The sequence below is a fragment of the Sphingosinicella soli genome (assembly GCF_014199685.1).
GTDB lineage: Bacteria > Pseudomonadota > Alphaproteobacteria > Sphingomonadales > Sphingomonadaceae > Sphingosinicella > Sphingosinicella soli.
The window spans coordinates 1-57,671 of record NZ_JACHNZ010000025.1 but is presented as its reverse complement, the minus strand read 5'-3'; the positions used below and the strand labels follow the sequence as shown (position 1 = coordinate 57,671).

The 57,671-nt window shown below is 63.0% G+C and carries 47 protein-coding genes; 30 read left to right on the top strand and 17 right to left on the bottom strand.

Annotated features, from left to right (window positions below; all coding sequences use genetic code 11):
- Positions 1–37: 37 nt before the first annotated feature.
- Positions 38–487 (bottom strand): nuclear transport factor 2 family protein, encoded by a 450-nt coding sequence (locus GGQ98_RS11530; protein ID WP_184069618.1) that lies wholly within the window; start codon positions 485–487, stop codon positions 38–40.
- A gap of 43 nt (positions 488–530) precedes the next feature.
- On the bottom strand, positions 531–1,367 hold the full coding sequence (locus tag GGQ98_RS11525; protein WP_184069616.1) for an IclR family transcriptional regulator: 837 nt from the start codon (positions 1,365–1,367) through the stop codon (positions 531–533).
- Between the two features lie 280 nt (positions 1,368–1,647).
- Between GGQ98_RS11525 and GGQ98_RS11520 the strand changes: the two genes are divergently transcribed.
- Genes GGQ98_RS11520 through GGQ98_RS11480 form a run of 9 tightly spaced genes read left to right on the top strand, consistent with a single transcriptional unit; the run spans position 1,648 to position 11,366 of the window.
- On the top strand, positions 1,648–2,835 hold the full coding sequence (locus GGQ98_RS11520; RefSeq protein WP_184069614.1) for an acyl-CoA dehydrogenase family protein: 1,188 nt from the start codon (positions 1,648–1,650) through the stop codon (positions 2,833–2,835).
- A 2-nt stretch (positions 2,836–2,837) separates the two neighbouring features.
- Complete coding sequence (locus tag GGQ98_RS11515; protein WP_184069612.1) at positions 2,838–3,827, top strand: acyl-CoA dehydrogenase family protein; 990 nt, start codon at positions 2,838–2,840, stop codon at positions 3,825–3,827.
- Positions 3,827–5,047 (top strand): CaiB/BaiF CoA transferase family protein, encoded by a 1,221-nt coding sequence (locus GGQ98_RS11510; RefSeq protein ID WP_184069610.1) that lies wholly within the window; start codon positions 3,827–3,829, stop codon positions 5,045–5,047. The genes GGQ98_RS11515 and GGQ98_RS11510 overlap by 1 nt, the downstream gene beginning before the upstream one ends.
- The gene (locus GGQ98_RS11505) at positions 5,044–6,783 is read left to right on the top strand and encodes an FAD-binding protein (RefSeq protein WP_341534199.1); all 1,740 of its coding nucleotides are present in this window, start codon (positions 5,044–5,046) and stop codon (positions 6,781–6,783) included. The genes GGQ98_RS11510 and GGQ98_RS11505 overlap by 4 nt, the downstream gene beginning before the upstream one ends.
- Complete coding sequence (locus GGQ98_RS11500; RefSeq protein ID WP_207791372.1) at positions 6,780–8,000, top strand: acyl-CoA dehydrogenase family protein; 1,221 nt, start codon at positions 6,780–6,782, stop codon at positions 7,998–8,000. The genes GGQ98_RS11505 and GGQ98_RS11500 overlap by 4 nt, the downstream gene beginning before the upstream one ends.
- Before the next feature lie 21 nt (positions 8,001–8,021).
- Positions 8,022–8,912 (top strand): VOC family protein, encoded by an 891-nt coding sequence (locus GGQ98_RS18825; RefSeq protein WP_207791371.1) that lies wholly within the window; start codon positions 8,022–8,024, stop codon positions 8,910–8,912.
- Positions 8,913–8,953: 41 nt separating this feature from the next.
- Positions 8,954–9,805 (top strand): alpha/beta fold hydrolase, encoded by an 852-nt coding sequence (locus GGQ98_RS11490; RefSeq protein WP_184069607.1) that lies wholly within the window; start codon positions 8,954–8,956, stop codon positions 9,803–9,805.
- A gap of 11 nt (positions 9,806–9,816) precedes the next feature.
- Positions 9,817–10,608, top strand: coding sequence for an enoyl-CoA hydratase/isomerase family protein (locus GGQ98_RS11485; protein ID WP_184069605.1), 792 nt, complete (start codon positions 9,817–9,819; stop codon positions 10,606–10,608).
- The gene (locus GGQ98_RS11480) at positions 10,605–11,366 is read left to right on the top strand and encodes an SDR family NAD(P)-dependent oxidoreductase (RefSeq protein ID WP_184069627.1); all 762 of its coding nucleotides are present in this window, start codon (positions 10,605–10,607) and stop codon (positions 11,364–11,366) included. Before GGQ98_RS11485 ends, GGQ98_RS11480 begins: the two co-directional genes overlap by 4 nt.
- On the opposite strand, the gene GGQ98_RS11475 is transcribed toward GGQ98_RS11480, so the two are convergent.
- Positions 11,360–11,815: a VOC family protein gene (locus GGQ98_RS11475; protein WP_184069603.1), complete on the bottom strand. Its 456-nt coding sequence runs from the start codon at positions 11,813–11,815 to the stop codon at positions 11,360–11,362. The genes GGQ98_RS11480 and GGQ98_RS11475 overlap by 7 nt on opposite strands.
- Positions 11,816–11,987: 172 nt before the next feature.
- Here GGQ98_RS11475 and GGQ98_RS11470 point away from each other — a divergent pair, with 172 nt between their 5' ends.
- The 4 genes from GGQ98_RS11470 to GGQ98_RS11455 all read left to right on the top strand — a co-directional run bounded on the left by GGQ98_RS11470 (position 11,988) and on the right by GGQ98_RS11455 (position 16,614).
- Complete coding sequence (locus tag GGQ98_RS11470; RefSeq protein ID WP_184069601.1) at positions 11,988–13,679, top strand: FAD-dependent oxidoreductase; 1,692 nt, start codon at positions 11,988–11,990, stop codon at positions 13,677–13,679.
- Between the two features lie 168 nt (positions 13,680–13,847).
- Positions 13,848–14,663, top strand: coding sequence for an alpha/beta fold hydrolase (locus GGQ98_RS11465; RefSeq protein WP_184069599.1), 816 nt, complete (start codon positions 13,848–13,850; stop codon positions 14,661–14,663).
- The gene (locus GGQ98_RS11460; protein ID WP_184069597.1) at positions 14,663–15,844 is read left to right on the top strand and encodes an LLM class flavin-dependent oxidoreductase; all 1,182 of its coding nucleotides are present in this window, start codon (positions 14,663–14,665) and stop codon (positions 15,842–15,844) included. The genes GGQ98_RS11465 and GGQ98_RS11460 overlap by 1 nt, the downstream gene beginning before the upstream one ends.
- Positions 15,845–15,858: 14 nt before the next feature.
- Positions 15,859–16,614 (top strand): SDR family oxidoreductase, encoded by a 756-nt coding sequence (locus GGQ98_RS11455; protein WP_207791370.1) that lies wholly within the window; start codon positions 15,859–15,861, stop codon positions 16,612–16,614.
- Between the two features lie 21 nt (positions 16,615–16,635).
- Here the strand turns inward: GGQ98_RS11455 and GGQ98_RS11450 are convergent, their stop codons facing one another.
- Genes GGQ98_RS11450 through GGQ98_RS11440 form a run of 3 tightly spaced genes read right to left on the bottom strand, consistent with a single transcriptional unit; the run spans position 16,636 to position 19,697 of the window.
- The gene (locus GGQ98_RS11450; RefSeq protein ID WP_184069593.1) at positions 16,636–17,409 is read right to left on the bottom strand and encodes an SDR family oxidoreductase; all 774 of its coding nucleotides are present in this window, start codon (positions 17,407–17,409) and stop codon (positions 16,636–16,638) included.
- A complete protein-coding gene (locus tag GGQ98_RS11445) occupies positions 17,406–18,860 on the bottom strand; it encodes an aldehyde dehydrogenase family protein (RefSeq protein ID WP_184069591.1) in 1,455 nt (484 codons plus the stop codon). The genes GGQ98_RS11450 and GGQ98_RS11445 overlap by 4 nt, the downstream gene beginning before the upstream one ends.
- A gap of 9 nt (positions 18,861–18,869) precedes the next feature.
- Positions 18,870–19,697, bottom strand: coding sequence for an NAD(P)-dependent oxidoreductase (locus GGQ98_RS11440; protein WP_184069589.1), 828 nt, complete (start codon positions 19,695–19,697; stop codon positions 18,870–18,872).
- Between the two features lie 208 nt (positions 19,698–19,905).
- On the opposite strand from GGQ98_RS11440, the gene GGQ98_RS18820 reads away from it, so the two are divergent.
- The 5 genes from GGQ98_RS18820 to GGQ98_RS11415 are packed head-to-tail and all read left to right on the top strand — an operon-like array spanning position 19,906 to position 23,673.
- The gene (locus GGQ98_RS18820) at positions 19,906–21,108 is read left to right on the top strand and encodes a cytochrome P450 (protein WP_184069587.1); all 1,203 of its coding nucleotides are present in this window, start codon (positions 19,906–19,908) and stop codon (positions 21,106–21,108) included.
- Positions 21,105–21,422 carry a 2Fe-2S iron-sulfur cluster-binding protein gene (locus GGQ98_RS11430; protein ID WP_184069585.1) on the top strand — a complete coding sequence of 106 codons (318 nt, stop codon included), beginning with the start codon at positions 21,105–21,107 and terminating at the stop codon, positions 21,420–21,422. Before GGQ98_RS18820 ends, GGQ98_RS11430 begins: the two co-directional genes overlap by 4 nt.
- 2 nt (positions 21,423–21,424) lie before the next feature.
- The gene (locus tag GGQ98_RS11425) at positions 21,425–22,435 is read left to right on the top strand and encodes an NAD-dependent epimerase/dehydratase family protein (protein ID WP_279380241.1); all 1,011 of its coding nucleotides are present in this window, start codon (positions 21,425–21,427) and stop codon (positions 22,433–22,435) included.
- Entirely contained in the window at positions 22,428–22,796 is a 369-nt protein-coding gene (locus tag GGQ98_RS11420; protein WP_184069582.1) for a carboxymuconolactone decarboxylase family protein, read from the top strand. Before GGQ98_RS11425 ends, GGQ98_RS11420 begins: the two co-directional genes overlap by 8 nt.
- A gap of 37 nt (positions 22,797–22,833) precedes the next feature.
- Positions 22,834–23,673 carry an AraC family transcriptional regulator gene (locus GGQ98_RS11415; RefSeq protein WP_184069579.1) on the top strand — a complete coding sequence of 280 codons (840 nt, stop codon included), beginning with the start codon at positions 22,834–22,836 and terminating at the stop codon, positions 23,671–23,673.
- A gap of 18 nt (positions 23,674–23,691) precedes the next feature.
- On the opposite strand, the gene GGQ98_RS11410 is transcribed toward GGQ98_RS11415, so the two are convergent.
- The 7 genes from GGQ98_RS11410 to GGQ98_RS11380 all read right to left on the bottom strand — a co-directional run bounded on the left by GGQ98_RS11410 (position 23,692) and on the right by GGQ98_RS11380 (position 35,686).
- Positions 23,692–26,934 (bottom strand): amidohydrolase family protein, encoded by a 3,243-nt coding sequence (locus GGQ98_RS11410; RefSeq protein ID WP_184069578.1) that lies wholly within the window; start codon positions 26,932–26,934, stop codon positions 23,692–23,694.
- Positions 26,931–28,193, bottom strand: coding sequence for an amidohydrolase family protein (locus GGQ98_RS11405; RefSeq protein ID WP_184069576.1), 1,263 nt, complete (start codon positions 28,191–28,193; stop codon positions 26,931–26,933). The genes GGQ98_RS11410 and GGQ98_RS11405 overlap by 4 nt, the downstream gene beginning before the upstream one ends.
- Positions 28,190–29,587, bottom strand: coding sequence for an amidohydrolase family protein (locus GGQ98_RS11400; protein WP_243451836.1), 1,398 nt, complete (start codon positions 29,585–29,587; stop codon positions 28,190–28,192). The genes GGQ98_RS11405 and GGQ98_RS11400 overlap by 4 nt, the downstream gene beginning before the upstream one ends.
- 29 nt (positions 29,588–29,616) lie before the next feature.
- Positions 29,617–31,803 carry a TonB-dependent siderophore receptor gene (locus GGQ98_RS11395; RefSeq protein WP_184069574.1) on the bottom strand — a complete coding sequence of 729 codons (2,187 nt, stop codon included), beginning with the start codon at positions 31,801–31,803 and terminating at the stop codon, positions 29,617–29,619.
- A 159-nt stretch (positions 31,804–31,962) separates the two neighbouring features.
- Positions 31,963–32,931: an alpha/beta hydrolase gene (locus tag GGQ98_RS11390; RefSeq protein ID WP_184069572.1), complete on the bottom strand. Its 969-nt coding sequence runs from the start codon at positions 32,929–32,931 to the stop codon at positions 31,963–31,965.
- A 5-nt stretch (positions 32,932–32,936) separates the two neighbouring features.
- Positions 32,937–34,460 carry an APC family permease gene (locus tag GGQ98_RS11385; RefSeq protein WP_207791369.1) on the bottom strand — a complete coding sequence of 508 codons (1,524 nt, stop codon included), beginning with the start codon at positions 34,458–34,460 and terminating at the stop codon, positions 32,937–32,939.
- A 101-nt stretch (positions 34,461–34,561) separates the two neighbouring features.
- Entirely contained in the window at positions 34,562–35,686 is a 1,125-nt protein-coding gene (locus GGQ98_RS11380) for a PepSY-associated TM helix domain-containing protein (protein WP_184069570.1), read from the bottom strand.
- A 222-nt stretch (positions 35,687–35,908) separates the two neighbouring features.
- On the opposite strand from GGQ98_RS11380, the gene GGQ98_RS11375 reads away from it, so the two are divergent.
- Complete coding sequence (locus tag GGQ98_RS11375; RefSeq protein ID WP_184069568.1) at positions 35,909–36,415, top strand: cupin domain-containing protein; 507 nt, start codon at positions 35,909–35,911, stop codon at positions 36,413–36,415.
- Between the two features lie 66 nt (positions 36,416–36,481).
- Positions 36,482–37,042, top strand: a complete 561-nt coding sequence (gloA, locus tag GGQ98_RS11370) for a lactoylglutathione lyase (RefSeq protein ID WP_184069566.1) — start codon at positions 36,482–36,484, stop codon at positions 37,040–37,042.
- Between the two features lie 58 nt (positions 37,043–37,100).
- On the opposite strand, the gene GGQ98_RS11365 is transcribed toward gloA, so the two are convergent.
- Genes GGQ98_RS11365 through GGQ98_RS11355 form a run of 3 tightly spaced genes read right to left on the bottom strand, consistent with a single transcriptional unit; the run spans position 37,101 to position 41,234 of the window.
- Positions 37,101–37,571, bottom strand: a complete 471-nt coding sequence (locus tag GGQ98_RS11365) for a cupin domain-containing protein (protein WP_184069564.1) — start codon at positions 37,569–37,571, stop codon at positions 37,101–37,103.
- A gap of 32 nt (positions 37,572–37,603) precedes the next feature.
- Complete coding sequence (locus GGQ98_RS11360; RefSeq protein ID WP_184069562.1) at positions 37,604–39,802, bottom strand: TonB-dependent receptor; 2,199 nt, start codon at positions 39,800–39,802, stop codon at positions 37,604–37,606.
- 40 nt (positions 39,803–39,842) lie between these two features.
- Positions 39,843–41,234, bottom strand: a complete 1,392-nt coding sequence (locus tag GGQ98_RS11355) for an FAD-binding oxidoreductase (protein WP_184069559.1) — start codon at positions 41,232–41,234, stop codon at positions 39,843–39,845.
- Positions 41,235–41,530: 296 nt separating this feature from the next.
- Between GGQ98_RS11355 and GGQ98_RS11350 the strand changes: the two genes are divergently transcribed.
- On the top strand, positions 41,531–42,487 hold the full coding sequence (locus tag GGQ98_RS11350; protein WP_184069557.1) for a helix-turn-helix domain-containing protein: 957 nt from the start codon (positions 41,531–41,533) through the stop codon (positions 42,485–42,487).
- 320 nt (positions 42,488–42,807) lie between these two features.
- Here the strand turns inward: GGQ98_RS11350 and GGQ98_RS11345 are convergent, their stop codons facing one another.
- The gene (locus GGQ98_RS11345) at positions 42,808–45,066 is read right to left on the bottom strand and encodes a TonB-dependent receptor family protein (RefSeq protein WP_184069555.1); all 2,259 of its coding nucleotides are present in this window, start codon (positions 45,064–45,066) and stop codon (positions 42,808–42,810) included.
- Positions 45,067–45,336: 270 nt separating this feature from the next.
- On the opposite strand from GGQ98_RS11345, the gene GGQ98_RS11340 reads away from it, so the two are divergent.
- From GGQ98_RS11340 to GGQ98_RS11300, 9 genes are all read left to right on the top strand, one after another.
- Positions 45,337–46,275, top strand: a complete 939-nt coding sequence (locus GGQ98_RS11340; RefSeq protein ID WP_207791368.1) for an extracellular solute-binding protein — start codon at positions 45,337–45,339, stop codon at positions 46,273–46,275.
- Between the two features lie 71 nt (positions 46,276–46,346).
- A complete protein-coding gene (locus tag GGQ98_RS11335) occupies positions 46,347–47,852 on the top strand; it encodes an ABC transporter permease subunit (RefSeq protein ID WP_184069551.1) in 1,506 nt (501 codons plus the stop codon).
- Positions 47,853–47,862: 10 nt separating this feature from the next.
- Entirely contained in the window at positions 47,863–48,897 is a 1,035-nt protein-coding gene (locus GGQ98_RS11330) for an ATP-binding cassette domain-containing protein (protein ID WP_184069549.1), read from the top strand.
- Between the two features lie 260 nt (positions 48,898–49,157).
- A complete protein-coding gene (locus GGQ98_RS11325) occupies positions 49,158–49,751 on the top strand; it encodes an RNA polymerase sigma factor (RefSeq protein WP_184069547.1) in 594 nt (197 codons plus the stop codon).
- The gene (locus tag GGQ98_RS11320; protein WP_184069545.1) at positions 49,729–50,718 is read left to right on the top strand and encodes a FecR family protein; all 990 of its coding nucleotides are present in this window, start codon (positions 49,729–49,731) and stop codon (positions 50,716–50,718) included. Before GGQ98_RS11325 ends, GGQ98_RS11320 begins: the two co-directional genes overlap by 23 nt.
- A 377-nt stretch (positions 50,719–51,095) precedes the next feature.
- Positions 51,096–53,903, top strand: coding sequence for a TonB-dependent receptor domain-containing protein (locus GGQ98_RS11315; protein ID WP_184069543.1), 2,808 nt, complete (start codon positions 51,096–51,098; stop codon positions 53,901–53,903).
- Positions 53,904–53,983: 80 nt separating this feature from the next.
- Entirely contained in the window at positions 53,984–55,276 is a 1,293-nt protein-coding gene (locus GGQ98_RS11310) for a metallophosphoesterase family protein (protein WP_184069541.1), read from the top strand.
- 159 nt (positions 55,277–55,435) lie between these two features.
- Positions 55,436–56,788, top strand: coding sequence for an alkaline phosphatase family protein (locus tag GGQ98_RS11305; protein ID WP_207791367.1), 1,353 nt, complete (start codon positions 55,436–55,438; stop codon positions 56,786–56,788).
- Positions 56,789–57,062: 274 nt separating this feature from the next.
- Positions 57,063–57,554: a GFA family protein gene (locus GGQ98_RS11300; RefSeq protein WP_243451835.1), complete on the top strand. Its 492-nt coding sequence runs from the start codon at positions 57,063–57,065 to the stop codon at positions 57,552–57,554.
- Positions 57,555–57,671 lie beyond the last annotated feature (117 nt).

Genomic DNA, 57,671 nt, shown 5'->3' with positions numbered 1-57,671 from the left:
TCAGAGAACCGCACCATCAAAACGAGGGACTAAACACCTAGGCCGGCTGCTGTACAAACCAGCCCGGCATGTTGTGCATATAGCAGCGTTCCTCGCGCCGTTCACGGATACGCCATCCGTTTTCGACGCGAACGAACGTATCGCAATACCAAAGCCCGACGAACAGGACGTGTTCATTTTCGCCTTGGCTGAACACGATAGGGTTGAACACGATCGTCCTTCCGGTCGCCCCGTCGTTTCGGATGGTGAGCTGGGTCGGGCCCGTCATGTGCTGGAAGGATTTGAATTCGGGCATGACGCGCGCAAGATAGGCCTTGATCGTGGAAAGATCGCCGCGCGGCCCCCCGACCTCCGTGTAGTCGATGATGGCGTCGGGCGTAAACACTGCGTCCAGCCCATCCCAATCGGAACTGTCAACCGCCGCGCTGTACGCGGCGACAAGATCCTGTATCTCCAGCCGATCGGATATCTGCTGCAAACTGAGCATCGGGTTTCACTTTCGAACAAGATGAAAAGCAGCGCGGAAGGCTTTATGAATAGTCGCGCTCCATCTCATCAGTGAGCATGGGTCTGATATCGCGTGTCTGCGCGATCTGCGCGACCATAAGGCGCTGTAATTCCGCAATCCGGCCGGGCGTAAATCGGTCCGCACCAACCGTGGACAGATTGAGGGCGTAAACCGGATCCTGATCGCCGTTCGGGATCGCGACCCCGACTGATCCTATGCCCATGGTGTAGATGTCGGAGGTAATGGCATAACCCCTTGCCCGCGTGCGTTCGATCGCGTCCATGAGATACTCGATCGACAGGCGCGGATGGACCTCGATTTCATGCGCGTTGATCGCGATGATACGCTGGATATCGGCATCGCACAGCGATGAGAGCAGTGCCAATCCGGCAGCGCCGAACCCCAGTGGTCGCCTGCCGCCGATACTGAACAGATGTGCGCGTATGGGAAAGCTGCCTTCGGCTCTGTCCAGGCAGACGACGTCTGCACCGCTGCGCGCCATCAGATAGACCGTATCTCCGGACGCCTGAGCGAGGTTGGCCAGAATTTGCTGGTAGGCCCGCTCCGAGTTGACCTCTCGCAGCGTCGCCAGGCCAAGCTCGAAATTCAACGGTCCGAGGCGATAGAGCTTGGACGCGGCGTCCTGGATCACCAGCCCCTCTATGATCAGGCATTTCAGTATGCGACGCACGGTCGGATGCGGCAGCCCGGTATAGCGGGTCAACTGGGTCAGCCGCGTCCCCTCTATGCCTCGCCGTGCGATCATCCGCAGGATGCGGGCCGCGCGGGAAACCGCCTGAGTGCCGCCCGAGCTTGCATCCTGCTTCGTCATGGCGACCGTGTCCTCCAGCTCTGCCATCCTTCATGCCTACCTTTCGTCCGGTCGTGGCCCGCATGATGGAGAGTGCGCGCTGCCGCCGCTCTAAACAACCACGATCTGCCGATCAACATGTCCATTAACTGGACAAACGGTCCGGCGGCTCGGTTTTGGGGGTTGCGAGTGCGCCGCTGAATCGAAAGGATCGAGCATCAGAGAAAATCGGGGGCCTGCACAGGCTCCGTCGCGGACCGGTGAGATTGATGCACGTCAGTAAACAGCAAACTCATGGGCGCAGTCGGCTCGTTCGGGCGATGGTGCGATGAGCGCCGCCGCCGTCGCGGTTGATTGTCCGGAGCAGGGATATCGTCAAGCCGTGCGCGACTGGATCGCTGGCAATTTTCCGCGCACCTGGATGCCGGACCGGGCGGACTATGCCGCTCCCGTGTTTGCCGAACAGATCGCCTGGGAACGATCGCTTTACGAGGCTGGGTTCGCCGGCTTCACCTGGCCGCGCGATTATGGCGGTCAGGGACAGACGCTGGTCGAACAGCTCGTCGCGAACGAAGAGCTGGGCCGTGTCGGACTGCCCGATAGCCTGAACGGCATCGGCAAGGACATGATCGGGCCGGTCATTCTGGCCGTCGGCACGGAAGCGCAAAAGGTTCGCTATCTGCGCAATATCCTCACGATGAGGGATATCTGGTGTCAGGGGTTTTCTGAATCCGAAGCCGGATCGGACCTCGCGGCGGTGCGGACACGCGCTACGGAAAGCGGCGAGGGCTGGATTATCACCGGTTCGAAAATCTGGACCAGCTTTGCCCAGCACGCGGACCTCTGCCTCGTGCTGGCGCGCACCGGAGATCCTGCGCTTCGCCACGCCAGCCTCAGTATGTTCATCGTGCCGATGGATGCTCCGGGCATCACGGTCCGCCAGATCGACCAGATCAATGGCCGCGCGAATTTCTGCGAAGTCGTTTTCGACGATGTCCGCGTCGATACCGATGCCGTGCTGGGCGGCGTCAACCAGGGATGGGCGGGCGCGGGCCGGGTGCTGGAAGTGGAGCGTGCGATCAACCGAATGTACCGCGCATCCCTGTTCGAAAACGAACTGCGCCACCTGGTGGCGGCATGTCGATCAGACCCGCGGCTTTCGGTGTTGCTGGATGAGCCCGCCTATCTCGATCGGCTCGGCGCCTGCTATTCGGATATCGAGGTGCTGCGCCGCCTGGTGCGCCGAACGGTTCTTTCGCTGACGCGCGGCGGGGCAATCAACGGCGAGGGCAGCATCATCAAACTGCATTGGAGCGAAGCTCACCAGCGCATCGCCGTGTTGGCGCGGGAGATGCTGGCGCAGGCATCCAGGCCGCTCTCCACGGTGACGAAGCGTGCGATCGAGCGGTTTGACGAGCTCTACCTGCGCAGTCGGGCTGAAACGATTCAGGCCGGGGCCAGCGCTGTTCAGCTCGGCATCATCGCCCAGCGCATACTCAAATTGCCGAAGACATGATGATGATCGAAGATATAGCGCTGACGGAAGATCAGGAGGCGTTCCGGGCGTCGTCTGCCCGAAGCTTTGCGGTATGTCATGGCCAGTCCGCGCGCGATATCGCCGCGCGCGTGGCTGCCGACGGATCGTTGGCGGTGATGGCTGATCCGGCGGTCGGCGGCCTCGGTCTCGGTGCGGGCGTCGCGTGGCTGGTGACGCGTGCCGCCGGTGCGGCGCTGCTTTCGTATCCCATGGCGGAGGCAATCGCCGCCGCATGGGCCGCAGAGGGTTTGATTGACGGCACATTGATCGGCACGGTCGGTATTGCGTTCGACGGCATCGTCCGCGGCACGGGCGTAAACACGCGGCTTTCAGGTGTGGCCGCCAACATTGTCTCGGCCCCCAGTGCCGACCGTATCCTGATCGCCGCACCCGAAGGCGTTTTCATGATCGAGGCCACGCAGACGGGTGTTGCGATAAGCCCGTCGATCGCCCTTGATCTCGAACGCCCCTACGGCGACATCGTGCTGACGGACACGCCTGCGCTGCGGGTCGGCGACCCGGACCGGTTGATCCAGCTCTACGGTACATTGCGGGCCGCAGACATGCTCGGCGCTGCGGAGGCGGCCTTCTCGGCCGCCTGTGGCCATGCGAGCGGCAGGCGTCAATTCGGCAAACCTCTGTCGGGGCAGCAAGTGGTATCGACGGATCTCGCGCGCGATCATTATCGGCTGGAATGCGTGCAGACCAGTATCGCGTATGCCGCACTTGCCTGGGATGGTCGTTACGGCGATCTTGCCGATGCGTGCGATGTCGCTGTTGCTCTGGCTGGCGAAATGCTGCCGCTCGTCGTCGAAAACGCCATTCAGATTCACGGCGCGATGGGATTCACGTGGGAAATGTCGCTGCATCGCGCGCTGCGCCGCGTGCGGTCTGCGGCTGCCGTCGCGCCTGCCGCTGCGGCGCGCCAGGCGCTCGCCGCCCGCTGCATCGCCAACTGGGCAGCGGTCTGATGGCGCGCGCGCTCGACGGCATCAAAGTCCTCGACCTCGGGCGGATACTCTCCGGCCCGTACGCGACGCAACTCCTCGCCGACCTGGGCGCGGAGGTGGTGAAGGTGGAACGACCGGGCGGCTCCGGAGATGAAATGCGCGCTTACGGCCCGCCGTTTCTGAAAAACGCGCAGGGCGAAGAGACCGCCGAGTCAGCGTTCTATATCGCTTGCAATCGCAACAAGAAGGCGATCTGCGTCGATATGGCCACGCCGCAGGGGCAGGATATCATCCGGGGTCTTGCCGCTCAGTCGGACGTCCTGCTGGAAAATTTCAAGGTCGGCGATCTGGCGCGTTACGGGCTGGATTATGCATCGATCCGGCAGGTCAATCCGGCAATCGTCTACTGTTCGCTGACCGGCTTCGGGCAGACCGGTCCCTATGCGACGAAGCCGGGGCAGGATCTTGTATTTCAGGCGCTGAGCGGCGCGATGAGCCTGACCGGGGAACTGTGCGGTCCCCCGATCAGGATCGGCATGGCATTTGGAGACATCATGGCAGGCATGACGGCTGCCTATGCCATCCTTGCCGCACTGTATCACCGCGACGCTCAGGGCGGAGCGGGTCAGCATATCGATATCGGTATACTGGATGCCACGGTGGCGGCGCTGTCGCATCGCGCCATGGCATTTCTGCTGTCGGGCGACCAGCCGATGCGGCTTGGGAATATGACGGCGGCCTCGTTTCCTGCGCAAGATTTTGCCTGCTCCGACGGCGCGATCATGCTTCAGGCTTCACAGGATGCGCACTTCGCACGCTTTTGTGCTGTGATCGGCCGGCCTGAAATCGCGGCGGACGCGCGTTACAAGCTGCGCCGCGACCGTTTCCGCAACCGCCACGAAATCCTGGGCACGCTCCAGTCGATCATTGCAGAACGGCCCGTGGCGGAGTGGGTTGAACGATTCCAGGCGGCGAACGTGATGTGCGCGCCGATCAACGACATGGCGATGGCATTCGACGATCCACAGATCCGTCACCGCGAGATGGTGGTGGAAGTGCCGCATCCGACCGCCGACACTGCAAAGCTGATCCGCAGCCCGGTGCGTATGTCGGAAACGCCGATCAATGATTATGCGGCGCCGCCGCTGATGGGCCAGCATACGGACGAAATTCTCGGTGATCGCCTCGGTATGAAGGCTGTCGATATCGAACGATTGCGCAAAGAGCGGATTGTAGCATGATGGATGACGCGCAGAATATCGGGCCGGGCAGCCCCGAATGGCTGTCCGCAGTCGAGGCGGCTGAGGTGGTCGATAACCCCGACGCTGTCGCGTGGGATGACGAGGCCGAACTCATTGTTGTCGGCTATGGCGGGGCAGGGGTGTCGGCGGCGCTGGAAGCCGCGGAGCGCGGTGTCGATGTGCTGGCGATCGACCGCTACGACGGAGGCGGTTCGACCGCGATGAACGGCGGGATCTTCTATGCCGGCGGCGGCACGTCGATCCAGAAGGAAGCCGGCTTTCACGACACGCCGGAAGACATGTTTCGGTATCTGAAGATCGAAACAGCGGGCGTCATCAAGGATACCACGCTGCGCCGCTTTTGTGACACCAGTGTCGAGACCGTGAATTGGCTGCTCGCACACGGGGTAAAATTGAACAGCCGGATGTTTCCCAAGAAATGGGGATATCCCGATCCGCGCTATTTTCTGTACTACTCGGATAACTCCCTGGCGCCGTCGCGCGCCGCTCTGGCACGGCCTGCGCCGCGCGGGCACCGCATGTATCATCCGCCCTTGAAGGACGGGCGTTATGGCCAGTTTCTCTACAAGCCGCTGCGCGACGCTGCGTCCCGCTCCGGCGTGCGGGCAATGCCGCAGACCGAGGTGCGCCAGCTTATCCTGGATCGCAGCGGGGCAGTGGTCGGGGTAAAAGTGCTGATGATCCCGCCCAACACCCAGGCCTGGAAGGATCGGCAACGCCACCAGAACCGTGCGAATGAACTTATGGTGCTCCTGCCGCCCAGCTTTCCGGGTGCCCGCCTCACCTACGCGATGGCTGCCAAGGAACTTGCCAAGGTCGCGAAAATCGAAGCCACGCATCGGGTGGAGCTGCGCTTTCGCGCGACGGCGGGTGTCTGCCTCAGCGCCGGCGGGTTCATCTATAACCGCCAGATGATCCACCGCTATGCGGCGCACCATGATGCAACCGCCCCGATGGGCAATCCGGGCGACGACGGCAGCGGCATCCGCCTTGGGCAGACGGCGAACGGCAAGGTCGACCGAATGGGCCGGATCAGCAGCTGGCGGTTTTTGAATCCGCCAAGCGACTGGGTCAAAGGCATGATCGTCAATGCCGACGCGGAACGCTTCGTCGATGAGACGCTCTACGGCGCGTCGGTCGGTCATGCGCTGAACGAGGAGCAGGGCGGCATCGGCTTCCTGATTTTCGACTCCGTGGTCAACAGGCGTGCCTGGAAAGAATTGTTCACGGTCAAGATGCTCGGATATCAGCGGTATCCCGGCATCCTTTCGATGTGGGGCAAGGCCAAGGCTGCAACGATCGAGCAACTCGCCGGCAAGATAGGGCTGGACCCCGCGAAGCTGCGACAGGCGGTCGAGAGATACAACCGCGCCGCTGCGGGCGTGGAGCGTGATCCGATGCGCAAGGATCAGAAGGAAATGCTGCCGATCTCGAACGGCCCCTTCTATGCTATTGATATTTCAGCATCGAATACGCTGCTTCCGATGATGGCGATGACGCTGGGCGGTCTGGTCGTGGATGAAGAATCGGGCATGGTGCTTGATCGCAACGATCGCCCGATCAACGGCCTTTATGCCGCGGGCCGAACAGCAATCGGGATTTGCTCGAATGTGTACATGAGCGGCTTGTCGGCGGCGGACTGCGTTTTTTCGGGACGGCGCGTCGGCGAGCATGTGGCGAACGGTCGGCGGCAGGGTGAGGAGCGGTTGAGATGACGATGACATCGACGCATCGAACAGTAGAACATAGCGACATTCCCGGTCGGGAAACGATGATTCAGCGCGCGCGCGACATGATCCCCAGGCTGATCGAACGCGCCGAACGACAGGCTGATCATCGCCGGATCCTGCCCGAAACAATGACGGAAATGGTTGAAGCCGGTCTTTTCCGGGTGCTTCAGCCCAAGCGCTGGGGCGGGTACGAGCTGGACCCGGGCACGTTTGCCGAAGTTCAGTTCGCCCTGTCGGAAGGCGATGCATCGGTGGGCTGGGTGTACGGTGTCGTCGGTGTTCATTCGTGGCATCTCGCTTTGTTCGACGACCGCGCCGCGCAGGATGTCTGGGGCAGTGACAGTTCGGTTCTTATCGGATCGCCCTATGCGCCGGGCACGGCGCGACCCGTCGACGACGGATATATCTTCAACGGTCGGTGGAAATTTTCGAGCGGGTCGGAATACTGCGGCTGGACCTTCCTGGGCGGTATCGTTGACCCGGAGAAGACTGCGGGAAGGCCGTTTCTGGAAGCGGACTATCGCACCTTCCTGCTGCCGCGCCAGGATTATGAAATCGTCGATACGTGGCACGTCAACGGCCTTAAAGGCACCGGGAGCCACGATATCATCGTCAAAGACATGTTCGTGCCCGCCTATCGCACCCTCGATTTCCGGGACGTGTGGAAGCGTGAAACGCCCGGGCAGACGATCAACGCCAATCCCCTGTACAAACTTCCGTTCGTTCAGGTCTTTCACCGCGCCGTGTCGAACGCCTCGATCGGGGCGCTGCAGGGTATGCTGAACGCATTTCTGGAATACGGAGCCAAGCGGGTAGGCGCGATGGGCATGGCCACCGTCGATGATCCCGATGCGCTTCTGGCCGCAGCCGCGGCTGCCAGCGGCATCGACGAGATGAAACTGGTGCTTCATCGCAATTTCGATCTGATGGCGGCGCGGGCGGAGAACGGTGAAAGCATAAGTCAGGCCGAAGCTCTGCAGTTCCGCTACCAATGTTCATCCGTACCCGATCGCTGTCTCGACCTGGCGCGGGCGCTGTACAAGGCGTCGGGCAGCGGCGGCGTCTACACGGATCGTTCTATCGGCCGCTATTACAACGACCTGATGGTCGCTGCGCAGCACGGATCGAACAACGGCGCGGGCTACGGCCGCGTGTGGGGCAAGAAAATGTTCGGCCTTGATATCGTCGACGCCGGCGTCTGACCATAATTGGGAGAGTGAATCGTGGAAATCAAGGAACTGAGCTACGTTATCGTCGGCGCCCCCGACATCGAAAAATGGCGTACCTACGGCGTCGACGTCCTCGGCATGGCTTCGGCTGAAGCGCCTGATGGCGCGGTGTATCTGAAGATGGACGGACGGGATTTCCGGATCGCGATCGTCAAGACTGAAAAGGATGAACTGCACGCCGCCGGCTGGTTGCTCGCCGACGAAAGTGCGTTCAACGCGCGACGCACGTCGATGCAGAATGCGGGCGTTGCCCTTACCGACGGAACCGCTGAAGAACGCAAGCTGCGCAAGGTCCGCGACTTTTTCTGGTTCACGGATCCGGCCGGTCGCCGCCATGAAATCTGCTGGGGTGCGATTTCATCATTCGCCCCCTTCGTTTCTCCGGTCGGCGTCAGCGGGTTTGTCACCGACGACATGGGATTTGGTCACATCGTTCTGGCCACCAAAAAGCTGGATGAAACCCTGGCGTTCTGGCGTGATGTGATGAATTTCGGCATCTCGGACATCATCAATTTCGACATGGGGCCGGGAAATCCGCCAATCCGCATCTATTTCCTGCACTGCGGCAATGGTCGTCAGCATAGCCTCGCGATCGCTGAACTGGATGATCCGACGGGCATACAGCATTTGATGGTCGAGGTGAAATCGATCGACGACGTCGGCTATGCGCTTGATCGCGTGGCGGCGACGGAAACCCCGCTCGCACTGTCTCTGGGGCGGCATGTGAACGACAATATGCTGTCGTTCTACATGGTCACACCCAGCGGCTTCATGATGGAATACGGAACGGGCGCGGCTGTGATGAACTGGGCGGATCATAATGTTTTCGAATCCACCAAAGGAAGCCATTGGGGTCATCGACCGATGATGCCGTTCCCGACCTGATCTGCCCCGGAAGACACATTTTTATTCAGGAGACGAGACCCGTGGATAACACGCCCATTCCGGTCGGAAAATTCCATACGCTGCGCAACGGCTATCGCGTGCACTATCACGAAGCGGGTGTGCCGACGCCTGGGAAGCCAACGGTCGTGTTCCTCCACGGCGCCGGCCCGGGTGCGAGCGGCTACAGCAATTTCAAGCACAACCTGCAGGTCTTTGCCGATGCCGGATGGCATTGTCTGGCGCCCGATTTTCTGGGTTTCGGGCTGTCCGACAAGCCGGAAAAGCTGAACTACAGCTCGCCGATCCAGGTGGCCATGCTGAAGGAACTGCACGGCGCTTTGGGTATCGAAACGATCGTGCCGGTCGGCAATTCGCTCGGCGGTGCGATTTCGCTCGATTACTACATGACGCATCCCGGCGACGTGGAGAAGCTGATCCTGATGGCGCCGGGCGGCTTGCGCGATCCGCGTGAATGGGTTGGAGAGTCCGTCGGTCTCCAGACGATGTGGGCATGGACCAGCAATAGGCCCACCGACATGGAGGAAGCGAAGCGCAGCTTTCACGACCTTCTTGCACTGCTGGTGCATGACAAGGCGGATATCACAGCCGACGCGGTTGGGGAGCGCTTCCCTATTGCGATGGAGCAGCCGATGATTCTTTATCAGACGCTGACCTGCCCTTATTATCTGCCCGAGCAACTCGCGACGATCGAAGTGCCGGTGTTCGGCTTGTGGGGGAAGGCGGACAAATTTCTGCCCTACGAGCAGAACGAGATCCTGAAGGGGGCTCTGCCGAACGCGCGGATCAGCCTGTCGGACGAATGCGGCCATTGGTTCATGATCGAGCAAAAAGAGCGCTTCAATCGTGAATGCCTTGAATTCCTGGAAAGCTGACGGCGATCAACATGGCGGAACGGACACTTGAAGATTACGCGGCCGATTACCGGCATGTGAAGTTTCACCGTGAAGACGGCATTCTTCAGCTCACGCTTCACAGCGACGACGGGCCGGTCGTCTGGGGCGGTGATCCGGGGGAGGAAATGTCGCGCCTGTGGCGGCAGGTTGGTGACGACCGCGAAAATCAGGTGATTATCCTGACCGGCACCGGCGAATGGTTCACGGGGCCGAAAGCGGACTGGCGCAACCGCCATTTCAAGGGTGTTCCCAAACCCAGTGATTGGGATGTGGGTATCAGGCGTGGCCGTTTCATGGAAATGGATATGCTGAACGTCGATGTGCCGATCATCGCGGCGGTCAACGGTCCTGCATGGCGGCACTGCGAACAGGCGTTGCTGTGCGATATCGTGCTGGCCAGCGAGACTGCACTGTTTCAGGATTCCGGACATTATGTCGATGGCCACCTGGCGCCGGGCGACGGCATGCACATCGCGCTTACCATGCTGCTGGGCATAAACCGGGCCCGCTATATGGTGTTCACCGGACAGGCGATTTCGGCACAGGAAGCCAAGACGCTGGGGCTGGTCGGAGAAGTGCTGGCTCCCGATCAGCTGCTTCCCCGTGCGTGGGAACTCGCACGCCAGATTCAGCAGCAGCCTCGGCTCGTTACGCGCTACACCAAACAGGTGATGGTCCAGCACATAAAGCAGGTGATGCAGGCCAATATCGCGCAGGGGCTGGCGTATGAAGCGCTCGCCGACATCGACCGCGCGATGCGCGATGCGGAGAAGGAAAGCTGATCTCTGCAGAACGACCGCTAAGCGGCAAAGTCGCGATTGTCACCGGGGCAGGAAACGGCGTTGGGCAAGCCATTGCTCTCCGGCTGGCCCGTGAAGGCGCGACAGTCTACGTGGCAGACCTTGATGCAGCGGGCGGCGCAGATACGGTGGCCCTTATCGAGCGTGGCGGCGGCTGTGGGTTTTTCGTCGCTGTCGATGTCGGCAGGGAGGCGAGCGTTGCCCTGCTGTTCGAAGCCGTCCTGGCCGGCGCCGCCGGCCTGGATATCCTTGTCAACAATGCCGCGATCGATCTTGAAGTCGGCGAGGAGGCCGGTGCGTGGCGGTCTGAAACCATGGACCGCGTCTGGCGTGTCAACGTGATGGGCGCGTTTCACTGCATGCGCCGCGCGCTGCCTGTGATGGAGGCCCGCCGACGCGGCGCTGTCGTCAACGTCGCATCAACGGCCGGTTTGACCGGCGTACGCGGCAAGCCGGCCTATACCGCAGCCAAACATGCGCTGGTCGGGCTGACGCGGGTGGCGGCGATCCAGTATGGTCCGGCCGGTGTACGCGTGAACGCGCTTTGTCCCAGCGCGATCCGCACCGATATGCTCGCAATCCAGGGCATCGACGAAGCCGCTCTGATCGCAAATCATCCGCTTGGGCGTATTGCCGATCCCGGTGATATCGCCGATGCGGCTTTCTGGCTGTGTTCGGATCAGTCCCGCCATATCACGGGACACCCGCTGGTCATCGACGGCGGACGATCGGCTTATTGATCGAGACCGACATAACGCCTGCGCGCGGCTTCATCGACGCTGATCAGCTCGATCCAGATGCCGTCCGGATCGCGGACATAGATAATCGTGCATGATCCGAGGCCTTCAAGCTGCATCTGACTGCGCGTGAGTTCGGCGATCGTACCACCCGCCGCGACGACGGCCGCTTCCGTCTCCGCCAGGTTCGCGACATTATACGCGAGATGGCTGATCAGACCGGTACGGCTGACAGGAAAATCCGCCTTCTCGGGCGGCGGGGAGTCCCGAAATTCCACCAGTTCAAGCATCCGGCCGTCCAGGTCCAGAAAGCGGGCCGACACGCCCAGTGCGCCGCCGTCGGGCCGCGTCGTCGTGAGCGCGCGATAACCCAGGGCGTCGCAATAGAAGCGCGTCGATCGCTCCAGATCGGTTATGCACAGGGCGGTGATCGCGAAAATCGTTCCAGACATCGTCTACTCCTGCTGTTCGCTCCTGCGTAGCGGGCCTGGTGGACCGGGGATACCCAAGTCCGTGGCATTGTCTGCAAAGTGGACAGTCGCGACAGTTTGCGATTGTGGCACACCCCCGCGAACCATAGCGTTGACCGCAGCGGCAGACCCATGCCGCGAGCTTGGAGCGATGATGGCGAACGAGGCGTGGGATAGGTATACTGATGTCCTTGTCGTCGGATCGGGCGGCGGCGCCCTGACGTCCGCGATCGTTGCGGCCGATGCCGGTGCCAAGGTGATGGTCATCGAAAAAAGTGCGCTTTTCGGGGGTTCAACTGCAACATCGGGCGGTGTTGTCTGGATACCGAACAGCAATCTCGCCGATCCCGCCGTTCACCAGGATTCGGCTGCAGAGGCGCTGTCCTATATCGGTTCGCTGACGGAAGGACTCGTCCCGCAAGAGCAGATGCGGGCTTTCGTCGAAAACGCCCCGACGATGCTGGATTATGTCACGAAGGCGACGGACGTGCGCTACGTCTCGATCGCCTATACGGATTATCATGCTGAATTGCCGGGCGGAAAGCTCGGCTATCGCAGCCACATGCCGCTGCCGCTCGACGGACGTGCGCTGGGCGACGATCTGGAACATCTGCGGCGCAATCATCCATCGTCGATGCTGTTCGGCAAGATCAGTTGGACCGCAGAAGAAGCCGGTCCGCTTCTTGCCCGGTCAAAGGGCTGGTGGAGGATATTGCTGCGGCTGCTGTCGCGCTACTATCTCGATATCGGGCAACGGTTGCGTTCACCGCGTGATCGTTTTCTTGTCGGCGGCAATGCACTCATAGCGCGGCTCAAAATGTCTCTCGACAAGCGCGGCATCACGATCGAACGCAATGCGCGTCTGGTCGAGCTGATCCGCGACGGCGAAATCGTGACGGGCGCTGTCGTGGAAATCGGCGGAAAATTGTTTAAAGTGAAGGCGTCCAAAGCCGTTATCCTGGGCGCCGGCGGATTCGAGCGCAATCCCGACCTGCGGGCGCAGAACCTCACGCGCTCCACCAATCCTGACTGGAGCGGGGGCCAGTCGAACAACACCGGAGACGCCCTGACGGCGGCTCTGGCCGTAGGCGCAAAAGCGATACGGCTTGATTCGGCCTGGTGGGCGCCCACAATCCGCGTGCCTGGACATGAAAGTGCCTGGCCGCTGTTCTTCGAACGCTCGCTGCCGGGGTCCATCATCATCAATGCCGTCGGGCGTCGGTACGTCAATGAGGCCGCCTCATATCACGTCGTCGGGCGGCAGATGATGGAACGAAACCTGCCCGAAGCGCCCACCAGTCCATCCTGGATACTGTTCGACGCCCGGTTTCGCTGGCGATATCCCATGGGGCCGCTGATGCCGATGATCCCGAACTGGATGCACTCGGCAGCCGTACGCGATATCGTGGTGCGCACAAATTCGTGGGATGACATGGCCGATCGGCTCAAGATCGATCGTGGCGTGCTGCGCGAAACAGTCGATCATTTCAATCATCACGCGCAGCAAGGAAAGGATCCCGATTTCCACCGGGGCGATAATCCTTACGACCGCTATTACGGCGATCCGAAGGTGCGGCCCAACCCGAACCTGCTGCCGCTCGAACGCGCGCCGTTTTATGCTCTGCCTATCTATCCCGGCGATATCGGCACCAACGGCGGCCTGGCGACCAACGGCAACGCTCAGGTTATGGACACGGATGGCTGCGCCATTGTCGGTCTTTATGCGATCGGCAACACGTCGGCGTCGGTGATGGGACCATCCTATCCGGGTGCGGGGGCAACGATCGGCCCGGCGATGACATTCGGTTATCTGGCGGCGCGGCACGCAATGGGTATCGACCGCTGAGAGCGTCTGGATTCTTCAAAGCGATCACCAGCTCTGTCCATGATGAGAACAGGCGGTACGCGATTGCCGGTCCGGTGTGTGGCAATCCTCAGATCTCTTTGGCATCCATTGTGACGCAAGGTGCAGCCGGAGCGGTTGCGATCGACTGAACTTCACCGTAGGATTCCGATGAGCCAGACCGAGAATATCCGAGTTGCCGGGGTCTCCATCGAAGTCTGGCGAGCAGGCGAGGGGCGTCCGCTCCTTTATCTGCATTCCGGTGAGGGCGTGGAACCGGCACTGAGCTTTCTCCAGTCGCTCTCCTCGCGCTATCAGGTGATTGCGCCTTCGCACCCGGGCTTCGGCGGCTCCGATCTGCCGGATCATTTCAGCAGCGTCGATGATCTCGCCTATTTCTACCTCGATCTGGTCAAGCAGTTGGGGCTGGAAGGCGCATTGCTGATGGGCTCGTCTTTCGGCGGATGGATTGCGGCCAGTATGGCGATCAAGAACAGCGGCCTGTTTTCAGGTCTGGTCCTGGCGAGTCCGCTCGGCGCGAAATTCGGTGATGAGAGCACGAGGGAGATTGCGGACCTCTTTTCCGTTCCGCAATATAATCTCTCACAGGTCATTTATGCCGACCAGAGGAAGATCGATTATTCCGAATGGGAAGAAAAGGATCTGGTGCGGCTGGCGCGCAATCATCGCAGCTTCGCATTGTTCGGCTGGTCACCGACGCTGCATGATCCCAAGCTGAGCCGGAGGCTGTATCGCATCGATTTGCCGACGCTGGTGGTTTGGGGCGATCGCGATAACGTGGTCAAACCGGCGTATGGTCGTCACTATGCTGACGCGATCAGTGGCGCGCGGTTCGTTCTGATCGAGGGGGCCGGTCATTATCCCCATGTCGAGGCGCAGGCGCGTTTCGAGGAAGAGCTGGCCTCATTTTCCGATAAACTGCCGATGTTCGCGGGGGCATGCCCCAAACGTGAGGGAGCCGCATGATGCAGACCTGGTATTTTTCCGAGCAATCCTATCATCCCGCATGGAGCGAAGTGCACGGCGATGTCCGGATTACCGCGGCAAGTGACGCGATTGATCCTGCTACGGCGCATCGCCTGCTCAACCGCTATATCGACGAATGGGTGGCCGCCGACGAACTCGGCTTCAATATCATGGTGAACGAACATCACGCCACCTACACCTGCATGTCGGTGTCGTGCATGCTGACCTTGGGTATCCTTGCCAATCGCACTAAAAATGCGCGTCTTCTGGCGCTGGGCGTGCCTCTTCTCAACCGGCTGGATCCGTTCCGCATCGCCGAAGAAATCGCCTATGTCGACTGTATGTCGGGCGGCCGCCTGGAGGTGGGGCTTATCAAGGGCACGCCATTTGAAATGTACGTGTCAAATGCAAATCCGGCCGACGCGATGCAGCGCTATTGGGAAGCCCATGATGTCGTCGAGAAGGCGCTGAGCCATCAGGAAGGGCCGTTCAGCTGGGAAGGCCGGTATTTCGACTATCGTTATGTCAATGTCATTCCGCGCTGTTATCAACAGCCGCATCCGCCGATGTGGCTGACCACGCTCAGCTCCGCCACCGCGCGTGAAGCCGGGCGGCGCGGGCTTGTGCTGGCAATCACCGCCAGCGCTCCGGCAGCGCGCATGGCGTATCCGATTTATCGTGAACAGTATCAGGAGACATTCGGGCGTCCTGCTGCGCTCGATCGATTCGCCTTCCTGGGCTATGTCGGTATCGGCAAAGATCGTGCAACAGGCCTCGCGCGCGGCCAGAAGGTTCTGAAGTTCGTCGAGGCGACGGAGCGGACCGCCCAGAGTTTCATCAATCCTCCCGGTATCCTTTCAGACGTGGACAACGCCCGCATCCTTCGCGCCGGCAAGACGACCAGCCACCGACGCAAGGTGCTGCCCGATGGAACTCCGATGTCCGATCGCCCGGTTGCCGAGGAATATGTCAAGAACAGCGTGATGTTTGCGGGATCGCCTGACGATATCGTGGATCAGCTCAGGGCTTTTTATGACAGCTGCGGCGGCTTCGGGCATTTCCTGATGCAAATGGGCGGCGAACTGACGGCGGCGGAGACCATCGACAGTCTGGAGCTGTTCGCCCGCGAAGTGCAGCCGCGCTTGCGGGAATTCGGTATCCAACAAGCGGCCGTCGCGTGACAGGGGAGAGGATGATGGATTTCACGGGCAAGGTGGCGATCGTTACAGGCGCAGGCGCCGGCGGGATCGGCGAAGGAATCGCGCGGGGACTTGCCGCGGCGGGTGCGCAGGTTGCGGTGGCGGATATCAATGAGGACGCGGGGCGAAAAACGGTCGACTTGATTACCGGGGACCGCGGGACGGGATTTTACGTACCCGTTGATATCAGCGCGCCCCCTTCGGCCGAAGCGATGACATGCGCGGTTGCCGAGCGGTTCGGGGGGATTGATTATCTGGTCAACAATGCGGCGCTGTTCGGAGGGATGCGGCTTGATTCCCTGATGAGCATGGACTGGGATTACTATAACAAGTTCATGTCGATCAACATTCACGGCTGCTACGTGGTGACCAAGGCGGCCGTGCCATACATGCAGAAGCGCGGCGGCGGCGCCATCGTCAACACGAGTTCGACGGCCGCATGGTCCGGATACGGCGCCTATAGCGTCGCCAAACTCGCCGTAAACGGTCTGACCATGGCCTTGGCACGTGAACTCGGCCCGCTCAACATCCGGGTTAATGCAATCGCTCCGGGGCCGACAGATACGCCCGCGCTGCGCAATCCGATCGTCACTGAGGATTTCATCGCAGGAATGATCGCCGCAATGCCGATCGCACGCCTCGGTCAGCCGGCGGATCATGCCGCAGCGGTGAGCTTCCTGTTATCGGACGGCGCAAGCTGGATTACCGGCCTCACCATGAACGTCGATGGTGGCCAGGGCATGCGGGTCTGATCGGATAGGGGTTGCTGCCCCCTATTCGGGCAGCATTTCCTTTGGAAATTGGCCGAACGGCCGCAGCACAATGGTGTCGTAAGCCGCGCCCGGCGGCAGATCGAAGCATCGGGCGATGCTTTCGCCCACGACTTCAACGTCCATCGCGCGCTGAAAATACTTTCCGCTGTCGAGCCAGACGTCATAGGCTTCCTTGGCAAGACGGGGATCCCATCCGAAGCCGAAACTGGTCTGTGTATCGCCGGGGATGAAGCAAGTGACACCGATATTCTCGGGATACATTTCACGACGCAGTTCGTCGGTAAAGCGGTCCACGGCTGCCTTGGTCGCGCCGTAGATACCCAGATGACTGAACACCTCGAATTTGGATGCAGCCGAGGACACGTTGACAATGCGGCCTCCGCCCTGTTTGCACAGATGCGGGATCACCGCTTTGCACGCAAATACGGTGGCCAGAAAATTGAGGTTCACCTGTTCGATAACCTGTTTCGGATCCAGCGCTTCTGTCTTGCCCAGATGTGCGATGCCGGCGTTGTTCACCAGACCGTCGATACGTCCGAAATGCTCCACAATGTCGTCAAACGCCGCATTCAGCGCATCGTGGTCGGTTATGTCGACCGATACGGGCAGCGTTTCACCTCCAAGACCGGCGGCCGCCTCGTTCAGCGCTTCGAGCCCGCGACCCAGAATGGCCAGGCGATAGCCTCGGCTGGCGAGGGCATGCGCTGCCGCGAGGCCGATGTTGCGTGATCCGCCTGTGACGACAACGACCTTTTCATTGGCTGCGCTGTTCATGCCGGTGTTCCAATCACTTTTGTTTCCAGAAACTCCTCGAAGCCTTCGGCTCCCATTTCCCGGCCGTTACCGCTCTGCTTGTAGCCTCCAAAGGGTGAGTCCGGGCCAAACACATTGCCGAAATTCACGTTCATGGTGCCCGTGCGGATCCTGCGGGCTATGTTCATAGCGCGAGCTGGCGATCCGCTCACAGCGCCGCCCAGGCCGTAGATCGAATCGTTGGCGATGCGCACGGCATCATCGTCATCCTCATAAGGAATTGCGACCAGCACGGGACCGAAAATCTCCTCGCGCGCAATGCGCATTTCATTGGTCACGTCGGCAAACAGTGTCGGCTGAATATAATAGCCTTGCGCCGGAAGATCCGGCACGCGACCGCCGGTGACAAGGCGGGCACCCTCCGCCCGGCCGATGCCGATATACTCCATCACCCGGTCACGCTGTGCAGCCGACACGACCGGTCCCATGAACTGTTCCGCATTGTTCGGATCGCCATAGCTGACGCTTTCCAATATGCCTTTCAGTATGCCGATCGCCTCTTCATAGCGGGACCGCGGCAACAGCATTCTCGTGGCGATGCTGCATCCCTGACCGGCATGGAAACACACGCCGAGACTGCCGTACAGCGCAGTGGGAAATTCCGCGTCGTCCAGAATGATGTTGGCTGATTTTCCGCCCAGTTCGAGGAAGACTTTCTTGATGCTCTCGGCTGCCGAGGCGGCAATCCGGCGTCCGGTTTCCGTCGATCCTGTGAACGAGACCACATCGACGCGGGGATCGCGAACCAGACTTTCGCCGATGGCCGCTTTGTGGCTGCTCGTCAGCACATTGAGCACACCGGCGGGAAACCCGGCCGCAGCCGCAGCCTCGCCGATCAATGCTGCGGACCACGGCGTTTCCGGCGCGGCCTTCAGCACGACGGTGCAGCCGGCGGCAAGCGCGGAGACGATCTTTGCAAGGTTGATTTGCACAGGGGCGTTCCACGGCGTGATCGCGGCGACAACACCGGCAGCCTCTTTAACGACCATGCGCCGTGTCGGCGATCCCATGCTGACATATTCTCCCAGGTCGCGCTCGAACGCGAAACTGCGCGCGTGCTCGACCACCCAGGGGATAAATTCGACAGGAAGATCATATTGATAACTGCGGGTCAGGCCGATCGGCGCGCCTGTTTCCGCAGACACGCGCGCGCGGTTGACCTCGGCGGCACGGGTCAGTTCCTCGTGCAATCGGGTCAGCGCATCCAGGCGCAGTGCAAGGTTCGTTGACCAGTCGCTGTTATCAAATGCCCGCCGTGCCGCCGCGATCGCGTCTTCGGCATCAGCGGTGTCGGCGTCCGCCGCCCGGCCGATGACCGCTTCGGTCGCTGGCGCGATATTTTCATAGACGCGCCCGTCTCGCGCAGGGCGCAGCGCGCCGTCGATGTAGAGGTTGGTATCGGCGAAAGCCATGCGTCGTCCCTATTTCGTGATGATTTGCCGAATATTGGCGCGAACGGCCTCTGCTGCGCGCAGGGTCAAGCCTTGTCGGGCGCCGGCCTCGATCGCGTGATGAAGATCCTTTTCGGCCAGCCCGGCCAATGCCTGCTGCGCAATCCAGAAAGGTGAGTTGCCGTCTTCGTCGGCATGCGCGGCACGATACTGCTGATACAGCTTCATCATGCGATTGAGGTTTTCGTTGTCCGTCATTACGCGCGTCAGAAGCGCGGGATCAATGCCTGCGGCTTCAACCAGCGCATAGCTTTCAACGGTCGCTGCGAGTTGCAGATAGGTCGTCAGATTGTTCGCGAATTTCAGAACCATGCCCTGTCCCAAAGAGCCTGCATGGACAATCTGGCGGCTGAATGCCTCAAGGAGCGGTAGCGCCGCGGAAATCGTGGCCTCGTCGCCGCCGACCATGCACACCTGGCGCTTGTCCAGCGCATCCTGCGCGCTGCCGCTGACGGCGGCATCGAACACCATGATGCCATGCTGCGCCGCGATCGCGGCCTGCGCGGTCACGGTTTCCGGCATGACCGTGCTGTGGATCGCAACAATCGTGCCTGACGCCGCGTGGTGGATCAGGCCGTCCGGGCCTGAAATCACGTCGCACACATCCTGGTCGTTGCGCACGCACAGTCCGATCAGATCGGCATGGCGGCCGACGTCGCCTGCCGACGTCGCGAGTACGGCACGATTGCGAAACGGCTCCATCGCCGGGGCTGACACGTCGTATACACAAAGCGGATCGGGCAGCATCGCGGCCATCGCATGACCCAGGTCGCCCAGTCCTATAAAACCGAACCGCATAGCTATCCTCACATCGATCGGGATTGTGGCGTTCGTCCTATCATGACGGGCCCGCTTGAAAAGTTGATCTGCGTTGAATGTGGCACCATCCGAAAAGGTTGACGGCAACGGTAAAGCATCGTGCGTTCAGCTCTCAAGCGGCCTTGGATAGTAAGGATCATCAATTCATGGGCATCGGCTCCGGCCGACGCTTGTCAGAGAGGTGGATGTGTCAGGTATCGATACTCCCGCGCCGCATTATGATCCCTACGATTACCGGCATCACGACAATCCCTACCCGGATTACAAGCGCCTGCGCGACCAGGCGCCGGTCTTTCACAACAGCAAGTTCGATTTCTATGCGCTGTCCCGATATGAAGACTGCTTTCGGGCAGTCCGCGATTTTCGGACCTTTTCCAGCGCGCAGGGCAGCAATCTCGAAAACATCAATATCGAGGTCGCGACGATCCTGGATTCCGATCCGCCGGTACACACCCGGTTGCGACACATCATCGTTGATCTGTTTACGCCCGATTCCGTTGCGTCGCTTGAAGAATCGGTTCGCGATATGGCGATCGATCTTCTGCGGCCGCATGCAAGCACCGGTTCGATAGACGTTATCACCGATTTTGCGGCGCGGCTGCCGATGTCGATCATCTGCCGCCTGCTCGGATTTCCGCGAGACGACGAGGATATGCTGCGCGGCTGGACCGATGCCGCCGTTCACCGAAACGAGGGAGAGTTCGGCGTACCTGCCGAAGGCCACGCCGCCATGGGAAAATTAATCGAGTATTTCGAACGCGATATTGCCCGGCGTGCCACGCTCCCCCCGCGCCACGATGTTATCGCGCGCTTGTTGTCGGCTGAAGGCGAAGGTCGGCTGTCGCATGGAGAGTTGATGGGGTTCATGCTGATCCTGTCGGTTGCGGGAAACGAGACGACGACAAAATTGCTCGGCAATATGATGTTCCAATTGCATCGTCATCCGGATCAGCGCGCCGTGTTGCTCGCCGAACCATCGCTTTTGCCGTCCGCTGTCGAGGAAACCATGCGCTTTGACGGGCCGACCCAGATGATGGCCCGTACCGTGACCCGTGACGTGGAGCTGCACGGGACGACAATACCCGAAGGCAAGAAGGTTGCATTGATCTTCACGTCGGCGAACCGCGACGAGCGCAAGTATGTCGATGCAGAAAGCTATGACATCCGTCGCAACCCGCGTGATCACCTCGGCTTCGGCGGCGGGCTGCACAGCTGTGTCGGCGCAGCGCTTGCCCGGCTGGAAGCGAGAGTCGCGATGCAGGAGATGCTGGCGCTGATGCCGGATTTTGTGGTCGATGAAACGCGTCTTGATCGGATGCATTCTCCCAACGTGCGCGGTTTTACGACAGTGCCGGTCAGTTTTACCCCCAACCCCGGATATCGTGCATGAAGGTCATTTTCGTTCAACCGGACGGCAGCGAGCAGATCGTCGAGGCTGAACCCGGCTCCAGTGTCATGGAAGCTGCCGTGTTCGAGATGATCGACGGCATCATCGGCATGTGCGGCGGCATTTGTTCGTGCGCGACGTGCCATTGCTTTGTCGAAGAGCCGTGGCGCGCGCTTCTGCCACCGCCCGGACCGGGGGAAACGGAAATGATGAACGCGCTCGACGACGTGGGCCCCGGCAGTCGATTGGGTTGTCAGATCATCCTCACCGAACACCTTGACGGCATTCGCCTCAAGGTTCCCAAAGAGCAGCTTTGACGATGGGCTCAGGCCGGGCATTGGTTCTTGGGGCCAGCGGCTTTCTCGGTGGCCATATCGTGCAAAAACTGGTTGCAGCGGGGCGACCTGTCCGCGTCTTCGTGCGCTCGACCAGCAATCTCGAACGGATCGATCATCTGCCGATCGAGATCGTGCGGGGCGATGCCTTTGATGTTGATGCAGTGACGGAGGCGATGCAGGGTTGCGACGCCGTCTATCACTGCATTGTCGATACGCGCGCCTGGTTGCGCGATGCCGCCCCCCTGTATCGCACCAATATCGATGCGCTGGTCGTCGCGATGGAAGCGGCGCTTCGCTCCGACGTCGGGCGTTTTCTGTTTGCAAGCACCGTCGTCACCATCGGGCGCCGAAAGGGCCGGGCGGCGACAGAGGAGGATGCGTTCGATTGGTGGGATGATGCCATCGATTACGTAAAATCGCGCGTACTCGCGGAGCAAACCTTCATGGATTATTGCCGCGAGCGCGGTTTGCCCGGTGTCGCGCTGTGCATCACCAACACATACGGCCCCCAGGATATCGAGCCTACACCGCAGGGACGAATGATTGCGATGGCCGCTGCGGGCCAGCTGAAGGTTTATTATGACGGCGGTTTTCCGTCGGTCGGCATAGAGGATGTCGCTGACGGCATGATCCTCGCGGAAACGCGCGGGCGGATCGGCGAACGCTATATCCTGTCGGAACGCACGCTCACCTGGCGCGACCTGCTCGAGACTGCGGCGCGGCAAGCCGGCCGGACTGCGCCGCTACGGCGTGTGCCGCTGCCGCTGCTGTATGCCGGCGCGGCAATTGCGGAGACGGCTGCGAAATTGAGGGGGAGGGACAGCCAGTTATCTGTGAAATCGATCAGGATCAGTCGATCGATCGGCGATCTGAGTTCGGAGAAGGCCCGGCGCGAACTGGGGTGGACTCCCGAGCCCGTCCACAATGCGATCCGACGGGCGGCAGATTTTTACGAGGCGCGCAGGATGGCAGGGGAGCGGAAAAATGGATGAAGACCGTCAGAAAAAAGGCAAGGCAATGTTCGATGCCGTGTATGGAGGCATCACTGCCATACCGGAGGACAGCGAGGACGATCCGTTCATCACGCTGATGCTGGACAATCTGTTCGCGCAGATCTGGTCGCGCGATGCAATGTCGATCCGCGATCGTCGTCTGGTGATCATAGGAATCGCGGCGGCAATGGGCGAGGAGTTCATCTTTGAAACGCAGGCGCGCGCGGCGCTGACCAAGGGTGAACTGACGCGCGATCAGATCCAGGAGATTGTCCTGCTGCTCACCCAGTATGTGGGCTATCCCAGGGCATCGCGCCTGCGCGCCAGGGTACTGCCGTTGCTGTCCGATCGGGACGGCTGAAGGTCGAACTCGCCCGCCTGCGGCGATCTGCAACGGCATGGTGACGCTCATCATTGTGGTCAGCTTGTGCGACCGGCCGGAAATCGATACAATTCTCCCGATCATCGGGAACAGGCCAGTGAAGCACAGCAGCGATTATCCTCTGGAGATTCGCCCCGTGATGGGCTTCGAGGATGATTACCCCGCCGGCTTTGTCGATCCGCTGCATTCGCACGAGCGCGCGCAGCTTTCCTACGCGAACTCCGGCGTCATGCTTTTCGTCACCGAACGATCCAGCTTCGTGCTGCCGCCGCGCCGCGCGATCTGGGTGCCTGCGGGGATGCAGCACAAGGCGATCTGCCGGGGGCCGGTGAACATCCACACGCTGTTCATCGACCCCGAAATCGAGAGCCTGCCGCACGAGTGCCGCGTGTTCGAGGTCTCGCCGCTGGTGCGCGCGCTCATTCAGGAGGTGTTCGGATTCGAACCCGCTTACGACGAGGAGGGCCGCGAGGGGCGCATCGTGCGGCTTTTGCTGGAAGAGATCGAGCGCATGCCCAACATCCCGGTGATGGCGCGCATGCCCGAAGACAGACGCCTGTTGCGCGTGTGCCAGATGATCCTCGACAACCCCGCCGACCCGCGCGACATCGACGACTGGGCAGGTATCGCGAGCATGGGCCGCCGCACCTTCACCCGGCTGTTCAAGCAGCAGACCGGCATGGGCCTCGCCACATGGCGCCAGCAGGTGCGGCTGATGGAGGCGCTGTCGCTGCTCGCTTCGGGCACCTCGATCACCAACGTCGCCTACGATGTCGGCTACGAAAGCCCGAGCGCGTTCACGGCGATGTTCCACCGCTCGTTCGGCCGCCCGCCCAGCCACTACGTCGCGGGCTGAGCGGCCCGGCTACCGGCGTCACTTGCCGTCCGTCTGGAACCACGGCGCCGTGTGCGGCCGTTGCCGGGGCCATTGTTCGTCGAGCGTGGCGGCATCGTACAGGCGTCCGTTCTTCATCACCTGCGCGATGCGCCGCGTGTTGCGAATGTCCGCGCGCGGATCGGCATCGAGGATGACGAGATCGGCATATTTGCCCGCCGCGATGCTGCCGAATTCAGCGGCGCGCCCGATCACCCCGGCGCCGCCGATGGTTGCGGCGCGCAGCACCTCGGCGGGGGTCATGCCGCCCATCGCGTGCGCTTCCATTTCCCAGTGATAGCCGATGCCGGGAAGCTCGCCGTGCGCACCGATGCCGACGCGACCGCCCGCGCGCTGGATCGCGGCGGCACCGGCGGCGACGGCGGGGAAGCTGTAGTCCGAATCGATCCGCCATTGCCGCACGCGCATCTTCGCGTCGATTGCGAAATGCGGCGTGAAGCGGCGGTATTTCGGGTCGTCGTGCTGGTTGTCGTGCGCGACGAACCGGTCCTGCGCGGGCGGGCCGCCGTGAGAGATCTGCAGTGTCGTCGTGTAGCCGCTGCCGCTGCGCGCGACGAGTTCGGTAATGTCGCTGCCGAGGGGCATCACCGGGATGGCATGCTCGCTGCCGCCGTAGCCGTCGATGATCTGGCTGAGTTCGAGCTTCAGCGACAGCGCGCCTTCGGTGGTCCCCAGCATGCCGAGTTCCTGCGCCGCCATCGCGATCCACTGGCGTACGCGGCGGCTGCCGGTGCGATATTCCTTGATGTTGAACGTGCGGTAATGGTCGCGGTAGCGGCGCAGCACCGCGCGGACCTCGTCCAGCGACGTGAAGCGGTTGAACGAGAACAGCGCCGGGCCGGTGGAGGGCATGCGCGATCCCACGACAAGCCCCGCATCCACGAGGTCTTCGTAGGCGAGGCCGTCGATGGTGAGCGTCGACGGATCGAACGCCGTGGTGATGCCGTAGGCGAGGCGCGCCGCCGGCCCCCACGGTTCCATGTCGAGCACGTCGCGGCGCACGTCGGCGACATGATCGTGCGTGTCGATGAAGCCGGGGATGATCGTCTTGCCGCGCACGTCCCGCATGGCCGCGCCCGATGGCACCGGGAACGATCCGCGCGTGCCGACGGCGGCGATCCTGTCGCCATCGACGAGGATATCGGCGTCCTCGATCACCTGATCGCCGTTCATGGTGATCGCGCGCGCGCCGCGCAGCAGCAGGCGGCCGGACGGCGTGTCGCGCGGCAGCGCGACGATCATCTCGGTGGTCGTCGGCCGCGCGGCGCCCAGTGGCATGCGGTAGAAGGTGGAGCCCACCGCCCAGGTGATCGTCCGCCCGCCGTCGGCCCATTCGAGGAAATCGGCGCCGACGTCCGAAATCTGTCGGTGGCTCGTGCCCGAACGGGAAAGATCGACGGAGTCGCCGCCGCCGAGGTCGACGAGATGCAGTTGCTGCGCGATCAGCGCAATGGCGCGCGTGCCGTCCGGGCTGATGCGCATGTCGTCGACCGGGACGGGGCCTTCGATGAAATAATAGCCGGGGCCGACGATGGAGAGCGCCTTGCGCCGCTTGCCGGTGGCGAGGTTGACGGCGTTCAGCCCGTCCCCGAACTGCAGATAGGCCTCGCCGGGATCGTTCGCGAAATGCGGCTTGCCGCCCATCGTGGCGGTGAGGACATCGCGCGGCGCGCCGCCGAGCGGCAGCGCGACCAGCGTGGCTTCCCGCTGGTTGCCGAACCCCATGTAGGTGAGCAGCCGCGCCGCCTGCGGCGAACGCAGCGCCAGCACGGTGCCGCCGTCCGGCGTGAACACGGGGCTCGTGTAATAAGCGGCGGCCGCCGTCAGCCTGCGCGGCGCGGACGAGGCATCGGCTGGCGCGGTCCAGACGTGGCCCGCCCCCTTCGCGGTCCAGCGCACATAGGTGAGGCTGCGGCCATCGGGCGACCAGGACGGGTGGAACTCGGGCTCCGCCGCGCGCGTCAGGCGGCGCGGTTTCGCGCTGCCGTCCGCAGGCATCAGATAGACATGGCCGAGCGCCGAAAAGGCGAGCGTACGCCCATCGGGCGCCAGCTCCGGCGTCTGGATCAGCCTCGCGCGAACCGGGCCGGTTTCCTGCCGGATCGCGGGATGCTGCAACGGGCCGAGTTCGGCTTCGACGCGCGCGGTGAAGGCGATCGGCGTGCGCGCGCCCGTTGCGACGTCGATGCGCTCGATCCTGCCGCTCACCCCGGCGATCAGCGCCCGCCCGTCCGGCGTGAACGCATAGCCGGGAATGATGTCCTGCCACGATGACGCCTGCGCCTGATCGTGCTGCACGGGGTACGCCAGCATCCGGTCCGCGCCGGTCGAGAGGTCGCGCAGGTGGAGCGCGGTTTCCCCGTCGCGGCGCGTCGCATAGGCGAGCCGCTGGCCGTCGGGGGAGACGACGGGGCGGAAGAACGTGCCCGCCGGGCCGCCGCGCCGGTTCGCCGGTTCGGGGAGGATGACGCTTTCCGCGCCGCTCGCGAGATCGCGGCGGCGGATCGTCCACGCCGGAACGTCGTCGAACGCCGCGCTGCCGGTGAGCCCGGCGTAATAGAGAAAGCGCCCGTCGCGGGACAGGCTCGCGCCGATGGCGCTGGTGAAGGCGGCGCGATCCTGATCGGGGCCTGCGCGCACCGGCACGACAAGCGCCTGGCCACCCGAGAGCGCATGACGCCAGAGTTCATAGCCATTGAGATCGGGCCGGAAGCGGCTGACGTAGAGCGCGCTGCCGTCGGCGCTCCACGCAGGCGAGGTGAGGGGGGTGTCGTCGTCGCGGAAACTGATCTGCCGCGCGCCCGTTCCGTCCGGGCGCATCACCCACAGATTCTCGGCGCCGGAACGGTCGCTGACGAAGGCGAGCCACTTGCCGTCCGGCGAGAATACCGGCTGCGTCTCGAACGCCATGCCGCGCGCGATCGCCTTCGCGCGGCCGCCGGACACAGGCATCACATAGAGATCGCCCAGAATGTCGAAGGCGATCGTCCTGCCGTCCGGCGACAGCGAGACCGATGCCCAGCTTGCCTCGGTGGTTTCGAACGCGATGCGCCGCGCGGGCTTCATCGGCAGCGTCTGGCCGGGTGGCTGCGTCGGCGGCTCGGCGGCGGCAGCGCCGGGGTTCGCCGCCGGTGACAGCGTCGGCAGCCCAAGCTCGCCGGGATCGTGCGCCGCCGCCGGCCACGCCAGCAATGCGGCAAGTGCGAAGGCGGCGCGCTTCATCGGTACGCGGGGGGCAGCGGGTGTTCGCGGCCCGGGCGGTAGCGGTCGCGCAGTTCCGTCTGCCGCGTGGCGCCGACGGGCTTGCCGCCGATCAGCACCAGCGCCGGGCCTGACGAAGGCTCCAGCGGATCGCCGTCCCAGATCACCAGATCGGCCGTCCTGCCCGCCGCGATGCTGCCCTGCCGGTCGTCGGCGCCCCAGACTTCCGCCGCGCCGCGCGTGATGGCGCGCAGCGCCGCCGCGTAAGGCAGGCCGTTCGCCGCAGCGATACCGGCGCCTTCGCGCAGCGCCGATCCGGCGTTGTAGCTGAGGTGGATGCCGAAACCCGGCACGGTGAAGGCGATGGGCACGCCCGCCGCGCCGAGCAGCGCGGCATTGTCGAGCCGCGCGCCGAGCTGGTCGAAGCCGAGCGGCAGGTTGAGCATCGGATCGAGGATCACCGGCACGCGGCGCGCGGCCAGTTCCGCCTTCACCCGCCAGGCTTCGGCGCCGCCGAGGATGACGATGCGGATGGCGTAATCGCGCGCCAGATCGAGCGCCTGGCGAATGTCGGATTCGCGCTCCGCCGCGATCACCAGCGGAATGCGGCGATCGAGCACCGGCGCGAGGCCGGCGCGGTCCAGCCGCCCCAGCAGCCGCTCGCGCGGATCGATCGTCTGCGGCGCGCGCGCCTCGTCGAGCGCATTGCGCAGCAGCAGCCACTGCGCCGCGCGCGAGCCGCCGACCTTGCCCGCCGAGCCGCCGCCGACCACGGCGAACAGCGCCGCCTGCGGCCGGTCCAGAATGTCGCCGTCCTCCGCGAGGTGGATGAGCGCGCCGCGCCCCGAGAAGGGCGCGCCCGCCGAGCTGCCCGGATAGACCATGGCTTCGGTGACGCCGTCCGCGCGGGCCTGCGCGATCAGCGTGGAATTGGGATTGAGCCCGTACTGCACGTCGAATGCCGCGCCGAGCGCGCCGCTCGCCACCGACTGGTCGTTGGTCTCGCGCGCGCCGGACACCTCGACGAGGCCGAGCTGCGTTGCGGCGTTGACGAGCCCCGGCGTCACCGGGCGCCCTGCGGCATCGATCACACGCGCGCCCGCCGGCACCGCGCCGCCTGCGGTGACGGAAACAATGCGGCCGTCCCGCGCGACGATGGTGGCGTTTTCCACAGGCGCGTCCGCTGTCATCGTCCACGCCTTCGCATGGACGATCGCGAGCGTCTCGGCCTGCGCGGGCTGCGCGAGGAGGGCGAGGGCGAGGAAGAAGGCAGGTTTCATCGCGGCGCCACCTGCGGGCGGCCAAGCTCGAAATCGGCGCGCGGGCGATAGGCGGGATCGGCGCGGTCGTAGACGAGCGCGCCGTCGACATAGACGCGATCGGCATGGCTGTAGATGCTGAACGGATCGCCCGACCACAGCACGAGATCGGCGTTGTAGCCCGGCGCGATCGTGCCGATGCTGGTCTCCAGCCCCAGCGCCTTCGCGGGATTGCGCGTCACCCAGCCGATGATCGTCTCGGGCGGCAGCGAAAGGCCCGCGCGGCGTCCCGCGCCCGCTGCCTTCGCGGCCTCGATGGTGAGGCGCTGGCCGATCTGCGGCGAATCCGAATGCATCATGGCGCAGGCGCCAGCCGCATCGACGAAGGCGGCGTTTTCGCGGATGCCGTCGGCGGCCTCCATCTTGAAGCCCCACCAATCCGGCCACACCGCCGCGCACGTGCCCGCCTCGCGCAGCAGCGCGGGAATCTTGTAGGCCTCCACGGCGTGGTGGAACGCCGCGATCCTGAATCCGAATTCCCGCGCGAGGCCCAGCATCACCGCCATGTCGTCGGCGCGGTAGCAGTGCATCTGCACGCGGATATCGCCCGCGAGCACGGCGGCGAGCGTTTCGAGCTTCAGGTCGCGGCGCGGGGGTTTGCCCTTGCCGCCACGGTGCGGCGTGTAGTCCTGCGCCGCCGAGAACGCAGCGCGGAGCAGAGCAAGCTCGCCCTGACGGCTGTTCGGCGCGCGCCCGGCCTCGCCGAAGTGGCCCTTGGGATTTTCGCCGCACGCCATCTTCAGGCCCTGCGGCGCGCCGGGGAATTTCATGCCCTGCATCGTCGTCGCGGGCACGGTCTTCAGCACGACCGATCGCCCGCCGATCAGCGGCGTCGAACCCGGCAGCACCTGAAGCGTGGTGACGCCGCCGGAAAGCGCGCGGGTAAAGGCCACGTCCTGCGGATTGATGGCATGTTCGATCCATGTGTCCGCGACATTGGGATCGCTGATCTCGGTGACGTCCGAGGCATGATCGTCCACCGACGTCAGCGGCACGACGAACGTGCCGTTGTGGCTGTGCACATCGATGATGCCCGGCGTCAGCCACTTGCCGCGGCCATCGACGACTGCGGCGCCCGTTCGGTCGAGATCGCGGCCGATCGCGGCGATGCGCCCGTCGCGCACCAGCACGTCGCCTTCAAGCCGCCCGCCTGCGCCGTCGAGAACGGTGGCGCCGACGATCAGCATGTCGGTGCGCGGCAGCGGCCGGTAGGTGCTCGGCCACGGGTCCGCGAGCACGGGCGGGGCGTGCTTTTCTTTTTTCTTCGCCGCAACCGGAGACGCCACGAGGGCGGCAACGGCGAGCGCGAGAGTGACGCGGCGGATGATTCCGCTCTCCTTCATGTCACCCCGCATGCGCCGTTCCCGCCCCGTTTCCTGCGTGATCAGAACTTGCGTGTTACCGTTCCGATCACCTGACGGCCAGCACCGTAGTTGCACCCGGCGACGCCCGAGCAGCGCGCCACGTATTCCTTGTCGAAGATGTTGGAGCCGTTGATCGCGAAGCGCCATTCGGGCGTGTCGTAGTGGATGATGGCATCGAACAGCGTCGTGCTCTCACCGTAGTAGACCACCGGGCTGAACGCGCCCGGCAGGCCGCCCGCGCTCTTGCCGTTGTACCGACCGCCGAAGCCGAAGCCGAGGCCGCCGAGCGAGCCCTGCTGGATCGTGTAATCGACGAACAGCGACAGCTTGTGCTTGGGCGTCGTGGGCAGCGGCGCGCCGACTTCCCCGGCGAAGTTCGCCTTCTTCACTTCGCTGTTGTTGTAGCTGTAGGAGCCGTTGATCGAGATTTGCTCGCGGATGCGCGCGACCACCTCGATCTCACCGCCCCACACCTCGACCTCGCCGTTCTGCGTGCCGAACACCGGCGTCACCGACGGCGACGTGCTCACCACGTTCTTCTGCTTGATGTCGAACACAGCGGCGGTGACGAACAGCTTCACATCATCGGGAAGGCCGCGCGCGTCATACTTCACGCCCGCTTCGATCTGCTTGCCGGTCGAGGGCTTGAAGTCATCGCCGGTCACGCTGTCGACGCCGAGCACGGGTTCGAACGACGTGGCGTAGCTGATGTAGGGCGCGAGCCCGCTTTCGCTGACGTAGTTCGCGCCGACGCGCCAGGTGAACTTGTCCTGCTTGGTCGTCGTGCTGGTCAGCGCGCTCGCGATCTTCACCCAGTCGTAGCGTCCGCCGAGCGTCAGGTAGAAATCGCCGAACTGAATCCGGTCCTGCGCGTAGACGCCGGTCTGCTTCAGGCGCTGGTTGTTGAACGCGAAGGGATAGCCCGGCTCCAGCGTCGCCTGCGGCGCGTACACGGGATCGAACAGATCGATCGTGTTGGCGAAGATGAAGCCGAAATCCGCCTTGTTGTAGACGTTGCGGTAATCGGCGCCGAGCAGGATCTTGTGTTCCGCCGCGCCCGTCGTCAGCTTCGCGTCGATGCGGTTGTCGGTGGTGAAGCTGGTCACCTTTTCCTTGTAGCTGAAGTTGTACTGCTGGACCGTGCGGTAATAGCTCGGATCGCTCGAATCGGTGGTGTTGATGAGACCGCCGCCGCCGTAGATGCCGGTGGGCGTATCCTCCTTGTAATCGCTCCACTTGGTGTTCGACTTGAAGGTCAGGGTCTCCGAGAATTCGTGCGCGAAATCCCAGCCGAGCGCGAATTGCTTGCGTTCGTAGACGCTGTTCGGATCGCCGAGGTTCGTGCTCCGCTTCACCTTGCCGATGGGGTTGTCGAGCAGCGTGCCGTAGACGGGAAGGAAGCCGTTCGTGTCGCCCTTCACCTCGTCGTACTGGTAATAGCCAAGACCCGTCAGCGTCGTGCGCTCGCCGAGGCGCCAGGTGAAGGTCGGCGCGACGGTGAAGCGTTCGGCCGAAACCAGATCGCGTTCCGCATCGCGGTCGCGGTAGAGCACGGTCAGCCGCGCATCGAGCGATTCGGCGATCGGCCCGGTGATCGTTCCGGCGATCTGCTTGTAATCGTCGGCGCCGTACTTGGCGCTGATCTCGCCGCCGAGCTCGCTCTGCGCGCGCCGGCTCATCTGGTTGTAGATGCCGCCGGGAGGCGCGCTGCCGTAGAGCACCGACGCCGGGCCTTTCAGGAGGTCGAAAGATTCGAATGCGTAGAGATCGACGCCGACCGAATAGATCGAGGTCGAGATCGGCGCGGCGAGGCCGTCGATATACTGCTTCGGCGTAAAGCCGCGCACGGTGAAGAAATCGAAGCGCAGGTCGGGGCCGTAGTTTTCGCCGAACACGCCGGCGGTGTAGCGCACCGCCTGCTGGGCATCGATGAAGTTCAGGAGGTCGATCTGGTCGCGCGTGATCACCGAGATCGACTGCGGCGTCTCGATCAGCGGAATGTCGGTCTTGCTTGCCGTCGTGCTGCCCTGCGGCACGTAATTGCGGGCGGTGACGACGATCATGTCCGCGCCCTCGACGGTCGTGCGCGTCGTCTCCAGCGTGGCGCTGCCGGCGGCATCCTGCGCATACGCGGGCATTGCCGCGAACCCTGCCAGCGCGGCGCCGGCCAGCAACAGCCCTTTCAGTGTTTGGTCTTGAACAGTCATTGTATTCCCCCTTTTGACGACGTGAAGTGACAGCACCCTTCTTGATTATTGCAGACAGATTACTCCGCCTTGGGGTGAAGGGCGTTTCGGCTCAGGGTCTAACTCTATCGCGATCAGGCCACTATTGCGAGTCATTTTCAATAAAGCGAGTTTTCTCGCTTAAAGCGCCGCTTTCAGATGGTCGCAGAGCCATGCCGAAGACTCCGCGAGCGCGCGCTCGGCGAGCGGCGAGATCGACACCGCCTCGAGGAAGCTGTGCGCCGCGCCGGGATAGATGTGCAGCTCCGCCGGTATCCCCGCCTCGGTGAGCCGGGCCGCCATCAGCCGGTTCTCGTCGGCCAGGATGTCGCATTCGGCAACCGCGAAGAAGGCGGGCGGAAGCCCTGCCACGTCGGCGCGCATCGGGCAGGCCAGGGGATCGTCGAGATCGTGCGGCCCGCGCGTGTAATTCTCCCAGAACACCGCCATCTCGGCAGCGGTGAGGTTGTAGGCGGGGCCGTCGTAGCGACGGTAGCCCGGATGCGCGGGGCGGCTATCGAGCGCGCCGTAGTTGACCAGCATCGCCGTGAGCGGTGCGTCGCCATCGGCGAGGAGGCGAAGGTTGGTCGCGACCGCCATGTTGCCGCCCGCCGAATCGCCGCCGATGGCGATGCGCGCGGAATCGAGGCCGTGCGCCGGCCCCTCCGCCCGCAGCCAGCGGATCACGGAGACGATCTCGCCGAGCGCGGCGGGGAACTTCGCTTCCGGCGACAGGCTGTAGTCGACCCCGATGACGGCGACGCCTGCGCGCGCCGCATATTCGCGCATCAGCCGGTCGTGCGTGTCGAGGCTGAACATCGTCCAGCCGCCGCCGTGGATGTAGACGAGCACGGGGAGCACGGCGCGTCTATCGGGCCGGTGGATGCGGACCCGCACGCCGTCCGCGCCGACCGCGAGCGTCCGGGTGTCGTGCATCACCGGGCCGCCTGCTGCCCACGGCGCGCGCACGTCCTCGGCGATGCGCCGCCGCTCGGCCAGCGGCAGCCGGTCGAAATCCGGATAGCGACCGTAGGCGGCAGCCATCTCGCGCTGGAAACGACGGATATCAGGATCGAGGTCGTCGGGCGACCCCGCAGACACTGGGTTCATGGGGTTCAGGCTTCCGAAAGCGAACGGCGAAGGCGCGAATGGCGGACGCCGTAGAGCAGGTAGAAGGCGATGCCGAAGCAGAGGTAGACGCCGAGAATGCCCGCGGGCACCCATTCGCCGATCATCGCCTTGTGGATGATGTCGAGCACGACCGGGCCGATCATCAGCAAGCAGAACAGGAGCGCGAGCACCGGGACGACGCCGAACCAGATGCCGCCGATACGCAGACCGCCGAGCGGCACGCGGAACGGGCGCGGCAGTTCGGGCTGCGTCGTGCGCAGCCAGATCACGCTGATCGCCACGGTGATGAACACGAGGCCGGTGCCGAGGCTGACGAGATCGCCGAGGATCGAGATCGGCAGGAACGCGGCGGCGACACCCGCCACCCCCGCGACGAACCATGTGCCCTGATGCGGCGTGCGGAAACGCGTGTGGATGCGGCTGAACAGCGGCGGCAAAAGCCCGTCCGTCGACATCGCGTAGCACACGCGGGAGTGCGCATAGGTGTTCACCATCAGCACCGAACACAGCCCGGTGAGGGCGCCCGCCTTGATGACCACGCTGAGCACCGGCATGCCGATCGCCGCGACCGCCACCGCGACCGGATCGGGCACGTTCAATGTCTTGTAGGAGACGAGACCGGTGAGGACCGCCGCGACCGCCATGTAGACGACCGTTGCGATGGCGAGCGCCCCGAGGATGCCGATGGGGATGTCGCGCTGCGGTGTCTTCGCCTCCAGCGCGGCGGTCGCCACCGCCTCGAAGCCGAGGTACGCGAAGAACAGGATGGAGGCGCCGCGCAGCACGCCCTGCCAGCCGTAGGTGAAGCCGCCCTCGTTCTCCGGCACGAACGGCCGCCAGTTGGCGGGATCGACATGCGGCAGGCCGAAGATGATGAAGGCGATCAGCACGCCAACCTTCACCGTCACCATCACCGCGTTGATCGTCGCCGACTGCGAAACGCCGCGCACGAGGATGAACGCGAAGAACAGCAGCGCGGCGGTCGCCACCAGATTGATGCCGCCCCCGGTGACGAAACGCATGCCCGCCTCGCCCGCTTCGGGGCGGATGAAGGGCGTGGAAATGACAGCGGGAATGTGCACGCCGAAATCGCCGAGCAGGCTGGCGAGATAGCCCGAGACACCGACCGCGAGCGCCGAGCCGGCGAGCCCGAGTTCCAGCATCAGCATCCAGCCGAGCCCCCAGGCGAAGGCCTCGCCCAGCGCCGCGTAGGCATAGCTGTACGATGCGCCCGAAACCGGCAGAGTCGATGCAAGCTCGGCATAGCAGAGCCCCGTGAACGCGCAGGCCAGCCCGGCGATCACGAACGACAGCATCACGGCCGGGCCCGCGTAGTTTGCCGCCGCCGTGCCGGTCATCACGTAGACGCCCGCGCCGATGATGCAGCCGATGCCGATCAGCACGAGATGCACGGGGCCCAGCACCCGGTGCAAACCGTGGCGGTCCATATCGCCGCGCACGTCGGCGAGCGGCTTGCGGATCAGGTAACGGATCGGCGCGCGCGCCATGGCTTCAGTCCCCCCAAAAAGATACGCCAGCTTATCGCGGGGGCTTTCCGGGCGCCCACGCGATCGGGCCGGGCCTCATTCCTCGCGGGCCGCGCGCACGCTCAGGCACGCGCCTTCGGACGGCGCCGAGCCATCCACAGCAGGACGCCCACCACCGTCATCGTCATCAGCCCGACGCCGATCGCCAGAACCGCGATGCGCCCTGCAAGACCGCCCATCTCGCCGGTGTGGAACGGGAACAGCCCGTCCACGAAGGCGCGGGACGGCGCGGCATCCAGTGCATCGAAGCGTGCGAGGATGCTGCCGTCGACCGCGCTGACGAACACGCGCGTGGCACCGTAGGCGCGGCGCGATTCAGCGGGCTGCGTCACGCGGATCTGCCATGCCGGACGATCCCCCGAGGGCGGATAGACGGCGGCGAGCGTCGATCCCGGATAAGCGGCAAGCACGGTTCCCGCCGCTGCGGCGAGCCCGACACGCGCCTGCCCCGCTGGTGCATCGGCAGGCGCTTCGATCGGCGCGGGCTTCACGACACTGTCCACGCCGCCCGCGAAAGTCAGCAGCACGCCCGCGCAGACGCTGGCAAGCGCCGGGATGCCGACGAGCAGACCGAGCGCCCGGTGCCAGCCATAGCGGCGCGCCGCGGCGGGCCCCGCCCGCGGAGGGCGCAGCGCCCGCGCCCACTGGCCGCGCTTCGGCCAGGCAATGACAAGACCGGAGAGGATGTTGGTGAGAAGCAGAATGCCGCTGATCCCGACGATCCAGCTTCCCGTATCCCCCGCCAGCAGGTTGTGGTGGATGAGGACGAGCGTGCGGATCCAGCCTGTGCCAGCCGGGTCATTGCCGTCCTGCAGGATGCTGCCGGCGCCGTCGATCCGCACGCTGCGGCCGGCGCCCGGCGCATCGCTCTTGAGGTCGAGGTCGTACCGGTCGGGCGCGCCCGCACCCGTCCAGATCGAGCCCAGCTGGATGCCCGAACCCGGCGGGGCGAGGCGGTCCACGGTCCGCTCGATGGCGACGAGGTCGGTTGGATGGTGCGGGCCGGGGATCAGCGCGTCGCGGATTTCCCAGTGGAAGACGATCAGCACGCCGGTGAGCGCCTGGATGAACCAGAACAGCGCGGCGGCAAGCCCCGCCCATCGATGCCAGCGTATCAGCGTTGCCTTCATCGTCTCGTCAGCTCCCCAGCGCATCATCGAGATCACCGCGCAACCCGGATTGCGCAAGTGGTCTTTCCTCCGTCCATGGCGACGTCATACGAAAACAGGCAGGCGGGTGCTTGTGCGAACGGGCCAGAGCCTGTTCCGATCGAGCCTTCTCGACGCTGTATTTATGACGTGCATCCCGAGCGTGTGCATCTTGGGCATGTGCAGTTTGCATGCTGGGAAAAGGCGGGTTCGCCGTTTCGGCATATCGTCGGGCGTTTCATCACAGATAGGGAAAGCGTTATGGTAAGCAGCGCTGATACAAGCCGTGCGAACAGTCTGCCGGAGACGACCTATTTCACGAAGCCGCCCGTCGACGGCGAGTTCGTTCAGGTGGACAAGATTGCGTGGCAGCCCATGCCGGAACCGTTCGCGCACGGCGGCATCTGCTGGAAACTGCTGCATGTGTCTCCCGAGCTTGGATCGTGGACCGCCTATTTCAAATGCCCTGCGGGTTCGCATTTTTCGGCGCACATCCATATCGGGCCGGGCGAATATCTGCTCACCAAAGGCAAGATGGAAGTGCGCGGCGGCATCGAGAACGGGGGCGAAACGGCGTATGAACTCGGCTACGGCTATGAACCTTCAAGCGCGCGCCACGACCATACCTATTTCCCGATCGACAGCGAATTCTACATGAGCTTCGTCGGCCCGCTGCACTGGATCCACGAGGACGGCTCGACCGTTGCTGTGACGGGATGGAAGGAGCTTCAGGACGTCTGGCTCCAGCAGACCGGTATCGCTGCATAAGCCCATGAATTCGACGCTCGCGGCAGGACGCGGGCCGGGCTATGGGACCATCATGGAGAGCGCAGAATGACGCAGGCGGACGACGCCGTCCTCACTGAACTGGCGACAACACCCGACCCTTCGACGGGGGACTTCATTCTCAGCCAGACGATGCTGCGCGTGAAAGACCCGGCAAGGGCCGTCCGCTTCTACACGGATGTTCTGGGCATGACGCTGGTGAAACGCTTCGATTTTCCCGAAATGAGCTTCTCGCTCTACTTTCTGGGCTATCTGCGTGCCGCAGACGGGCCGGTGCCCGCCGACCCCAACGCGCGGGCCGCCTATGTCTTCAACCGGCCGGCCATGCTCGAATTGACCCACAACTGGGGCACGGAAAGCGATGCGGCGTTTGCGGGCTATCACAGCGGCAATGCCGATCCGCGCGGCTTCGGGCACATCGGCATCACCGTGCCCGACGTCGACGCGGCCTGCGCGCGCTTCGAGGAGATGGGCGTCGAATTCGTCAAGCGGCCGAACGACGGCAGCATGAAGGGCCTGGCCTTCATCAAGGATCCCGACGGCTACTGGATCGAAATTCTCGCCGCACAGACGTCGGCGGATCTGACGGCGCCCAGAGCAGGCAAATGAGATTTGAACGGGAGCCGCACATCAGGTGCGGCCCCCGTTCTTCGTTACCATCTCCGTTTCAGGCAAGCACTTTCGCGCCCGCGCTGATCGCAGCACCGCTGAGCGCGCCGGTCCGCATTTTTTCGAGTTCTTCCCACCCGAGATAGGATGTGAAACTGTTGTCGTCGTGGAAGATGAGCGGGCCGTTGCAGACGAACAGATACTCCGTATCTTCCAGCGCCGTGGTTGCGCCGTGCAGCATGCCGTTGGGCTCGTAGACATAGTCACCGGTATTGAGAACGCCGTCGCGCACCTGGAGCTTGCCTTTCAGGACCAGCACGTGCGCAGCGCTGAGGTGCTTGTGCGGCCCTGCCACATAGCCCTTTTTCCAGCGGAAGATTGCCGCCCATCCGCCGCTTTCAGCGCCCGTCCAGAGCACTTTGATCCACGCGGCGCCGGGAACTGTTTCCAGCCATTCCATGTTGCCGGTCGCAACCACCGTATCGGCGAGCTGATCGTTCAGCGGCGTGATTTCCTGAGGTAGAGGCATGGTCAATCTCCTTTTTCGGATCGTGGTCGATTTCAGAATTTCACCGAAACGCTGCCCGTGATGAGACGCGGCTGGCCGAGCGTTCCGATCACGATGCTGGGCTGCGGAATGAAGGGGTTGAAGTTCGGGAACAGCGTGGCGTCGGTGTAGTGCTTCTTGTTGAGGAGGTTCTCCACGTTCAGCGCGACGTCGATCTTCTCGCTGGCGACGCCCAGGCGCATGTTGACGAGCGTGTGCGACGGGTTCTGGTAGTTGTTGGGAAGATCGATCTGGAACTTTCCGTTGTAGCTGACCTGAACGCGCGCCTGGATGTTCCAGTCGTCGGAAACCGGCTGATCGTAGCTCAGGCTGCCGACGAGGCTGCTGGTCTTCATGTAGGGCGGGCGAAGGCCGCTGATGTCGGTGCCGTTGTCGAGAACGGTTCCGTTCTTCCATTCGGCCTTCACGATGCCGCCGCTGAGCGCGGCCGTGAGATGCTCGGTCGCAAACCAGTTGAGATCGAACTCCGCGCCATATTGCCGGGAATCGCCTGCGTTCAGGATGCCCTCCACGATGTTCCCGTCGGGGTCTGTGGTTTGCAGCTCGAACTGGCGATCGGTGTATTCGATCAGGAACACGGCGGTGGTGAACAAGACCTTCCTGTCGAAGAACTGGCCCTTGAAGCCAAGCTCGTAGTTGGTGGTCTTTTCGGCGCCGTATCCGAACAGCTCGTTGACCCCGCCGAAATTGGTGAGGTTGAAGCCTCCCGGCTCGAACCCGCGCGAGGCGGTTGCGTAGATGTTCGCATCCTCGTCGTTGAGATAATAAGCGAGCGACAGCCGCGGCAGGAATTCGGTTTTGGACTGCGTTCCGTCGAAACCACTGTCGCGGTTGATCGTGTAAACCTTCCAGTGATCCACCCGAACGCCGCCGCCGACCTCCAGCGCACCAAACCTGTAGCTGGCGGTTGCAAACGCGGCATATTGCTTGCGATCGCGCAGCCGGTCCTCGAACGGAATGCCGAGGAAGCTCTGCTCCTGCTCCGGTGTCGGAATGCCGCCGCCGCCCAGTACGTCGCCGCTGTCGTAGAGGAACAGCGTCGCGTCCGTGTCTTCCTTGTAGTGGAGGTGATAGAGCCCCGCGAGCCATTCGAAGGGGCCGCTGCCCTGCGATGTAAGCCGCAGTTCCTGCGTGAAGATCTTGTAATCCTTGGGGCGATGCAGATCGACGACATACTCGGGCGAAATGTCGAGATCCATGTTCTCTTCGAGCGACGTGTCGGTATAGGATGTCAGCGACGTGAGCGCCGCGCCGCCCATATCGTAATTCAGCTCCAGCGTGCCGGCGACGGTCTCCCGGTAAAGACGCGGATTGAACGAGAAGTTGCGGGCATTCGGGTATTCGAAATCATTGTCCGGTTCGAGACCCCAGGGGTTGTTCGGGGCATCGAGATCGTTCCAGCGTACCGAGGCATAGAGATCGAGCCCCGGCGCCAGCGCTCCGGCGATCGCCACCCGCACGCCGGTCTCCTCGCTTCGGCCGAGATGGCGGCTGCTTGTGCCCCGCCCGCCGTTCACGCGCGGCGGATTGGAATTGTTCAGATAGCCGTTGTCCGATACCGTGTAGCCGAACAGCCGCACCGCCCAATCCGGCGAAAGCGGAATGTTGAGCGTGGCTTCGAGATCGCGGATGTCCTGCTCCCCGGCGACACCTTTGATGCGCCCGGAAAATTCCGCGCTGCTGGGGCGTACCGCCACGAAGCGCACCGCGCCGCCGATGTTGCTGCCGCCATATAATGTCCCCTGAGGGCCCTTCAGGATTTCGATCCGTTCCACGTCGCCGAAGCGCGCGGATGCGTCGGAGAACAGCTGAATATCGTCGAGGTAGAAGCCGACGCCCTGCGTGTTTCCGAATGAACCGACACCGCGAATGGCCGCGTTCGGCACGCCGTCCGTGCGCACGGAAAGACTGAGATTGGGAACGGCGAAGCCGATGTCGTCGAGCGTCTTTATGTTGGCGCGCTCGATCGTGTCCTGCGAAAGCGCGACGATCGATTCGGGAATTTCGAGGAGCGATTCCTCGCGCTTGCGCGCCGTCACGATGATGTCTGCGGCATGTTCGACAACGCTACCCTCGGCCGCATCGACAGGCTGCGCGGTTGCCGGCGCTGAGAGCGCACCGGCAATCACCGCAGTGCTCGCACCGATCCGCATGGCAATGTCGCGGCCTTTCGATTTCGGTCGTGTCGTCATGATTTCCTCCCCATGTTTGTTTTTGTGAATTGAACGCGAACTACGCAGCGCCGGCTCCGCGCGGCAGAATTTTTCCCGGATTCATGATGTTGTCGGGATCAAACACTGTTTTGAGACGGCGCATCATATCGATTTCCACCGCGCTGCGCGTGTATCCGAGATAATCGCGCTTTTCCTCGCCGATGCCGTGCTCGGCGGAAATCGATCCGTCGTATTCCGCAAGCGGTGCGTAGACGATTTCGCTGACGGCGGCATGGACGGCCACGCTGTCGCTTTGAACGAAAATCCAGACATGAAGGTTGCAATCGCCGATATGGCCCCAAACGATGCAGGCGTTGTCGGGCCAGCGGGCGTCGAGCTTGCTTCGGATTTCGCCGACATAAGCCTCCATTCTGGAAATCGGCAGGCTGACGTCGAACATGAAAACGGGCCCGTGGGACATCAGGGCTTCGACATCGTCGCGGATGCCCCAGATCGTGTCGCACTGCGCCTGCGACGCCGCGATGACCGCATCAACGATACGGCCTTCGGACGCGAGCGCGGCAAGCACGGTTTCGAAACTCTGCTCCGGCGCCGTCCCGCCGCCCACGGATTCGACGAGGATATAATAAGGCGCCCCGGCGGGAAGCGGCGGCCGCCCCGCGCGCGCGCCTGTCACCGTATCGTAGAATTCGCGCCACATGACTTCGAATGCGCTGAGCGAGCCCCCCAGCCACCGGTCGAGGTGCCGGAACGCATGGATCACGTCGGAGAACGTGCGAACGGAAATCAGCGCGACGCTTTTGTCGGGGCATTTTTCGCGCAGCCGCAGCACGGCGCGCGTCACAACGCCGAGGGTGCCTTCCGAGCCGATCAGAAGCTGTTTCAGATCATAGCCCGAATTGTTCTTTATCATCCGATTCATCGACGACAGCACGCTTCCGTCGGGAAGAACCGCTTCGAGGCCGAGCACCATCTCGCGCATCATGCCGAAGCGTACGACACGGTTTCCGCCCGCATTTGTCGCGATGTTGCCGCCGATGGTGGCGCTGCCGCGTGCGCCGAGATCGAGCGGAAAGAACAGGTCCGCGCTATCCGCAGCCTGCTGAAGCGCGTGCAGCGTGACGCCCGCCTCCACAACAGCCGTGCGGTCCACAGCGCTGAGCGATTCGATCTTCTGCATGCGATCGAGCGAAAGCAGTATCTGACCCGGGGCAGCGATCGCGCCGCGAACAAGCCCGGTTCCCCCGCCATAAGGGACGACCTCGACCTTGTTGCGATGGCAGAGTGCAAGAACGGTCGAAACCTCATGCGTCGAGGATGGCCGCACCACGGCAAGCGCCTTGCAGCTTTCCGCCGACGCCCAGCCTTCCGCCCGCGCGCGGACATCCTCGCCGTGCACGACGCCCTGTTCCCCGAGAACATCAATCAAGGCCTGAACAATGGCCGCCATCGGGCTCCCCGCTCTATTTTCACGATTGAAATGTAGAGTGCGTGGTCCAATCCGCTACGCTGACAATGCAAGGTAGGATGTCTTTGCGCGCAGCCCGCGCCCTGAAAAATACCGCAAAAAGGCGCCGCGGTTTGATGCATTGCCAAGCAGTGCCGCCTGAGGCATGCTGCCGCTGACCGTCCGACACGGCCCTGAAAGCTTCAGAACGGGCATGGCGTACGGCTGATACAGAGGCAGATGCCCGGCTTCCGCATAATCCCTGCGTAATGACACGGGCGCGCTTTTGGGGAGGTGGAATGTACGAATACACCGGCAATGCGTGGTCGACAGAGGGCTATGCCGCGTCCGAGCGCTTCGAGGCGTGGCGGCAGCAGCTGAATGCGATCTATCTGGATTGGTCGATCGAGAAGCCCGGCGATGCCGCCTATCAGGCCTCGGTCTCGACGCGCTCCTTCGACGATTTCACGCTGGTCAATTGCCGCTGCGAACCGTTTCGCGCATCACGCCGCGCCGCGCAGATGGCGCAGGACACGCGGGAGATTATCGGCGTCCAGCTCGTCATCAGCGGACGAGAGACTATGGATATCGGCGGCGAGCAAGTTTCGCTGTCCGAAGGCGATCTGATGATCTGGGACAACACGCGCCCGATGAGTTTTGCGGTGCAGGAATCGCTTCACAAACTCTCGATCATCATGCCGCTTTCGCGGTTCAAGAACTGGCTGCCGACATCCTGGTACACGATCGACAAGAAAATCGCCAAGGGCTCGATGTCCGGCCAGCTTCTATCCACGTTCATGCGCAACATGCCCGATCACATGTTCAATCGTGAAAATGCGAATGGAGATGCCCTGATCGAAGCGACCATGGGCCTTCTTGTCGATGCGCTGGACCCGCTGCGCGGAGGCAGCGAGGATCAGTCGCTTAAAGCCGCGCAGATGATGCGGATTCGCGGGATTATCAGCGAACATCTTTCCGACGGCGAGCTGACGCCCCACAAGGTGGCTGCTTTGGCGAAGATATCGGTGCGCTACCTCCACTGGCTATTCGAATCCGAGGGCATCACCGCGTCGCAGTATATCATTTCGCAGCGCTTGCAGCGTTGTCGGCGGGAACTTTCCAATCCGGTGATGGGCAACCGCACGATAACGGATATCGCCTTCTCGTGGGGATTCCAGAACTCCGCACACTTCAGCCGTCGATTTAAACAGGAGTTTGGGACTTCGCCTCACGAATTTCGCAAAATGACAAATTAAACATACAGCTTTGACGCTACATGAGGTGATGCGGCACTCTCCATTGTCGCGGAGAGCTGTCTTCCAAGCAGCCTATCCAAGGCGCCCACCAAATCGAGGGACCATCACGGCTGCGGCTGACGGACCCTCGCCGGACTTGGCTTGGTGACATCATACCAACAGCAAACCAGTCCTCCCCTGCGTGCGGCGGGCTCGCACTTCAGGTGCAGAAAATAGCTCGCCTCACTTGCGCGAACCGGCGCAAGGACAGGGAGGGGGCGATATGCCCTCTCCCTGTGCCTGTTTGCGGAAACGATCGGTGCAGTGCCCCTTACACGGCGTCAAAAGCGCGCGCGGATGCCGCCGAGCGCCAGTCGCGGCGCGCCGGGGCGGGCGCCCGCCGGAGAGAAAGCGGCGTTGTAGGTCACGTCGAACAGGTTCTGGACGGAACCGAACAACGAGAGGTTGCGCAGCAGGTCGACCTCGGCCGACAGGTCGATCACAACCCGGTCATCGATCCGGTCGGCGGGTACGATCGCGCCGCGGCCGGCGGTGGCGCGTGCCTTACCGACCCAGTTCAGCGTTGCGTTCAACCGGGCCGCGTTGAGCGCCAGCCCGGCGTTCACCGTCATCTGATGGCGCGGCAGATAGGGCAGCCGGTCGCCCGCGGTCACCGTCCCCCACGGCTCGTAACCGCTCGCGAAACTGGTTTTGAACTGGGCATCGGTGAAGGTGTAGGCGAGCGACACCGGGAACTCGAACCCGTCGTCGTCGATGCGCCCGAACGTCCTGCCGGCGGTGATTTCGACGCCCTTGACGTCCACCTCCCCGCCCGCAAACTGGTCGCCGATGTTGCAATTGCCCCCGGTCGAGGCGGTGCAGGTGCCCACCAGATTCGTATAATCATTGAAAAAGCCGATGACTTCGGTTCGCCAGGTGTCATTGCCCAGCTTGACCCCGGCCTCGTAGTTCCACGACGTTTCAGGATCGATTGTCGATCCCGGACCGGGGCTCGCAAAGCCACGATGCGCACCTGCAACGATCCGCACATTTTCGGCCGCACGCCAGGTTGCGGAAATCCCGGGAATGAAGACGTCGACGTTCGATTTGGCCACGGTGGTCGCGCCTGTCCGATCGGGATCGGTCAAGGCCCAGCGCGTTTGCCGAAGGTCAATCGTTTCGTAACGCAGGCCGGGAACGATGGTGACGTCGCCCGCTTCGATCGTGTCGCGGATGAAAAAGGCCCAGGCCTTGGCGTCGCCGATGCGATTGTCCTGGCTGCCGGGCGCGCCCGGCGTCGTCAGGACCATGCGGCCATCGATCATCTGGTAACGATCGTCCTGCTGCAAACGATCCTCTTCATCCTCGTGATAGCGGGCCGAAAGTTCGAGCGTGTGGGCGATGCCGCCGGTGCCGAACCGCGCGGTGAGCACGCTCTGCACCCCCGTCGACTGATAGATCCGGTTGTTGTTGCGCACGCGCAGCGCGCCCGCGCGCCCGGTGAAGCCGTCGGCGCCGATCAGGTCGGCCATTTGCAGCGGGTTGGCACCGGGGTTGTCGAGAACGCTGCCGATCGCCACCCAACCGGTGTCCGCGCTGTTGCGGACATCGTTGAGCTTGTACCAGGAGCGCGCCGTATCGGTGCGATAGGCGACCGTCGTCAGATTGATGTTTGGCGCGATGTCGAACCGGTGGCTGAGCTGATAGGTCGTGTGTGCGACGTCCATCACGTCGACCTGGCTGCCGTTATAACGGCGGTTCGGCGACGCGGCGAAGTCGGCGAGCGTCAGCCCCAGATAGGTTTCGTTGCTCGTTTCGTCGTAGTTCTGATATTTGAATTCGAGCGCGTGCCGCCCGTCGGTGCTGCGCAGACCCAGTTTCACCGTCCAGTCGGTGATCTCGAAACCGGTATCGCCGCCGATGTCGAGCCTCTTGAATCCGCTCGAATGCTCATACAATCCTTCAGCAAGCGCGCCGATCTCGATCCCGCCGCCCAGCGGCGCCCAGCCACCGGCCCAGCCGTGCGCCCGCCGGCCGTCGTGGTTGCCCAGCAGCAATTCGGCCTTGCCCGCCAGCGTTCCAGCCGCAACGTCGGGGATCGGCGTCGAAAACAGGTTCAGCGCGCCGCCGACCGTCATCGGGCCATATTTGATCGCGGCCGGTCCCTTGGCCACCTCGATCGCGGCGATTCGCGCGGTGCGCGGGAAATAATAGGCCGCGGGCGCCGAATAGGGCGCGGGGGCAATCAGCACCCCGTCTTCCATCACCGTGATCCGGCCGTTGCGGTCGGTGCCCGATCCGCGGATGCCGATATTGGGGCGCAGGCCGAAGCCTTCCTCTTCCTGAAGGTAGACGCCCGGAATCTGACGCAGCACGCGGTTGATGTCGGCGTAGGAAAAGCGTTCGAGGTCGGCGGTGTCGAGCCGCTGTACCGAGCCGCCGATGTCGAGCGTGTCCGCCTTTGACGCCGTCACCACGATGCTGTCGATGACCTGCCCCGATCCGGCGTCACCTTCGGCGGCGGTTTCAGCCATCGCCGAGGGGCCCGACAATCCCGCGATCAGCAACGCGCAGCAGCTCACACTCATTCTGGTCGACATCGGCCCGGCCATCTTTTCCATTCGATTTGATTCGATGTGCCAACTAATGACAATCACTATCATTTGCAATGCGCCGGTTGCAAACAGACGGAAACACGGCGCATCGGCAAGAGATGTATTGCGAGTGGTTCTCAATAATGATAGGCCGAATGCCCATTCCCCTGAGAAAGGTCGATCGTGCGGAATTTATTGATTTTAGCGACAGGCGCCGCCATGGCGCTGAGCGGCTGTTCAGGCGGCGAAAAGGCTGCGCACACCCAGGAAGTCAACTTGTACACCGCGCGCCATTACGACAGCGACCAGGCGCTCTATGACCGGTTTACCCAGGAAACCGGCATCAAGATCAACCGCATCGAGGGCCGACCCGACGAGCTGGTCGCGCGGATGAAGAGCGAGGGCGCGAACAGCCCCGCCGACCTGTTCATCACCGCCGATGCGGGCGCACTGTGGCGCGCGCAGCAGGCTGGGCTGTTTCAGCCGACGGTTTCCGAAACGCTGACGACGCGCATCCCGGCGAACCTGCGCGAACCCGGCGGCAACTGGTACGGCTTCATGCGCCGCGCGCGCGTCGTCGCCTATGACGCGGCCACGGTGAAGCCTGAGGAAATCGACGATTATGCCAAGCTCGCGGGGCCGCGCTTCAAGGGCAAGATCTGCGTCCGGTCGTCGGACAGCGTTTACAACCTCTCGCTCGTCGGCGCGCTGATCGAGGCGTGGGGCCCCGACCGGGCGGGCGAATGGGTCAACGGCATCGTCGCCAACATGGCGCGGCCGCCCGAAGGCGGGGATCGCGACCAGATCCGCGCCGTTGCGGCGGGGGTGTGCGAGGTCGCGATCACCAACAGCTATTATTATATCCGCATGGCGACCGGCGACGATGCCGACGATCGCGCCGTGACCGACAAGGTCAAGCTCGGCTTCCCGAACCTGGACGGCAAGGGCGCGCATGTGAATATCTCGGGCGGCGGTGTTGCAAAGAACGCCCCGAACCAGGCCAATGCCGTCAAGCTGCTCGAATTTTTCGCCTCGGCAGATTCGCAGACGCATATTTCGGCGAACAATAACGAGTATCCGGCCTCGCCCGACGTCCCGGCCCCGCCGCCCGTCGATGCCTATGCGAACTTTACCGCGAATCCGATGAGCGTCGCCGCCTTTGCGGCGCGGCAGCCGGCGGCGCAGTCGCTGATGAGCGCGGCGGGCTGGCGCTGACAACCGCCGCAGCCCTTCGCCGCTCTGTCCCGTCACCGCTCGCCAGTCTCGCCGCGCTGGCGGGGCTGGCGGTGGCTTTGCCGCTGATCGGCGTGCTGCTCGCGGCGTTCGGGACCGACACCGCCGACATCGCGGGCCGCGACATTGCGCGCTATGCGCTGACCTCCGCGTGGCTGGCGCTGCTCGTCGGCGGCCTCACGGCGGTGGCGGGGACGATCGCGGCATGGCTGGTGGTGATGCACCGTTTTCCCGGCCGCGGCGTCTTCGCCTGGGCGCTGGCGCTGCCGCTGGCGACCCCGGCCTTTGCGCTGGCCTATGGCTATGCCGACCTGTTCGATGTTGCGGGATCACTGCGCATCTGGCTGCGCGACACGACAGGACACGACCTGCCGTTCGAAATGCGCAGCATCGGCGGCGCGGCGTTCATCCTGTCGGCGGCCTTTTATCCCTATGTCTATCTCGCCATGCGCGCCGCCTTTCTCAACCAGTCGGTGAATGTGCTGGAGGCGGCGCGGATGCTCGGCTGCGGCGGCGGGCGGGCGATGTGGCGCGTCGCGCTGCCGATGGCGCGCCCGGCGCTTGCCGCAGGCGTTGCGCTCGCGGTGATGGAAACGCTCGCCGACTATGGCGCGGTCCAGTTCCTCAGCGTCCAGACGCTGACCACCGGCGTCGTGCGCGCCTGGTCGGTCTATGGCTCGACGGTCAGCGCGGCGCGGTTCGCGCTGCCTTTGCTGGCTGCGGCGGCGCTGCTGCTGTGGATCGAGCGCGCCAGCCGCAGGGGCGCGACGCACGAAACGGGCAAGGCGCGCTGGCGGACCATCGATGTGCAGCCGCTCGCCGGGGTGTGGCGCTGGCTCGCCTTCGGCTTTTGCCTGTCGTTGCTGACCGCTGGTTTGCTGCTCCCCGTCGGCTGGCTGATCTGGAACCTCGCGCAGACGACGCCCGACTGGGCGCGGCTGGCTTTGGCGACGCGCAACAGCCTGCTGCTCGGCGTCGCCGGAGCCTTCGTCACCGTCGCGCTCGCGACGATGCTGGCGCTCGGGACGCGGCGCTTGCCGATCGCAGCAAGGATCGCCAGCCTCGGCTATGCCACCCCCGGCGCGGTGATGGCGATCGGCCTGCTCGCACCCGCCGGGCTGATCTGGAACCTCGCGCCGGGGTCGGGAACGGCGGTCGCGATCGTGCTTCTGGTCCTCGCCTATGCGGCGCGGCTGATGGCGGCGGCGCTTGAGCCGATCGACGCGGGGCTGGCGCGCGTCACCCCGTCGATGCGCCACGCCGCGCGCACGCTGGGACGCGGCGAGACCGGCGCGGCGTTTGCAGTCGACCTGCCGGTCGCGCGCGGCGCGCTGCTGACCGCGCTGCTGATCATCTTCATCGATGTGCTGAAAGAACTGCCCGCGACGCTGATCCTGCGCCCGTTCAATTTCGACACGCTCGCGGTGATCGCGAACAATTATGCGCTCGACGAACGGCTGGGACAGGCAGGGCTGCCGTCGCTGCTGATCGTCGCGCTGTCGCTTCCCGCCGTCCTCTGGCTGACACGCCGCATTGCGACCGCGCGTCCCGGCGACTAGGCACCTTACCGTGGCTGACGATCCTGTTCTCGAACTGCGCGATGTCGTGCGTGCCTATCCGGGCCGCACCGCAGTCGATGGCGCGTCCTTTGCCTTGCCGCCTGGCGGGATAACCTGCCTGCTCGGCCCCTCGGGCTGCGGAAAAAGCACCTTGCTGCGCCTGATCGCGGGGCTGGAGCCTGTCGATGACGGCGAGATCCGGATCCGCGGGCAGGCCGTCGCCGCACCAGGACTGACTGCGGCGCCCGAACATCGCGGCGTCGGACTGGTGTTTCAGGACAATGCGCTGTTCCCGCACCTCGACGTCCGTGCCAACATCGGCTTCGGCCTCACCGGCATGGCCGCCGACGTCCGCCGTGCGCGCGTCGCAGTGCTGCTCGACCGCTTCCACATCGCGCATCTGGCCGACGCCTGGCCGCATATGCTGTCGGGCGGCGAGCAGCAGCGCGTGGCAATCGCGCGCGCACTGGCGCGCGAACCGTCGCTGCTGCTGCTCGACGAGCCCTTTTCCGGTCTCGACGGTCATCTGCGCGGCGCGGTGCGCGATGCGCTCCTCGCGGATCTGCGCGCGGCGGGCACGAGCGTATTGATCGTCACCCATGACCCCGAAGAAGCGATGATGATCGCCGACAATCTCATCCTGATGGCCGAAAGCCGGATCCTTCAGACCGGCCGACCCGAGGATTGCTACCATCGGCCCGTGTCGATCGCGGCGGCGCGCCTGCTCGGCGACATCGCGGTGATTGATGCCGTCGTGACGAACGGGATTGCCGATACTGTGCTGGGCGCGGTGCAAGCCGCTGGCATTGCCGATGGCGCCGCAAAGATCGCAGTTCGGCCTGATGCGATTGTTGCCAGCTCGACAGGCGTTGCTGCGACCGTGTCGGCGATACGCTTCGCGGGTCGTTATTACATCGTCGAAGCCTTTGCCGCAGATCAGTATTTCACCTTCCAGCTGCCGGGAAAACCCCCGGCGAATGGCGAGCCGGTGACCCTGGCTCTTCGCCCGGGTGCTCTCCCGCTGGTCGTGCGAGATGATGATTAAACTCTGCGTTCCGACCGCGCCCAGTCGCGACACCAGCGTAACTGATGATCGCTCGATTTGGCGGACACCTTTGACAAGAGGCCCTTGGGTAACTGTCGTTTGAAATCCGCAAACTCCCAACGGGCGTTTTCGCCTGGCCGCTGCGACGATCGCACCTGATGTCATGAGCCTGTCACGCATCCCCTGTTTCAGATGGCGAGCGATATGGTCGCCATGATTCGGTTAGCAATGATCCACTGAAGTGCGAACGGCGGCGTTGGATGAATGATGAGAACGACACCATTTCGGCTTGGCTCGCTCGGGAAATCGTTCCTCATGAACGGGACGTGCGCAACTGGCTTTCGCGCCGTTGGTATCACGTTCTCGATATAGAGGACGTCATTCAGGAAGCCTATTGCCGCCTGGCGAGCTTGGCTTCGGTCGATCATATCGAATGCCCGCGATCCTATTTTTTCCGCACTGTTCACACGGTCGCGACAGACCTGATGCGCAGGGCCGGCATCGTAAACTTCACATCCATGACCCAAATCGACTTGTCGAACGTCGTAGATAGTGGCCCTCTTGCGGATCGGGCATTGGAGGCGAAACAGGAACTCGAACGTGTGAACCGATTGCTTGCCGAATTGTCCGAAACGCATCGCCGCGCGATCGAGCTGCGGCGTGTCGAAGGCCTTTCGAGGCGGGAAACCGCTGAACGCCTGCAGGTCAGCGAGGACGCGCTGAAGAAGTACGTCGAGCGCGGTATGCACCGTATCCTGAAGATCATGGCGGAGCAGGATGAGCGCGTGGAGAACGGCGAACCGGATAATGTCGAAAGGGAGGCGGAAGTCATTGGCAAGCAACGGCGTCACTAACGGCATCAACGAGGAAGCCGTTCGCTGGGCCGTCGAGCTGGCGTATGGCGAGATGACCGCCGAGGACGAGGCAAGACTGGAAGCCTGGCTGGCGGCAGATACCCGCCATCGGGGAGCGTTTGCGCGCGCGCGGGCATGGATGCGTGCGACAGACGATGCCGTTGCGGGCGCCTCCCATGAGAGTTGGGCTGAAGGACCGGGGTTGGTTTCGCGGCGGCGCTCCGTTTTTGCGCGGAACCGAAAAATCGCTCCTGGGGTCGCCGCTTTGGCGGCCTGCCTGGTTGCGATCGTGAGCGTCGGCGGACCGGCGCTTCTGTCCGCCCAACGATCGGCGCACGCGCCGGCGAGGGAAGTCGTGAAACTGAACGATGGATCGGTCGCAACACTCAGCGCGGATGCAAACATCGAAGTCGCGCTTTCGGCTGACCATCGTAGGGTTACACTGCTCGCCGGTGAAGCAACCTTCCAGGTTGCGAAGGACAAGGCGCGCCCCTTCGTGGTGCGTTCAGGCGATGTCTATGCACAGGCAACCGGAACCACGTATTCCGTCCGCCGCATGGGGCCCACGGGCGGCACGATCAAGGTCACGGAAGGCAGCGTACTGGTCTGGCCTCGCGACGAGCGCGATCAGGCCGTTCTGCTTCAAGCAGGCGGCATGGTGACGCTCGATCCCGGGCCGAAAAAGCCGAGCGACGTGCCGACAGCGTCTGCGTCCCCGCAACTTCCTCCGCCGGAACTGGCGCAGATTTCGCTCGACAACGTGTCGATCAAGTCGGCCGTTGCCCGATTCAATCGCGTCAACAGCACGAAGATCGTGATCACCGATCCCGCCATCGAAGACATGACGATTATCGGCCTGTACAAGGCCAATGATCCCGAACAGTTTGCGCATGCCGTCGCCGCCGTGGCAGGAGGAAGCGTAGAACATGGTCGGGAAGGAATTGTAATAAATTCGAAATCAAACTGAACACAAACATTAACACCTCCCTCGAAGACCCAAAACTGATTTTGACACGTCTTTAGATCAGACGGCAAAACACAAAAGGGCCAATTCAAATGCATTCTTCTTTCTTGCGATCAGCCGCATCATTTGCGGCTGTGGCGGTGACTATTTGTGCATCCAGTGCAGCGCAAGCGCAGGTCCGCAACTTCAACATTGCCGCACAGCCTGCTTCGAGCGGCATTCGCGAATTCGCTCGGCAGGCTGGAATCCAGATCACGCTTGCCGGCCGCGACGCGGAGGAAAATCGGACAAACGCCGTGCGGGGAAGCCTCGATGTCAGAGTCGCGCTCGACCAGCTTCTGTCCGGCACCCGCCTGACAGTTCGTTCCTTTGATGGAAAAGTGGCGATTCTTGGCGCGAACGCGCCGTTGCCCGTAATCGAGGAGGATAGCGCTATTGTCGTCACCGGGTCACGCATCGCGCGGCCGGAACTCGAGAACCCGATGCCGGTCAGCGTCATCAACATGGAGCAGTCCCGGCAACTCGGTCTTGTCACCGCGTGGGCGGCACTGATCCGCGAACCTTCAATTTCGCCAGGCGTCGGACGCGGCAATGCGGGCTCGCAAAATTTCGATGGCGGCACGGCATCCATCAATCTGCGCAACATGGGCGTCAATCGCACGCTCACCCTTCTTGACGGCAAACGTCGCGTATCCGGCTCCGCGCGGAGTTCGGCGGTCGACCTCAACATGATTCCTGTCGGCATGATCGACCGGATCGAGGTGATTACGGGCGGTGCCGCCGCAATCTATGGTGCGGACGCCGTCACGGGCGCGGTGAACATCATCACCAAACGGGATATCGAAGGCATCGAACTCTCCGGCACGTCGGGCATTTCCCAGAAGGGCGATGGCGCCACTCAGTCCCTGTCTCTCGTCGCGGGCTCGAAGCTCGCCGGGGGGCGCGGTTCCGTCAGCATCGGCGGCACCTACGTCAAAAGCAACGGCGTCCACGTCAATGATCGCGATTATGCACACCGCCATCTCGTTTATCAGTCCAATCCCGCCAACACCGGGCTGGCTGACGGAATTCCCGATACCATCATCTACACCAACTGGGCTGCAACGCGTCTGAACGTGAACCCGACCTTCGTTCATGACAACATCAATTACGTCTACCTCAACGACGCGGTAAAGGTTCAGAACATCAACCGGGTCTCGACGCCGGGAGAATATACAGCCGGAACAGGCGAGTATTTCGTCGAAGGCACGCTGCCGCTCAATTCCGGGGAGCAGCTTGTTTCCCCGCTGGAGCAGTTCTCCGTGATCGGCAATTTCGACTATCAACTGACCGACGCGATCCGGTACTCCGCGCGCGTCGATTATGGTCATACGCTGTATAACGGAACGAAGACCTATATCCGCGAGGACAGCCGCAACACGTGGCTGAACGGGGCCGGCGGCGCCACGGCCTTTCTCGACAACCCCTTTCTGCCCGATCCCATTCGGCAGTTCATGACCGACAACGACCTGACATCGCTTCGCCTGGCACGCATCTATCCGGAAATGGGCATCCGGCGGGACGTGCAGAAGCGTAATGCCTACACAATTTCGAACGAGATCGGCGGTCGACTGACCGGCGACCTCGAATGGAACGGCTTCTTCCAGTATGGGCGAACGTCCAACAACGTCTCCAACCCCGGCACGCTCCGGGCCAATCGCTGGATTTCGGCGCGTGATGTTGTCGCCGACCCGGTAACCGGCGATCCCGTGTGCCGTGATCCCGAGGCACGTGCCGCAGGCTGCGTTCCCTACAATGTTTTCGGCAATGCTGCGCCGACGGACGCGCAGCGCGACTGGCTGTTCGCCACGCGCCGCGAGAAGTGGGTGAACACGCAGACGATCTTTGGCGGCAGCATCGTCGGCCGGGCGTTCCGTCTTCCTTACGGCGATGTTTCGGTCGCGATCGGCGCGGAAAGGCGCGAGGAGACGCTGAACACACGGGAAGATCCGCTCGCTGTTCCCGGCGAACTCGCGCATAGCGGCGGCGTCACGCAGCATGCCGAAATCGACGCGGCGCTCGAGGTATCCGAATTTTACGGCGAACTGGTTGTCCCTGTGCTGCAGGGCTTGCCGTTTGCCCGCCGCCTCGAAGTCGAGGGCGCCTATCGTTACTCGGACTACAACACGTTCGGCAACACGGATGCCTGGAAAGCGGGTCTCATCTGGTCGCCGGTCGACGGCGTCACCTTTCGCGGCGTGCGTTCACGCAGCGTGCGCGTGCCCAATTTCGGCGAACTCTATGAGCCGGTCAACACAGGCGTATCGAACCTCGACGACCCGTGCGAGGCGCAGAACATCTATGTTAGCGCCACGCGGGAGGCCAATTGTCGTGCGCTCGGCATCACCACACCCGGCCTTGCCAGTCAGCTGACGTCTCAGCTCACCACAGGCGGCAACCCCGACCTGATGCCGGAAACGTCGAACAGCCTCACGCTCGGCGTCATCCTGCAGCCGCGGTTCATTCCGGGCCTCGACATCACGGCCGACTACTGGGACATCGACATCGAGAGCGTTATCACTCAATTCACCGGAAACCAGATCGCGGCCTATTGCGTCGATCTGCCCACGATCGACAACATCTTCTGCGATGCGATGACACGCGATCAGAGCGACCCGGTTCGCGCGATCGCAACGATGAGAACGCAGCAGATCAACGCGTCGAACATGACGGCGCGGGGTCTCGACTTCGGTGTCAATTATCGGCGGGATATCGGCGAGGGCCTGTTCAGCATCGGCTTCAAGGGCACATATCTTCTTGATAAGGAAACCGAGGCCGTGCCCGGCATCGAGGCCAGCATCCTGAAACAGGTGACGGGATATCTCGATCCACGTTTCCGGGGCAATGTTTTCGCCAGCTATGCGATCAACGGCTTCAACATTGCCTGGAATACGCAAATCCGCGGGGCGTCGCTTCATGTCACCAATGCGACCTCGGATGAGGCCTTCGATACCAACAGGGTTCCTTCGTGGATCAACAACGACGTGTCGCTCGGATACGCGGTCAATGAAAACTATCGATTCACGTTCGGCGTCAACAACGTGTTCAACGTGAAGCCGCCGCAGGTGCCGGACACCTACACCGGTTCCGGCGGTATCTTTGACACGATCGGGCGATACTTTTTCGTGGGCGCCAACGCCAAGTTCTGACGGGTATCGGGAAGGGGAAACCCCTCCCTCAAGCTCTCCCGGCGATCCGCCGCCGCTCAATCGAAGAGAAGGAAAATGCAATGAAGACGCGTCGGTGTATTCTGAACGGCAGCCTTGCAATGTTGACCGCTTTTGCCGTGACGGTATTGCCTTCGGCAGCGTTGGCCGCGAGCTACCGGGACGGCGATTGCGGCGCCTTCACTGTTGCGATGATCCCGGACACGCAGAATTACGTCGATTACAGGAACCAAGTCTGGTCGGGCTTCGCTTTCGATGCGACGGAGCAGCTTTACGCGCAGATGTTGTGGATTTCCCAGCAGTCGCGCAGCAGCGGCGGCGATATCGTGTTCGCCACGCACGTCGGAGACATCTGGCAGCATTATTCGGAGTGGATGGACCCGCATCATGCCGCGCGTGGTTTCAAAGGGATGCCCAACATCGGCGGTTCGGAAGTCGCCATCTCTCCCAAGGTCCACACAAGAGCTTTCGAGATTCCCGCTGCGGTGAACGGCTTCAAGCTTCTGATGGGCAAGATGCCATTTTCGGTAGTCCCGGGCAATCATGACCTGGATGCGCTGTGGACCGATCCGGCCCACCCTCCACGACCGGAACTGAAGCAGGCAGGCGTGCGGCATGTCGGCGGCCTCACGGGGTTTCAATCCGCGTTTTCCGACCGCTCCGGATTTTTCGACGGCAAGCCCTGGTACGTCGGCGCGCATGATGGCGGCGCCGACAGCGCCCAGATTTTCACCGCCGGTCAATGCCGCTTCCTGCACATCGGCCTACAGTATCATGCACCGGACGCCTCGCTGGCGTGGGCAGCGGAGATGATAGGCCGTTACCCCGGCCTGCCGACGATCGTCACGACCCACGATTATCTCGGCCGGGACGGTCGCCGGCATGGTGCCTCCAACCCCAACAACAGTGCTCTGGATTCGCTCGATAACAGTCCCGAAATGATATGGAACGAATTCCTAAGCCAGCATGACCAGATCTTCCTCGTCTTGAGCGGGCATGTCAGCGGACAAGGACTGGGAGCCGATACCAATCGGTTCGGCAATACGGTCTGGCAGATCATGGCTGACTATCAGGCAAGGGGACAAACGGCCAAGGATGCGGGTGCCGAGCGCGCTATCGGCGATGGCTGGTTAAGGCTGCTGAATTTTCGTCTCGATACGGACAAACCAAGCATCGAAGTCCGCACCTATTCCACGCATTATGGAAAGTTTGCAGGCGAAATTCCCGAGTACGGCACATGGTACAAGGCGCGGGAAGGCCATGCTGAACTTTCCGACCAAGACTTTTTGAAGCGCGACGAATTCACTGTCCCGCTCGAAGATTTCCACAAGCGTTTCAAGATGAGCGGGCAGTAAAATTCATCTGCCCCACCAAACGCATAGTGCCAATAAGCGTAGGAGAGCGCCGTGTCGCACAGCCCAACATTCACCCGCAGGCGCATCCTGAAAGGCGCTGCACAAACGGCCTCGCTTTCCGCGGCGCTCTCCCTGATGCCGCCCAATGTGCGGAAGCTGATGGCGCAGACCTCGCGCCGCAAGGGGTCGCTGAAGGACATAAAACATGTCGTTCTGCTGATGCAGGAAAACCGCTCGTTCGATCATTATTTCGGTACGATGGCCGGTGTGCGCGGCTTCGGCGATCCGAATGCGCTGGTGTTGCCCAATGGCCAGAATGTCTTCCACCAGCCGGATGCCGAGAACCCGAGGGGCTACACACTCCCTTTCCATCTCGACAGCTTTTCCACGAGTGCGCAGTCGTTGCCTTCCACCAGCCACGCCTGGGCGGTTCAACACCAGGCTTGGAACGGTGGGCAAATGGATCAGTGGCTCCCCGCACATCGCAAGGCGGACGGCGCGCACGGCCCTTACACGATGGGCTATTTCAAACGTGAGGACATCACCTTCCACCGGGCGCTGGCTGAGGCGTTCACGATCTGCGATGCCTATCATTGTTCCGTACTCGGCCCAACGCGGCCGAACCGTTTTCACTGGCTGACGGGAACGGCGAACGGGGATGGCCGCTTCGACTTTGCGCGAAACCAGTTTCCGCCGGAAGGTCTGACTTGGAAGACATACCCCGAACGTCTGGAGGAGGCGGGTGTAAGCTGGAAGGTACACCGGAATGCCGGTCCGGGTTTGGGTCTCAATATACTGCGGATGTTCCGTCAGTTCATGGACGCTCCGCCGGGATCACCGCTGCGCGTGAAAGGCATGCCGGTGGCGTCGGACGGTGAGTTCGAATATGAGGCCCTTCACGACCGGCTGCCGACGGTGACATGGCTGCACGCCAGTCAGGAGGCTTGCGAGCACCCGGCCAATGGCAGTCCGGCGGCGGGCGCGGAATTCATCGCCGGAAAGCTGGACGCACTCGCGGCCAACCCCGATGTCTGGGCGAAAACCGTCTTCATCCTGAACTACGATGAGAATGACGGCCTGTTCGACCATGTGCCACCGCCCGTTCCACCGGACGGCACCCCCGGCGAATTCATCGACGGCCTGCCGATCGGCGCGGGCTTCCGCGTCCCCTGCATCATCGTCTCGCCCTGGACGGCCGGCGGCTGGGTCTGCAGCCAGCCGTTTGAGCACACCTCGGTGCTCCGTTTTCTTGAACGTGTGACAGGCGTGCACGAGCCGAACATCTCCGACTGGCGCCGGAAGACTTTCGGTGACATGACTGCGGCCTTCCGTTTCGATGAATCGCTTGCCCGCCCGCCGGTGTTGCCCAGCACCGGCGACATGCTGAATCACGCGCGCTACGCAGAAAAGAATCTGCCGGCACCGCCCATTCCGGGGAGCGATCAGGTCTTTCCGATCCAGGACGGAGGCGAACGAAAACACACGGGATTCACGAATATAGAGGCTGAATGACTTCCCCATTTAGACGCTCTCTATCGGTGTGTTGATGCCCCTAGTCGGTCTTTCGTGCCCGGTCATGGTAAATTTTCTGTCGGCGCAGAGATGGTGGTAGATTTCACGGGCGATTTGCCTTCGGCATCTCGACGCGCATAGGATCCCGCATAGCCCAACCGACGATCTTGCGGGTCGCGAGGTCGAGCACGGCGCCTGCACCAACCCGCGCACGGTGCCGCGAAGAACCGTCGATCTGCTTCACAGCTGCCTTTCAGCTTTCGAATCATTGCGGATGTCCGGCGAATATGAAACGCTCCAAGCCATGATGACCAGTACCGGAGGATGCCAGTGTGGAGCGGTGCGCTTCCGGATCGAGGGCGAACTAGGAGAGGCCTCCATCTGCCATTGTCGGATGTGCCAGAAAGCAACCGGCGGGCTATTCGGACCTTACGTCGGAGCGCCATTCGATGCAGTAACCTGGACCCGAGGCCAGCCCAGTTATTTCCAGAGCTCCAACAAGGTACGTCGTGGGTTTTGCAGGGATTGTGGCACGCCCCTTACCTTCGAGTACGGTGAGGGAAATATCAGTTTCACGCTTGGCGCGATTGACAAACCGCGCTCAGTTCATCTCAGCGAGCAACTTGCGTCACCTGAGCGCATCGCTGATTTTGAAGCGTTGGCAAGTTTGCCGGAACACCCAACAGATGAGCCACGAGCAGCGGCTCATCTGGCAGGAATTATCTCCTTCCAGCATCCTGATTTTGACACCACAAGTTGGCCTTAGAGGACATAGAGCGAAGGCGACATGACGTGACCCCCTGATTTTCCTCCACGCGTGATTAGAGTCCGGCCCTGATGGAAGGACGGACGATGAAGCGACTGAGGTTTACGGAAGAGCAGA

What these genes read in the sequence shown, in the direction of transcription:
- GGQ98_RS11530 (WP_184069618.1), bottom strand. Translation starts at nt 487, where the DNA reads ATGCTCAGTTTGCAGCAGATATCCGATCGGCTGGAGATACAGGATCTT.
- GGQ98_RS11525 (WP_184069616.1), bottom strand. Translation starts at nt 1,367, where the DNA reads ATGGCAGAGCTGGAGGACACGGTCGCCATGACGAAGCAGGATGCAAGC.
- GGQ98_RS11520 (WP_184069614.1), top strand. Translation starts at nt 1,648, where the DNA reads ATGAGCGCCGCCGCCGTCGCGGTTGATTGTCCGGAGCAGGGATATCGT.
- GGQ98_RS11515 (WP_184069612.1), top strand. Translation starts at nt 2,838, where the DNA reads ATGATCGAAGATATAGCGCTGACGGAAGATCAGGAGGCGTTCCGGGCG.
- GGQ98_RS11510 (WP_184069610.1), top strand. Translation starts at nt 3,827, where the DNA reads ATGGCGCGCGCGCTCGACGGCATCAAAGTCCTCGACCTCGGGCGGATA.
- GGQ98_RS11505 (WP_341534199.1), top strand. Translation starts at nt 5,044, where the DNA reads ATGATGGATGACGCGCAGAATATCGGGCCGGGCAGCCCCGAATGGCTG.
- GGQ98_RS11500 (WP_207791372.1), top strand. Translation starts at nt 6,780, where the DNA reads ATGACGATGACATCGACGCATCGAACAGTAGAACATAGCGACATTCCC.
- GGQ98_RS11485 (WP_184069605.1), top strand. Translation starts at nt 9,817, where the DNA reads ATGGCGGAACGGACACTTGAAGATTACGCGGCCGATTACCGGCATGTG.
- GGQ98_RS11475 (WP_184069603.1), bottom strand. Translation starts at nt 11,815, where the DNA reads ATGTCTGGAACGATTTTCGCGATCACCGCCCTGTGCATAACCGATCTG.
- GGQ98_RS11470 (WP_184069601.1), top strand. Translation starts at nt 11,988, where the DNA reads ATGGCGAACGAGGCGTGGGATAGGTATACTGATGTCCTTGTCGTCGGA.
- GGQ98_RS11465 (WP_184069599.1), top strand. Translation starts at nt 13,848, where the DNA reads ATGAGCCAGACCGAGAATATCCGAGTTGCCGGGGTCTCCATCGAAGTC.
- GGQ98_RS11460 (WP_184069597.1), top strand. Translation starts at nt 14,663, where the DNA reads ATGCAGACCTGGTATTTTTCCGAGCAATCCTATCATCCCGCATGGAGC.
- GGQ98_RS11455 (WP_207791370.1), top strand. Translation starts at nt 15,859, where the DNA reads ATGGATTTCACGGGCAAGGTGGCGATCGTTACAGGCGCAGGCGCCGGC.
- GGQ98_RS11450 (WP_184069593.1), bottom strand. Translation starts at nt 17,409, where the DNA reads ATGAACAGCGCAGCCAATGAAAAGGTCGTTGTCGTCACAGGCGGATCA.
- GGQ98_RS11445 (WP_184069591.1), bottom strand. Translation starts at nt 18,860, where the DNA reads ATGGCTTTCGCCGATACCAACCTCTACATCGACGGCGCGCTGCGCCCT.
- GGQ98_RS11440 (WP_184069589.1), bottom strand. Translation starts at nt 19,697, where the DNA reads ATGCGGTTCGGTTTTATAGGACTGGGCGACCTGGGTCATGCGATGGCC.
- GGQ98_RS11430 (WP_184069585.1), top strand. Translation starts at nt 21,105, where the DNA reads ATGAAGGTCATTTTCGTTCAACCGGACGGCAGCGAGCAGATCGTCGAG.
- GGQ98_RS11425 (WP_279380241.1), top strand. Translation starts at nt 21,425, where the DNA reads ATGGGCTCAGGCCGGGCATTGGTTCTTGGGGCCAGCGGCTTTCTCGGT.
- GGQ98_RS11420 (WP_184069582.1), top strand. Translation starts at nt 22,428, where the DNA reads ATGGATGAAGACCGTCAGAAAAAAGGCAAGGCAATGTTCGATGCCGTG.
- GGQ98_RS11415 (WP_184069579.1), top strand. Translation starts at nt 22,834, where the DNA reads ATGGTGACGCTCATCATTGTGGTCAGCTTGTGCGACCGGCCGGAAATC.
- GGQ98_RS11410 (WP_184069578.1), bottom strand. Translation starts at nt 26,934, where the DNA reads ATGAAGCGCGCCGCCTTCGCACTTGCCGCATTGCTGGCGTGGCCGGCG.
- GGQ98_RS11405 (WP_184069576.1), bottom strand. Translation starts at nt 28,193, where the DNA reads ATGAAACCTGCCTTCTTCCTCGCCCTCGCCCTCCTCGCGCAGCCCGCG.
- GGQ98_RS11400 (WP_243451836.1), bottom strand. Translation starts at nt 29,587, where the DNA reads ATGCGGGGTGACATGAAGGAGAGCGGAATCATCCGCCGCGTCACTCTC.
- GGQ98_RS11395 (WP_184069574.1), bottom strand. Translation starts at nt 31,803, where the DNA reads ATGACTGTTCAAGACCAAACACTGAAAGGGCTGTTGCTGGCCGGCGCC.
- GGQ98_RS11390 (WP_184069572.1), bottom strand. Translation starts at nt 32,931, where the DNA reads ATGAACCCAGTGTCTGCGGGGTCGCCCGACGACCTCGATCCTGATATC.
- GGQ98_RS11385 (WP_207791369.1), bottom strand. Translation starts at nt 34,460, where the DNA reads ATGGCGCGCGCGCCGATCCGTTACCTGATCCGCAAGCCGCTCGCCGAC.
- GGQ98_RS11375 (WP_184069568.1), top strand. Translation starts at nt 35,909, where the DNA reads ATGGTAAGCAGCGCTGATACAAGCCGTGCGAACAGTCTGCCGGAGACG.
- gloA (WP_184069566.1), top strand. Translation starts at nt 36,482, where the DNA reads ATGACGCAGGCGGACGACGCCGTCCTCACTGAACTGGCGACAACACCC.
- GGQ98_RS11365 (WP_184069564.1), bottom strand. Translation starts at nt 37,571, where the DNA reads ATGCCTCTACCTCAGGAAATCACGCCGCTGAACGATCAGCTCGCCGAT.
- GGQ98_RS11360 (WP_184069562.1), bottom strand. Translation starts at nt 39,802, where the DNA reads ATGACGACACGACCGAAATCGAAAGGCCGCGACATTGCCATGCGGATC.
- GGQ98_RS11355 (WP_184069559.1), bottom strand. Translation starts at nt 41,234, where the DNA reads ATGGCGGCCATTGTTCAGGCCTTGATTGATGTTCTCGGGGAACAGGGC.
- GGQ98_RS11350 (WP_184069557.1), top strand. Translation starts at nt 41,531, where the DNA reads ATGTACGAATACACCGGCAATGCGTGGTCGACAGAGGGCTATGCCGCG.
- GGQ98_RS11345 (WP_184069555.1), bottom strand. Translation starts at nt 45,066, where the DNA reads ATGTCGACCAGAATGAGTGTGAGCTGCTGCGCGTTGCTGATCGCGGGA.
- GGQ98_RS11325 (WP_184069547.1), top strand. Translation starts at nt 49,158, where the DNA reads ATGAATGATGAGAACGACACCATTTCGGCTTGGCTCGCTCGGGAAATC.
- GGQ98_RS11310 (WP_184069541.1), top strand. Translation starts at nt 53,984, where the DNA reads ATGAAGACGCGTCGGTGTATTCTGAACGGCAGCCTTGCAATGTTGACC.
- GGQ98_RS11305 (WP_207791367.1), top strand. Translation starts at nt 55,436, where the DNA reads ATGGCGCAGACCTCGCGCCGCAAGGGGTCGCTGAAGGACATAAAACAT.
- GGQ98_RS11300 (WP_243451835.1), top strand. Translation starts at nt 57,063, where the DNA reads ATGTCCGGCGAATATGAAACGCTCCAAGCCATGATGACCAGTACCGGA.